We start from the raw sequence: 57,671 nt of genomic DNA, 5'->3' as shown, positions 1-57,671 counted from the left end.
CCCAGACGCTGAGCTTCACGCGGGCCGCGCGGCGGCTCGGGCTGCGCCAGTCGACGGTGAGCCAGCATGTGCGGCGCCTGGAGGACGCGACGGGACGGCAGCTGTTCTCCCGGGACACGCACTCCGTGGAGCTGACGGAGGACGGGGAGGCCATGCTCGCCTTCGCGCGCCGCATTCTTGAGGTGCACGAGCAGGCCACGGCGTTCTTCACCGGGACCCGGCTGCGCGGCCGGCTGCGGTTCGGCGCCTCGGAGGACTTCGTGCTGACCCGGCTGCCGGAGATCCTGGAGGGCTTCAGGAACGACCACCCGGAGGTCGACCTCGAACTCACCGTCGAACTGTCGGGCACCCTGCACGAGCAGCTGGCGGCGGGCAAGCTCGACCTGGTGCTGGCCAAACGGCGCCCCGAGGACCCGCGCGGCGAGCTGGTCCGCCACGACGAACTGGTCTGGATCGGCGCGGAACGCCTCCGCCTCGACCCGGAACGCCCGCTTCCGCTGATCGTCTACCCGCCGCCCGGCATCTCCCGCGCCCTCGCCCTGGAGGCCCTGGAGCGACAGGGCCGCGCCTGGCGCATCGCCTGCACCAGCGGCAGCCTCAACGGCCTGATCGCGGCGGCCCGCGCCGGGCTCGGCGTGATGGCGCACTCGCGCGGTCTGATCCCGCCCGGCCTGGTCCGCGTCCCCGACCGCTTCGCCCTGCCCGAGCTGGGCCGCGTCGACTTCGTCGTGGTCCACGGCCGACGCCGCCCCACCACGGCCCACGGCCCGGCGGACGCCCTCGCGACAGCGATCCTGGGCGGCGGCGACCGACTGCGGGGGCGCCGCGTCGACGCCGGGTGAACGGCGGCAACGACGCCGAGGTGACATCGGGCGAACGGCGTTGAGGCGACGTTGGGTGAACGGCGCCGGAATCCGCTCCCCGGGCGGACGCGGCGGCCGCCCGTCCGGCCGGTAGGTGCCCTGGGTGCCCGCCCTGGTCAGGCCCCCTGGAGCGGCTCGCGCGGGGATGGCAGAATCGGTGTCAGCAACGGCCCGGAAGCGGGTCCCGACCGGCCGGGCAGGACGCTCCCGGGGCGGTGCGTGGGCCGTACAGATTCGGTGGAGATTACGGGTCCGAAGCTTACTCAACCGTCAGGTGCCGGTCGGATAACTGTCCGACCCTTCCCCATGTGCCCCCATTTTCCCGGCAGTTCTGAGCGCCCGCTCGCCTTCCGGACGACCGGTGAGCCCCTCCCGGGCCGGGTCCGGTTGGGGTAGCTTTCACCGCGCTGTGCGGAGCGTCACGAAAAGCGGGGAGCGGGGTTTGCGCGAGTTCACCAACCCTCCAGTGGCGTCGGCACCGCCGGTGGGCGGCCTGGCCGACGATGTCTTCCAGCGTGCCCAGGACACGCCGCGCCATATCGCCCTCGGCCGCAAGGACGACCGGGGTGAGTGGCGCGACGTCACCTCCGCGGAGTTCCGCGACGAGGTCCTCGCCCTCGCCAAGGGGCTCCTCGCCCGGGGCGTACGGTTCGGCGACCGGGTCGCGGTGATGTCCCGCACCCGCTACGAGTGGACGCTCTTCGACTACGCGCTGTGGACGATCGGCGCGCAGGTCGTGCCGGTCTATCCGACGTCGTCGGCCGAGCAGTGCTTCTGGATGCTCTACGACGCCGAGTGCACGGCGGCGGTGGTGGAGCACGAGGACCACGCGATGACCATCGCCACCGTCATCGACCGGCTGCCCCGGCTGCGTCAGCTCTGGCAGCTCGACGAGGGCGCCGTGCGGGAGCTGTACGACGCCGGCGCCGCGATCGACGACGACGTGGTGCACCGGCACCGGCAGGCGGTCACCCCGGACTCGACGGCGACGATCATCTACACCTCCGGCACCACGGGCCGCCCCAAGGGCTGTGTCGTCACCCACGGCGGTTTCATGTGGGAGGCGGACACGGTCATCGCGGGCTGGTCCCCGGTGTTCCACGCCAAGAAGGGCGACGAGGTCTCGACGCTGCTGTTCCTGCCGCTCGCCCATGTCTTCGGCCGGATGGTGCAGGTCGCGGCGGTCCGGGGCGGGGTCCGCTTCGGTCATCAGCCGCAGCTCAACGCGGCGGCCCTGCTGCCCGACCTGGCCGCGTTCCGGCCGACGTTCATCCTCGCCGTGCCGTACATCTTCGAGAAGGTCTTCAACGCCGCCCGCCGCAAGGCCGAGAAGGAGGGCAAGGCCGGGCCGTTCGAGAAGGCCGTCGACATCGCCGTGCGGTACGCGGACGCGGTGGAGGCGAAGGCCTGGGGCATCGGTCCCGGTCCCTCGGCGGGACTGCGCATGCAGCACCAGGTGTTCGACAAGCTCGTCTACGCCAAGGTGCGGGCCGCGATGGGCGGCCGTATCCGCAACGCCATGTCCGGCGGCTCCGCCATGGACCGCAGGCTCGGCCTGTTCTTCGCGGGCGCGGGCGTCCAGATCTACGAGGGCTACGGCCTCACCGAGTCGACGGCGGCCGCGACCGCCAACCCGCCCGACCGCACCCGCTACGGCACCGTCGGCCTGCCGGTGCCCGGGGTGACCGTGCACATCGCGGACGACGGCGAGATCTGGCTGAACGGCCCCAACGTCTTCCAGGGCTATCTGAACAACCAGAAGGCCACCGACGCCACCCTGCACGACGGCTGGCTCGCCACCGGTGACCTGGGCTCGCTGGACGAGGACGGGTATCTCACCATCACCGGGCGCAAGAAGGAGATCCTGGTGACCTCGGGCGGCAAGAGCGTGTCGCCTGGGGTCCTGGAGGAGCGGGTCCGCGACCATCCGCTGATCAACCAGTGCATCGTCGTCGGCAACGACCGCCCCTACATCGCCGCCCTCGTCACCCTGGACCCGGAGGCGGTCGAACACTGGCTGACGATGCGCAACAAACCCCGGCTCTCGGCGGCCGAGCTGGTGCGGGACCGGGATCTGGAGACGGAGGTGCGGCGGGCGGTGGTCGCGGCCAACACGCTGGTCTCGCAGGCCGAGTCGATCCGCACGTTCCGTATCCTCGCGCGGCCGTTCACCGAGGAACACGGGCTGCTGACACCGTCGTTGAAGCTGAAGCGGAAAGCGATCGAGACGGCCTACGAGAAAGAGGTCGACGCGCTCTACCGGGCCTGATGTTCGACCGGTCGGTCACGGTCCCGCGTGCACGGGGTCACACTTCCGGCCTATTCGGCGGTCAGGAATGCATCACGGCTCGTGATCGTTGACGATGGCAGTGACATCTGTCGGCAACCGAAGGATCAAGAGCCCGTGAGCAGCAAGGTCCCCCCGATCACCCTGAACAACGGCGTCGAGATGCCCCAGCTGGGCTTCGGTGTCTGGCAGGTGCCGGACGACGAGGCGGAGCGGGCCGTCGCCACCGCCCTCGACGCCGGGTACCGCAGCATCGACACCGCGGCGATCTACGGCAACGAGAAGGGCACCGGCCGCGGCATCGCCGCCTCCGGCCTGGCCCGCGAGGACGTCTTCGTCACCACCAAGCTGTGGAACAGCGAGCAGGGCTACGACTCGACGCTGCGCGCGTTCGACGTCTCCCTCGGCAAGCTCGGCCTGGACTACGTCGACCTGTACCTGATCCACTGGCCGGCGCCGGACCGGGACAGCTACGTCGACACCTACAAGGCGTTCGAGAAGCTGCACGCCGACGGCCGCATCCGCGCGATCGGCGTCTCCAACTTCCTGCCGGAGCACCTGGAGCGGCTGATCGCCGAGACGTCGGTGGTCCCGGCCGTCAACCAGATCGAGCTGCACCCGCAGCTCCAGCAGCACGCACTGCGCGGGCTGCACGCCGAGCGGGGCATCGCGACCGAGGACTGGTCGCCGCTCGGTTCCGGCAAGGGGCTCCTGGAGGTGCCCGCGATCGTGGCGATCGCCCGCAAGCACGAGCGTTCGCCCGCCCAGATCGTGATCCGCTGGCACCTCCAGATCGGCAGCATCGTGATCCCCAAGTCCGTGACGCCGTCGCGGATCAAGGAGAACATCGACGTCTTCGACTTCACCCTGGACGACGAGGACCTCGCCGCGATCGCCGCGCTCGACGAGGACCGCCGCGTCGGCCCCCACCCGTCGGAGGTCAACTGACCTGCCCGAGGCACGCGTTGAGGACATAGGCGAAGGCCGCCCGCACCCGCGCAGGACCGGGGAACGGGCGGCCTTCTGTCCCTCTCGGACGATCCGGCTCCTCAGATGAGCTGGCCCCGGGTCGCCTTGAGGGCGTCGACGGAGGCGCCACCGTCCACGAGGGACCGCGCACCGGGGCGTGGGGCGAGGCAGGCTGGGTAGGTGGCGCCCTGTGCTTCCCACCGAGGCACCGGCCCTGGGCGCCGCACCCCCAGGCCCCCCTTCGGCCTCAGAGTCCTCGGGCAGCCGTGTGGAGGGTGTGGGCCGACAGGGTGAAGACGTCGGGGCGGTGGTGGACGCTTGCCTTGTCGTTGGGGTCGGTCAGGCGGGTCAGGGTGGTCAGGTCGTCGGTGTCGAGGTCGGTGGCGAAGTTCTCGCGGGTGCGGGTCAGGACCGCGGCGATGTGGGTGCGGACCCGGTCCGGGAGCGGGGCCGGCAGGTCGAGGAGGAACGTGCGTGAGCCCGTCGGCCGCAGCCCCGCCGCCCGCATCAGCGCGGCCCAGTCCTCCGTCTCCGGCACGCTCCCCGGCAGCTCCGCCCGCATCCGTGCGAACCTCGCCTCCTCGATGACGTCGATCCGGGCCTGGAGGCCGGGTCTGCCGATGCCGATGTCACGCGGCAGGAAACGGGACGGGAGGCCGCCCTCCACCAGGGCCAGCGTGCCGCCGGGTGCGAGGCGGGCGGCGAGTCCGGCGATCGCGGCCCGTTGGTCGCCGAGGTGATGCAGGCTGCGGCTGGCCCAGATCAGGTCGGCCGGGTACTCCAACGCGTCGAGGACGGAGGGGAGTTCACCGGTCAGGGTGTCGAAACGGTCGCCGTGCCCTTGCCGGTCGGCACGCGCCCGGGCCCGTTCGAGGAGCGGGGCCGAGCTGTCGACGGCGACGACCCGGGCCCCGGGAAACGCCTCGGCGAGCAGCCCGGACAGCACCCCGGGTCCGCTGCCCGCGTCGACGACGAGGCCCGGCTCGGTCTGCTTGCCGGTGAGCCACGCCATCGCCCGTTCGTACAGGGGCGTGAAGACCTCGGCCTGTGACTCCAGGTGGTCGGCCAGTTCGGCCCAGTCGAGGTCGGAATGGGCGTGTTCGTAGTCGTGTTCGTGCTCGTGCGCCATGGGCAGCCTCTCCTCTGATGCCGCTCCACCCTGCATCTCCGTACCCGCTGTGTGCCAGCGGGATTGCCGGAACGGCAAAACCACCGGCAAAAGACGTCAGGGCCGGACCTTATCGGCCCGGCCCCGACGGTGGTGCGGGTCTCAGCTCACGACAGCGGCGGGTACGCGTTCGCCATCAGCTGCTGGAACTGTGCCGAGAACCAGTGCCCGGACAGCGGGGCGTTCGGCAGGGCGCCGGACATGTTGTTGTTGTTGCGGGGGTTGCCCGCGTACGTCGGGTCGCACATCTGGTCGAAGCCCTTGCCCTCGTCGTTCGGGATGGCGGAGCTGGAGCCGTCGGACTCCCCCGGCGGCTTCATCCAGACGTAGGCGTCGATGCCGGTGGCCGGGGCGGCCGTCGGGCGCTCACCGAGTCCGGCACCGGCCTGGTTGCACCAGTTGCCGACGTGGATACGGCGGTCGTAGCGGCCGCCGTCGACGTAGGTGTCGACGCTGGTCTGGGCGCCGGGTCCGGCGGGCCGGGCGGAGCCGCCCCAGCCGTTGCGGGAGGTGTCGATCAGCATGCCGATACCGGAGTTGAAGCCGACGGACACCAACTGGTTGCGGAACGCCTGCGCGTACGACTGCTCGTCGACGTAGCGGTTCCAGTCGACCCACTTGGACTGGCGCACGGAGGTGCCGCCGACGCTGTCGTTGATGGTGTAGTTGTTCTCCTTCAGGGCGCTGTAGTTGGCCGTGTTGGTGATGAAGCCGGCGACGTCGTCGACGGTCGCGCCCTCGCTGGTCGCCGCCTGCTTGAACAGGGTCGCCGACGGGGCGAAGTTGTCGTCCCAGCCGAGCCAGCCGTGGTGTCCGGCGTCGATGTAGTTGTAGACGTTGGGGATCGCGCCGAGCTTGTTCAGGGCGTAGCCGACGCCCTTCACGTAGTTGCCGTTGGCGAGCATGGTGTTGCAGTTGGCGGTGGCGGTGGCGCGGCTGCCGGTGTTGGTGATGAGGTTGGGCAGCGAGTCGATCTCGACGGTGGTGACGATCCGCAGCGAGCTGTACTTGGTGTCGGCGAGGATCGCCGCGATCGGGTCGATGAACTGTGTCTTGTACTTGTCGATCTCCGTCGGGCCGAGTTCGCCGTTGGAGGCGAGGGCCGCGCAGTCACGTCCGGGCAGGTCGTAGACGACGAGTTGGACGACCTCCTCGCCGGTGCCCTTCTGGGCGAGGGCCGCGTCGAGGTGCTGGCGCAGGCTCATGCCGCCGCTGACGCCGTTGATCGCGGCGATGCGGTCGAGCCAGACGCCGGTGGGCTGGTTGGAGACGCGGGTGCCGCCCGGTTCGGCGGCGGCCTTCGCGGACCACTCGGGGTTCACGTACACCTTGGCGCCGGCGTAGGGGTTGTCGACGCGCGCGGTCGGGCTGCCCGGGTCGGTGGGGGCGCTGCCGCCGCCGTCGTCGACGTTGCAGACCACGCCGTCCAGGGTGAATGTGGTGGGGATCGCGTTGGTGCCGGTGTAGGAGGCGTTGAACCCGAAGCTGACCGAACCGCCGTTCGCCAGCGGGGCGTTGTAGCTCTCGTTGGTGGCGGTGACGGCGGTCCCGCTCTGGGTGACCTTGGCGCTCCAGAAGCTGGAGACCTTCTGGTTGCCCGCGTAGTTCCAGCCGACCGACCAACTGCTCTTGGCGGCGCTGTTGTTGGTGACGGTCACGGCTCCGGTGAAGCCGCCGTCCCACTGGCTCTGCACCGAGTAGGCGACGGTGCACGGGACGGCGCTGATCCCGGCGTCACCGGGGACGGCGGCGGCGGCCGTCCCGGAGGCCCCGGCGACCAGCGCCAGGGCGGCGAGTATCGCTGTTTTGCTACGGCTCATGAGTGCGAGTTCCCTAACTCCGTTGGGGGTGTGTTCCGTTGGGGGTGTTGTCGCGCGTTGCGGATCGTTTTCTCCGTTGCGGATCGTTTTCTCCGTTGCGGATCGTTGCTCTGCGGTGCGGATCGCTGTCGGCCGCGGTCGGCCGACGGCGGTCATCCGTTCAGGGCGCGCAGATGGTCGCGCAGCCCGGCGCCGAACGACGTGGGGGTGCCGTCGTAGGCGGAGATGAGCGCGGGACCGGAGGAGCAGTCCCAGGTGTTCCAGGTCCAGCCCAGGTAGGACAGGCCCCGGTCGTCGAACCACTTCATGACCTGGTCGACGAAGGAGTGCGCGCAGGTGTTCTCGCCGATCTCCCCGGCCACCAGCGGCACCTGAGCCGCGACCGGGGCCAAGGTGCTGTCCCAACAGCTCGCGCTGGAACAGGTGTTGAAGTTGTAGACGTGGTAGGCGGCGACGAGATTGCCGGTCGGGTCGGCGGGCTTGTAGGTCAGCCACTGGCTGAGGTCGTTGGAGTAGGCGATCCCGCCGGCCAGCACGACGTTCCTGGCGCCGGTCGCCCGGACGGCGTCGACAAGGTCCTGCATGCCGGCCACCTCGTAGCCGATGCCGGGGCAGGTGCCGCCGTCGCGCCAGCACTGCCAGGCCTGGGTGGTCGTGGCGGTCGCGCGGTCCGGGTAGGGCTCGTTGAAGAGGTCGAAGGCGACGGCCTGGTCGTTCTTGAAGGTGTTCGCGACCGAGGACCAGAACGACGGCGCGTACTGCATGTCGGGCATCGGCTTCTGGCAGGTGGCGTGGACGTCGGAGCAGCCCGCCGAGTTGCCGGTGTACTGGCCGTAGGACCAGTGGAGTTCGACGATCGGCGTCATGCCGTTCGCCTCGACGCGGGCCACGAGCGCCTTGACCGCGTTGATGTAATTGGCCCCGGCGTACTCGGGCTTGATGTTCGAAAGGCCCAGCCAGCACTCCTCGTTGAGCGGGATGCGGACCGTGTCGGCCTTCCAGTCGGCGATCGCCTTGACGGCCGCGTCGTCCACGGGGCCGTCCCAGATGCCGTATCCCTGGACGCACGCGAACTCGCCACCGGAGCGATTCACGCCGAGCAGGCGCCGGCCCGTGCCAGCGGCGTCCACGAGCTTGTTCCCGGACACGTGCAGGGCCGGTGCCGCCGCGACGGCGAGCGCCTCGGCCGACCCGGACCGGCCCGAATCGACCGCGCACGAGGCGCCGTTGGAGCCCGGCACGGTCGCCGCCGTGCCCTCGGCCAGCACCGTGCATCCGGGGGTGGCCGCTGCGGCCGCGGTGACCGGCGAGATCGCACCGGCAACCAGGCCCACAACGGCCCCGACGGCGAGAAGTACAGAACGCGGGGGGTGTCGCATGAGCGACTCCTTGCAGCTCAGGCGCGTCATGAGCGACGCGTCGACTGATGGAACCGCTCCCACTGGTGTGAACGAAGTTAGCGCCGAGCGACCGCAAAGGACAGGGGAGTTGCGGACATTTCCTTAGCACGCCCCTTCGAATCTTTTCGACTCTTCACGCACCTTGACCGCTTCCACCCCCGTCTCCACTATGGGAGCGCTCCCACTGGTTCACGGCTTGTTTGCTGCTCGGCCCCCCACTCCCCTTTCAGAGCCGCAAGGAGGACCAGCACATGCACCCCAGCAGGAGACGCCGGGTCAGAGGACGGCTGTGGACAGCCACCCTCGCCGCCCTGGCTCTTCCCCTCACGATGCTCGGTACCGGGACAACTCCCGCACAGGCGGCGGCACTTCAGTGCAGCGTCGACTACACGACGAACGACTGGGGTTCCGGCTTCACCGCGGACCTGACGCTCACCAACCGTGGCAGCGACGCCATCAACGGCTGGACGCTCACCTACGGCTACGCGGGCAACCAGAAGCTGACGAGCGGCTGGAACGGCACCTGGTCGCAGTCCGGCCAGTCGGTCACGGTCCACAACGCCGCGTTCAACGGGACGATCGCGGCCGGTGCGGCGGTCTCCACGGGTGCGCAGTTCACCTACAGCGGCACCAACACCGCGCCGACGTCCTTCGCGATCAACGGCACCACCTGCGCCGGCGCGCACCAGCCGCCGTTGACCGTGCTGACCAGCCCCACGGCCGGTGCGATCTACTCGCAGGGGCAGGCCGTGCCGCTGGCGGCGACCGCGGCGGCGGCCGACAACGCGACGGTCAGCAAGGTCGAGTTCTACGACGACACGACCCTGCTGGGCACCGACACCAGCGCGCCCTACACGCTCTCGACCTCCAGCCTGTCCGTGGGCAGTCATTCGCTGGTGGCGAAGGCGTACGACAGCCTCGGCGCGTCCGGCGCCTCCACGCCGGTCGGCATCACGGTGGCCGCGGGGCCCGCCCTGGTCGCCTCACCCACTCAACTGGGCGTCCAGCAGGGCACGTCGGGCACCTTCTCGCTGGCGCTCTCCGCGCAGCCGAGCGGCACTGTCACGGTGAGCACCGCCCGCACGGACGGCGCCACGGGACTGTCCGTCACCGGCGGCGCCGCCCTCACCTTCACGTCGGCCAACTGGAGCACCCCGCAGAACGTGACCGTCACGGCCGACGCCTCCGGCACCGGGACGGCGACCTTCACATCGACGGCGACCGGGTACGCCAAGGCGACGGTCACCGTCACCGAGCTGGCCGCGTCGAAGACGTACGACGCGCGGTTCCTGGATCTGTACGGGAAGATCACCAACCCGGCCAACGGCTACTTCTCGCCCGAGGGCATCCCGTACCACTCGGTCGAGACGCTGATCGTGGAGGCGCCGGACCAGGGCCATGAGACGACGTCGGAGGCGTACAGCTATCTGCTGTGGCTCCAGGCCATGTACGGCAAGGTCACCGGCGACTGGTCCAAGTTCAACGGGGCGTGGGACCTCATGGAGAAGTACATGATCCCCACCCACGCCGACCAGCCGACGAACTCCTTCTACACGGCGTCCAAACCGGCCACCTACGCACCGGAGTTGGACACCCCGAACGAGTACCCGGCCAAGCTGGACCCGGCGGTCCCGGTCGGCTCGGACCCGATCGCGGGCGAGCTGAAGTCGGCGTACGGCACCGACGACGTCTACGGCATGCACTGGCTCCAGGACGTCGACAACGCCTACGGCTACGGCAACGAACCGGGCAAGTGCGAGGCGGGGCCGACCGCGACGGGGCCGTCCTATCTCAACACCTTCCAGCGCGGGGCGCAGGAGTCGGTGTGGGAGACGGTGCCGCAACCGACCTGTGACTCCTTCACGTACGGGGGCAGGAACGGGTACTTGGACCTGTTCACCGGTGACTCGTCCTACGCGAAGCAGTGGAAGTACACCGACGCCCCGGACGCCGACGCGCGTGCGGTGCAGGCCGCGTACTGGGCCGATGTGTGGGCGAAGGGGCAGGGCAAGGGGAGCGATGTCTCCGCGACCGTCGGCAAGGCCGCGAAGATGGGCGACTATCTGCGCTACGCCATGTACGACAAGTACTTCAAGAAAATAGGCAGTTGTGTCGGTCCTTCGACCTGTGCGGCCGGGACCGGCAAGGACGCCTCGCACTATCTGATGTCCTGGTACTACGCCTGGGGCGGTGCCACCGACACCAGCGCGGGCTGGGCCTGGCGGATCGGCTCCAGCCATGTGCACGGCGGCTACCAGAACCCGCTGGCCGCGTACGCGCTCAGCTCGTACGCCGACCTGAAGCCCAAGTCGTCGACGGGCGCGGCCGATTGGGGTACCTCGCTGACCCGGCAGCTGGAGTTCTACCGCTGGCTCCAGTCCAACGAGGGCGCCATCGCGGGCGGTGCGACCAACAGTTGGGCGGGCCGGTACGCGACGCCGCCTTCGGGGACGTCGACGTTCTACGGCATGTACTACGACCAGCAGCCCGTCTACCACGACCCGCCGTCCAACCAGTGGTTCGGCTTCCAGGCGTGGTCGATGGAGCGGGTCGCCGAGTACTACCAGCAGACGGGGAACGCCGCCGCCAAGACGGTCCTCGACAAGTGGGTGGACTGGGCGCTGTCGAAGACGACGATCAACCCGGACGGCAGTTTCCGGATTCCCTCCACCCTTCAGTGGTCGGGTCAGCCCGACACCTGGAACGCGTCAACTCCCGGCGCCAACAGTGGACTTCATGTGACCGTCGCCGACTACACCGACGATGTCGGGGTGGCCGCCGCGTACGCCAAGACGCTGACGTACTACGCGGACCGCTCCGGTGACGCGGACGCGAAGAGCACGGCGAAGGCGTTGCTCGACGGGATGTGGGACCACGACCAGGACGCGCTGGGCATCGCCGTGCCGGAGACCCGCGCGGACTACAACCGGTTCGACGACACGGTGTACGTGCCCAGCGGGTGGACCGGCACCATGCCGAACGGGGACGCGATCAACTCGTCGTCCACGTTCGCCTCGTTGCGGTCCTTCTACAAGAGCGACCCGGCCTGGTCGAAGATCGAGAGCTATCTCGCCGGTGGCGCCGCGCCGGTCTTCACGTATCACCGGTTCTGGGCCGAGGCGGACATCGCTCTGGCCATGGGCTCGTACGCGGAGTTGTTGGAATAGCCCCCGCCAAGTGCTCCGGGGCGGCGGGGAGTTGAGGTGCGGCGCGCTCCCTGTGGGGCGTGCTCCTCACCCTCGTTCTCCCGGAGCCGCTTGAACGCTCCGTGTGCGTGGCTCCGTCACCTGACGACGGGGCCACCCTGGCCGGGCGACCCTCAGCGGTATCGGGGGCCGCCCGGCCGTCCTGTCCTCCTCCTCGGAGAGGAAGCAGTTGTGCGAAGAATCCGTGTTCTCACCGTCGTACTGGCCCTGGCGGCCGGTCTGTTGGCCGGTGGTGGTCCGTCCGCGCTGGCCGCGAGCGAGCCGCGGGCGCCGCTCGCGGCCGACACGTACACCTGGCGGAACGCCCGGATCGACGGGGGCGGTTTTGTTCCCGGGATCGTGTTCAACCGGACGGAGAAAAACCTCGCGTACGCGCGCACCGACATCGGCGGCGCCTACCGGTGGCAGGAGTCGACGAAGACCTGGACGCCGTTGCTGGACTCGGTGGGCTGGGACGACTGGGGGCACACCGGTGTGGTGAGCCTCGCCTCCGATCCCGTCGCGCCGGACAAGGTGTACGCGGCCGTCGGCATGTACACCAACAGCTGGGACCCGACCGGGGGTGCCGTGCTGCGTTCCTCGAACCGGGGGGCCAGCTGGCAGAAGACGGATCTGCCGTTCAAGCTGGGCGGCAACATGCCGGGCCGGGGCATGGGTGAGCGGCTGGCCGTCGACCCGAACAAGGACAGCGTGCTGTATCTGGGGGCGCCGAGCGGCAAGGGGCTGTGGCGGTCGACGGACTCCGGGGTCACCTGGTCGCAGGTGACGAATTTCCCCAACGTCGGTAATTACGCGCAAGATCCGACCGACACCAGCGGTTACGCCTCCGACAACCAGGGCATCGTCTGGGTCACCTTCGACGAGTCCACGGGCACCTCGGGCACCGCGACCAAGACGGTGTACGTGGGGGTCGCCGACCTCGCCAACTCGGTGTACCGGTCGACGGACGCCGGCGCGACCTGGACCCGGCTCGCCGGGCAGCCCACCGGCTATCTCGCGCACAAGGGTGTCCTGGACGCGAAGAACGGCTATCTGTACCTCGCCTACAGCGACAAAGGCGGCCCGTACGACGGGGGCAAGGGGCAGTTGTGGCGGTACGCGACGGCGTCCGGGACGTGGAGCGACATCAGTCCGGTCGCGGAGGCCGACACGTACTACGGGTTCAGCGGGCTCACCGTCGACCGCCAGCATCCGGGGACGGTGATGGCGACGGCGTACAGCTCCTGGTGGCCGGAGACGCAGATCTTCCGCTCCACGGACAGCGGCGCCGACTGGACGAAGGCGTGGGACTACACGTCCTACCCGAACCGCACCAACCGCTACACGATGGATGTGTCCTCGTCCCCGTGGCTGACGTTCGGCGCCAACCCGCAGCCGCCCGAACAGGCCCCGAAACTGGGGTGGATGACGGAGTCGCTGGAGATCGACCCGTTCGACTCGGACCGGATGATGTACGGGACGGGGGCGACGCTGTACGGCACCGAGAACCTCACGCAGTGGGACAGCGGGGGCACGTTCACGGTGAAGCCGATGGTGCAGGGCCTGGAGGAGACGGCCGTCAACGACCTCGCGGCCCCGCCCTCGGGCGCCCAACTCCTCAGCGCGCTGGGGGACATCGGCGGTTTCCGGCACACGGACCTCACCAAGGTCCCGGCGATGATGTACACCTCCCCCGCCTTCACCTCGACGACCAGTCTGGACTTCGCCGAGTCCAACCCGAACACGGTGGTGCGGGTCGGTGACCTCGACTCCGGTCCGCACGTGGCCTTTTCGACGGACAACGGCGCCAACTGGTTCGCGGGGAGCGACCCTTCGGGCGTCAGCGGCGGCGGAACGGTGGCCGCCGCGTCGGACGGCAGCCGCTTCGTGTGGTCCCCGGCGGGCACCGGCGTGCAGTACACGACCGGGTTCGGCTCCTCCTGGTCGGCGTCGAGCGGCATCCCGGCCGGGGCGGTCGTGGAGGCCGACCGGGTCGACGCGAAGACCTTCTACGGCTTCAAGTCCGGCGTTTTCTACGTCAGTTCGGACGGCGGGGCGACCTTCAGGGCGTCCTCGGCGACCGGGCTGCCCAGCGGTGACAGCGTGCGTTTCAAGGCGCTGCCCGGTACGAAGGGCGACGTGTGGCTGGCCGGTGGGGCGGCCGGTGGCGCGTACGGGCTGTGGCACTCGGCCGACGGCGGCGCGAGCTTCGCCAAGCTGGCGGGCGTCGACCAGGCCGACACCATCGGCTTCGGCAAGGCGGCCACCGGCGCCTCGTACCAGACCCTGTTCACCAGCGCGAAGATCGGCGGGGTCCGGGGCATCTTCCGCTCCACCGACAAGGGGGTGTCCTGGACACGGATCAACGACGATGCCCACCAGTGGGGTTGGACCGGCGGCGCGATCACCGGGGACCCCCGTGTCTACGGCCGGGTGTATGTGTCGACCAACGGGCGGGGTGTGATCTACGGCGACACGTCCGACACCGGCGGCGGGGACGGGGGTGGCGGCGATGACGGGGGTGATGGCGGCGGAGGCGGCGGCGGTGATCCGGCGCCGACCGGGGCCTGTGCGGTGAGCTACCAGGTCACCAACCAGTGGGACGGCGGTTTCCAGGCCGACGTCCGGCTCTCCAACACCGGTTCGGCCGCCTGGTCGAGCTGGTCGCTCGGCTGGTCCTTCCCCAACGGCCAGCGGCTCGGCCAGAGTTGGAACGCCGACGCCAGCCAGTCGGGCACGACGGTGACCGCGCGGAACGTCGCCTGGAACGCAGCCGTGGCCGCCGGTTCCTCGGTCGCCTTCGGCTTCACCGGCAGCTGGTCCGGGACCAACGCGAAGCCGACGTCGTTCCAACTGGGCGGTCAGACCTGCACGGTGAACTGACCCGCCCGGCCCGAGTCGCACGGGGCGTTGCAACACGAGGGGCGCGTACCGTCGTTGGTACGCGCCCTTCGTCAACTCCCTTTGTCCTACGGCGTGTAGACAGCGGGGCGGGGTGCTGTGGTCATGCCGTCGCCGAGGAAGAAGCTCGGGTGCGGGGGTTGGTTGTACGCGGTGTTCTGCCAGCCCAGGGCCGTGCGGTACATCGTGTCGTGCAGGAGCGTGGTGATGCGGGTGCTCGTCTCGTACGGCGTGGAGTAGATGCGCAGGGCCGTGTTGTTCGACGTCGGCCAGACGACCTCCTCGCGCCAGTCGCCGAGGATGTCGCCGGAGAGCGACGGCGTCGCCTTGGTGGTGTTGTTGGAGTGGACGCCCGAGCCGGTCAGGAGACGGGTGTCGGAGGAGGCGCCGTACTTGTCGATGTGGGTGCCGTCGAGGAGTTCGCGCACCGGGTCGCCGTCCCACCAGGCGAGGAAGTTGGTGCTGGAGGGCTTGTGGGTGGAGACGACGGTGCCCTTGGGGTTGCGGACCCCGCTGTCGGCCGACGACCAGGACTCGGCGCCCGCGCTGCCCGCCCAGATGTCCCCGGAGACACCCCGGCCGTTGTCGCCGCTCGCGGGCGTGGACCAGAGGATCTGTCCGGTGCGCGCGTCGGCCATCCAGGACGACGGCTTGGAGCTGTCCTCGTCGACCTTGAACTCCTCAAGTCCCGCCCGCGACGGGTCGAGGTCGCCCACGTGCAGGGCGTCGCCGTGGCCGTTCTTCGTGGTCCACAGGGCGTTGCCGTTGTCGTCGACGGCCAGGGAACCGTAGACGATCTCGTCCTTGCCGTCGGCGTCGACGTCCGCGACGGAGAGCTGGTGGTTGCCCTGGCCGTCGTAGCCCTTGCCGCTGTTGGTCGAGGAGTTGGTGTCGAAGGTCCACCGGCGGGTGAAGGCGCCGCCGCGCCAGTCCCAGGCGGCGATCACCGTGCGCGTGTAGTAGCCGCGCGCCATCACGAGCGAGGGACGGATGCCGTCCAGGTAGGCGGTACCGGCGAGGAAACGGTCGACGCGGTTGCCGTACGAGTCGCCCCAGGACGACACCGTGCCGCGCGCGGGAACGTAGTCCACGCTGCCCATCGCCTTGCCCGTCCGGCCGTTGAACATGGTCAGGTACTCGGGCCCGGACAGGACGTAGCCGCTGGAGTTGCGGTAGTCGGCCGAGGCGCTGCCGATGACCGCGCCGGTCCCGTCGACGGTGGCGTCGGCGGTCTTCATGGCGACCTCGGCCGTGCCGTCGCCGTCGTAGTCGTACACCTGGAACTGCGTGTAGTGGGCGCCGGAGCGGATGTTGCGGCCGAGGTCGACGCGCCACAGCCGGGTGCCGTCGAGCCGGATGCCGTCGACGACGGTGTTGCCGGTGTAGCCGGACTGGGAGTTGTCCTTGGCGTTGGTGGGCTGCCACTTGAGGACGAACTCCAGCTGACCGTCGCCGTCGAGGTCGCCCACGGAGGCGTCGTTGGCCTCGTAGGTGTAGGCGACGCCGTCGGGGGTGGTGCCGCCGGCCGGTGGGCTGATCGGCACATCCGTGTAGCCGGTGCGGAGTTGGACGGCGTGCACCGAGTCGGCCTGTTCGACGCCGCCGACGATCGCGCGGACCGTGTAGTCGGCCTGCGCGGGGGCGCCGGAGTGGAAGTAGTTGGTGGAGCCGGTGACGGGGGTCGCGTTGACCTTCGTTCCGGCGCGGTAGACGTTGAACGACACGGTGTCCGGGTCGGTGCCCAGCCAGCGCCAGCTGACCAGGTTGCCGCTGTCGGTGTGGACGCTGACGACGCCCCGGTCCAGGGCCTCGACCTGGCGTGCGGTGGCGGCCTCGGCGGCGCCGGTGCCGAGGGCGGTGAGCCCGGCGGCGACCAGGGCCGTCGCCGCGGTCAGCGCGGAGAGGGCGGCGCGACGTCGGTGACGCCGCTGCGGGTGCTGCACGTGACGAACCTCCTGCGAGGACGGACGGATTCCGCCCCTCAGTCGCCGCCGCCACGCCGCACGTTGCCCTGCTTTTCGGCCACGGGGCAGGCAGGTTCAGCCGGTTGTGGGCTTGCGGAACGCGCGCAGGGTGAACTCCGGGTCCGGGCGCGGCCGTTCCTGGTCGGGCAGGAGGGCCAGCCGCGCGGCGAACCGTTCGGCGCGCGGGTCGCCGGGCGGCAGCAGGGTGAACCAGCCGCGCCGCAGATCGGCGGCGGTCCGGCGCGGGCTGCGGCCCTGCCCGTGCCCGGGGAACGTCGCCTGCCCGGCCGGGGTGAGCGACTCCTGCTCCGCGCACGCCTCGACGAGGTCCGCCGCGTCCGGTGCCGGGCGGCGCGGGCGGGGTGCGAGGACGGCGTCGATGTCGCTGCCGACGTCGTGGGCGGCGGCCTTGTCGACGGTGGTGACGTAGACGCCGCCGGGGCGCAGCACGCGGGCGCACTCGGCGATCACCGCGCGGGTGTCGGCGGGCCCGGCGAACAGATGCAGCAGCCAGACGCTGGTCACCGCACCGAAGGTGGCGTCGGGGAACGGCAGCGCCCGGCTGTCGCCCCGCACGATCGCGCCGGGCAGGCGTCCGGCCGCCCGGCGGGCCATGGCGTCCGTCAGGTCGACGCCGGTCACCCGCAGCTCCGGCCGGGCCGCGGCGAGCCTCCGCGTGACGATGCCGGTCCCGCAGGCCACGTCCAGGAGGCGCCCGGTGCGGTCCGGGACCAGGCTCAGGACGGCGTCGGCGGCAGCGGCGGCCCGGGGTTCGCCACCCCGGCGGGCGTCGTAGGTGCCGGCCTCGGCGTCGTAGTCGAGCACCGGGTCACTGGGCCCCGTGGCCGGGTGCCAGCGCCGTCACCCGCTGGGCGAGCGCGAAGTCACGGTCCGTGAGGGCGCCGCCCGCGCTGTGGGTGTGCACGGCGAGGGTGAGCGTGTCGTAGCCGAGGGTGAGGTCGGAGTGGTGGCCCAACTCCTCCTGGACCTGGGCGACATGGACGACCATGGCGGTCGCCGCGAAGTGGTCGGCGAGCCGGTAGGTACGGGTGAGCCGGTCCCCCTCGACGGACCAGCCGGGCAGCTCGGCCAACCGCTCCTCGATCACCGTTGGCGACAGCGGTTCCTGGGGCATGGCCCTGCTCCTTCCGGGCGGCGGGGTGCCTGTTCCCAGCGTGCCACAGGGGGCGCAGCCCGGCCGACCCGAGCGCCTGCCGGGGCCGGTGGGGTCAGGTTCTGCGGGGTCGGGCGGGGCAGGTGCGGTCGCGGGGCCCTGTGAGACCGGTGGCCGGACATGACACACTGCGCGCATACTTCGGCAGGTACTGGAGGCGGTGGCGTGAGTGAGCGGCGTCCCGCGCCCACCGTGGGTCAGGTGGTGCTCGGCAAGCGGCTTCAGGAGCTGCGGGAGGCGGCCGGCCTCAAGCGTGAGGAGGCGGCCAAGGTCCTGCGGGTGGCTCCGGCGACCGTGCGGCGCATGGAGATGGCCGAGGTCGCCCTGAAGATCCCCTACGTGCAGGTGCTGCTCTCCACCTACGGGGTCTGCGAGGACGAGGCGGCCGACTTCGTCGCGCTGGCCGAGGAGGCGAATCAGCCGGGCTGGTGGCAGCGGTTCCACGATGTGCTGCCCGACTGGTTCAGTCTGTACGTGAGCCTGGAGGGCGCCGCCCGCATCATCCGCTCCTACGAGCCGCACTTCGTGCCCGGGCTGCTCCAGACCGAGGCGTACGCGCGGGCCGTGATGGAGGCGGGCACGGTCGGGCAGAGCGGCACCGCGTCCCTGGAACGGCATGTGTCGCTGCGGATGGCCCGCCAACGGCTGTTGGACCGCGCGGACCCGCCCCATCTGTGGGTGATCATGGACGAGACGGTGGTGCGGCGGCCGGTGAGCATCCGCGCCGAGGTGATGCGCGAGCAGCTGGACAAGCTCCTCGAACTGTCCGAACGGGACCGGATCACCCTTCAGATCGCCGAGTTCGACGACGGCCCGCATCCGGGAACGGGTGCGCCGTTCACCCTGTTCCGGTTCGCCGAGCCGGAGTTGCCCGACATGGTGGTCACCGAGTATCTGACGGGCGCGCTCTACCTGGACGCGCGCGGGGAGGTCTCCGCGCACCTGGAGGTCCTCGACCACATGACGGCCCGCGCCGCCTCCGCCCAACGCACCCGGGAGATCCTGCGCGGCTACCGCACCCGGTTCTGAGACGCCGTTCCGAGGCACCTGGTGCTGAGGGCACCCGGTTCTGAAGCGCGGTACCCCTAGGGGCGAGTGGCCTGTCTGCGGCGTTGCCGCCTCGGCGCCGTTCACCCGGTTGGGGGGCGCGGCGCCGAGGGCGGTTCGAGCGAGTGGGTCAGACCAGTTCGGCCGTGAGCGTGATCTTCGTGCCGGAGAGGGCCTGGCTGACCGGGCAGTTGGCCTTGGCGTCCTCGGCGGCGGCGGCGAACGCCTCCTGGTCGAGGCCGGGAACCTCGCCCCGGACGGTCAGGTGGATGCCGGTGATGCCCTCGCCGGGCTGGAAGGTGACGTCCGCCTTGGTCTCCAGGCGGGTGGGCGGGGTGCCCGCGCCGGCCAGGCCGTGCGACAGCGCCATGGAGAAGCAGCTGGAGTGGGCGCCGGCGATCAGTTCCTCGGGGCTGGTCTTGCCGTTGGCCTGCTCGGAGCGCGCGGGCCACGACACCGGGTAGTCGCCGATGCCGGACGAGTCGAAGGTGACGACGCCGCTGCCCTGGAGGAGGTTGCCTTCCCAGGCGGTGTGTGCGGTGCGCGTGGTGGCCACGGTGAATCCTTTCGCGTGAGGTCCCTCAGTGCAGGGTCCGTGCCCCCATCCGATCACATCGGCCCCCGCTTCACCGACCGCAGGGGGCGCGTGCCCCGGGTGGGCGGGGCGTAGGGGGCGTAGGGGTGTTGACGTCCGCTCACGTCACGACATCCGCTCACGCCACGCGGAAGACCGGACCCCGGGAGCTGAACGGGAGCCGGGCGCCCGGCGGGATCAGACAGGCGTGTTCGCGGCGGACGCGCGGGGTGTCGCACCAGCCGTCGGTGATGACCAGGACCGGCGCGGTGGGCGGGAAGTCGGCGGCGCGGTGCAGCAGGTCGATGCCGGGTTGCAGGACGGTGCCGCCCCGGCCGTGGACGCGGACCCGGCCGGCGATCTCGGTGACCGGGAGGCAGCCCGCGTCGTGCGGGGCGGCGTCGCAGAACACGACGCGGGCGGCCGGGACGTCGCGGGCCTCGGCGTAGGAGGCGATCGCGCCGAGCGCCTTGCCCAGCAGGGTGCGGTCCATGGACCCGGAGCTGTCGAGGACGACGCCGAAGGTGCAGCGGGCGATGGCCTCGGGCGAGCAGAACACCGAGGGTCCGTCGCGGATCTGCGGGACGCCCATCAGGTCCTCGGGGGCCGGCTGGGTGCCGGGCGGGCTCACGCGCTCCAGGCCGAGCGAGGCGGCGAACTCCCTGATCAGGGACGACTTCCCGATACCGGGGGCGCCCCAGAGGAAGACCGGGCGGACGGTGGCGAGGCCGAGCAGCAGTTCGGGAATCCGGGAGGGTGTGACGGTGACGGCAGCCTGCAAAGCAGGGGCTCCTTGAGGGGTTCGGGGCCGCCAGTGCGTGGCCCGGCGTGGCTCGAACGGTGTGGGCGCGCACGTCCGTCGGCGCAGCCGATTTTTCCCAGGCGGCCCTAGTTTTCAGGCGGCCCTCTTTTCAGGCGGCCCTCCCCTTCAGGCGGCCCTCTTTTCAGGTGGCCCTCCCCTTCAGGCGGCCCTCTTTTCAGGCGGCTCTTCGGTCGGGCTCGTCAGGCGTGGGCTCGGGTTCGGGCTCGTCGGGCGCGGGCTCCTCGGGCGCGGGCTCGGGCTCGGAGGCCGTCAGCGGTACCTGTGGGCCGTTGCTCTCGCGCAGCCAGCGGCGCAGGACGCGGTGGACGTGCTCGGCGCCGACCAGTTCCGTGCCCTCCTCGACGGGCGCGGACAGGGCGAGCGGCGACATCAAAAACGGCCGCCCCTGGGCGCCGCCGAGCCCGCCGTGCGAGCCGATCTGCTCCTCGAAGGCGAGGACTTCGCCGTCGGCCGGGTCATGGCTGGAGTTGACCATGATGTCGGCGGTGTGCGGGAAGGAGTGGGTGCGGCGCACGGCGTCGGCGGCGCCGGGCCCGAACGCGGCGAGCGGCCCGGGGTCGTCGTCGAGCCGGTCGAGGGGGATCTCGGCGCCGTGCGGGCCGAGCACGACGCCGCCGTGGGCCGCGCTGCGCACCAGCAGGAAGCCGATGCCGGGGTGGTGGGCGAGGGTGGTGAGCAGGGCCGGGTGACGGGCGTCGATCTCCTCCTTGGTCATGCGGTGCGGCACGTCCGGGAAGGAGACCAGGCCGAGGTTGCCGGAGGCCAGCACGATCGGCTCGGAACGGCGGCCGCCGGGGCGGTGTTCCTCCTCGCCCTCCTCGACGGGCCGTCTGAGCGCGGCCCGCACGGCGGCGCGGGCCTCGGTGCCGCTGCGGGTGCGGCGGGCCCGGCGCGGCACGGGCAGTCCGCAGCCCGCCCGCACCAGATCGGCGAGGCCGAGTCCGTAGCGGGCGCGGAACGTCTCCCCCGGGCTCTGTCCATGGTCGGAGAGCAGCACGATCCGGTAGGGGCGCGGGGCGTGCTCGGCGACCTTCTCGATCAGCGCGAGGGAGCGGTCGAGGCGGGCGAGGACCTGCTCGGCGTCCTTGCTGTGCGGCCCGGAGTGGTGGGCGACCTCGTCGTAGGCGACGAGGTCGGCGTAGACGGCGGTGCGTCCGGCGAGCAGGTCGCCCATCACGGCGGCCACCACGACGTCCCGCTCCACGACGGTCGCGAAGGCGCGGACGACGGGGTAGAGGCCGCCCCGGCCGACGCGCGGGCGCTGCCCTCTGGCCCGGGCCCTGGTCGACTGGGCCATCTCCCGGCCGACCTCGGCGACGAACGACAGCGCGGTGCGCACGGCGTTGGCCGGGTCGCAGAAGTAGGCGAAGTAGCCGTCCCGGGAGCGGTTGGCCCGGCCTCTGCGGCGGGCGGCGATGGACAGCACCAGGGCCTGTTCGTCGGCGCCGCCCCCGAAGAGGTTGCCCCGGCTGGCGCCGTCGACGGTGAGGAGGCCGCCGTCGCCGGTGTGCTCGACCACGCGGCGCTGGAGTTCGGCGGCGCTGGTCGGGCGGTTGCAGACCATCACCTCGCGGCTGTCCTTCTCGTACCAGCGGAACGCGGGCACGTCGTGGTTCGAGCCGTGCAGGATGCCGAGTTGGCTGGCGCCGGTCTGGCTGGACCAGTCGGTACGCCAGGGGGTGAGCCGGTGGGTGCGGTCGGCCAGCAGCCGGGCCACGGTCGGCATGACCCCGCCCGAGGCGGCGGCGAGCAGGACGTCGTGGCCGACGCCGTCGAGTTGCAGGAAGACGGTGCCGGGGGTGGCCGGGATCGGTGCGTGGCGGCGTCTGCGGCGGTCGGCGAGGCGGGAGAGGCGGCGCCGGTAGGCGTCGTCGTCGCGCACGGCGAGGGCGCCGCCGGTGGCGGAGGCGACGGCGGACATCACGGCGGCCACCACGACTGCGGTCTCGGGGGTGGCGCCGCCGCGCGCGGCCGGGTTCAGCCGCAGGGCGAGGAGGAGCAGGGCGCCGTTGAGGAAGAAGACCAGCAGGCCCAGGACGAGGGCGGGCACCAGCAGGAGCAGGCGGACCAGGAGCGGCCAGACCAGCGCGGACAGCACACCGAAGGCACCGGCGCCGAGGGCCGCGGTGACGGCGATGCGGGTGGCGCTGGCACCGTCGGCGGTCTGGATGTGGAAGTCGGGCAGGAGACCGGCGAGCACCAGCATGGTGACCGTGGAGGCCGCCCACACCGTGACGCTGCGCCCCGCCTGACTGATCACCCGCCGCCACCGTCCACCGCGCACGCCGCTCCCCCTCACATCCCCGGCCCGTCGTCGCTGCGGACCCACACGACAACCCTGCCACAGGGGTCTGACAATCCCCCGGGACAGCCTGCCGGAAGGGCTCCCGGGGTACTCGGGACAGCCTGCGGAAGGGGCGGACCCGCGGGAAGGAGCGGCCCGCTGGAACGCAGGCAGAGGGGGCGGCGGGGGCTGTCTAGCGGCCGTCGTATCCGGCTGTCGGCATGGAGAGTCTGCGGTGCACGTGGGCCTTCATCTGGGCGTCGTAGGCGGGTTCGGCGCTGCCGACGGTCTCGACGCGGACCCCGCGCCGGGCGCACTCGGCGGTGAACTCCTCGACCGACGACAGGGCGCTCTCCAGGACCCGGCGGCTGGGCGCCACGAACAGGTCGACGCCCGCGCGGACGCCGTCCCACAGGACGCTGTGATCGGCGCGGAGCCCGGAGACCAACAGTTCCCTGCTGACGCGGTAGCCGCGTTCGGCGGCCCAGCGGGCGCACATCGCGTACTGGCTGCGGGAGTCCACCAGGAAGGGGTCGGTGTCCAGTTCCTCCAGCGGCGTCAGACTCGCGATCGCCGTGACCCGCACCGATCCCATGGCACCCCTCTCACCTCCGGATTTCGCCGCCGACCCTACTCCTGCCCGTAGGCTTCGGGGAGTCGCACAAGGGAGGCAAAGGGGTGCCGGTGGAGATCACCTGGTGGGGTCACGCCACCTGCACGGTGGCGGACTCCGGCGTACGCGTGCTCACCGACCCGCTGTTCGCCCGTCGGCTGGCTCATCTGCGCCGCCGTCGCGGGGCCGTGCCTCCGCCGGAGGCCTGGCGGGCCGACGTGGCGCTCGTCTCCCATCTGCACGCCGACCACCTGCACGTTCCGTCCCTGCAACGGCTCGCGCCCGGCACCCGCCTGCTGGTGCCCCGGGGCGCCCGCCGCGCGGTGCCCGCGCTGAACAGGCTGCGGGGCCTGCTGCTGACGGAGGTGGCGCCCGGCGATGTCGTGCAGGTCGGGGACGTGACCGTCCGGGTGGTGTCCGCACGGCACGACGGCCGACGGCTGCCGGTCGGGCCGCACCGCTCCCCCGCGCTCGGGTATGTCGTCGAGGGCGAGGGGCGCACGTACTTCGCCGGGGACACCGGTCTGTTCGACGCGATGCGGGACGAGGTCGGGTCCGTCGACGTGGCGTTGTTGCCGGTCGGCGGCTGGGGGCCGTATCTCGGGGAGGGGCATCTGGACGCGGGGCGGGCCGCCGAGGCGCTGGCGCGGCTGGCGCCGGGCAGCGCGGTGCCGGTGCACTACGGCACGTACTGGCCGATCGGTATGGACGCCGTGCGCCCCCATGAATTCCACGCGCCCGGCGAGGAGTTCGTGCGCCTGGCCGCGGGGCGCGCGCCCGGCGTGGCGGTGCACCGGCTGGGGCACGGGGAGAGCGTGCGGCTGGCGGCGGGCCGGTGAATCTGCTGGCCGCAGCCGCTTCGTCGACGGAGTCCACGCAGCAGGCGATCGGGTATCCGACGTTGTTCCTGCTGGTGCTGGTGGGTGCGCTGGTGCCGGTGGTGCCGACGGGGGCGCTGGTGAGTTCGGCGGCCGTGGTGGCGTTCCATCAGACGGCGCCGTTCGCGATGGTGCTGGTGTTCGTGACGGCGTCGCTGGCCGCGTTCCTCGGGGACGCGACGCTGTACTGGCTGGGGCGGCGCGGGATGCGCTCGCGCAACGGCTCGCGCTGGCTGGAGGCGATCCGCTCACGGGCGCCGGAGGAGCGGCTCGCGCAGGCCCAGGCGAAGCTGGCCGATCACGGGGTGACGGTCCTGATCCTGTCCCGGCTGGTACCGGCCGGGCGCATCCCGGTGATGCTGGCCTGTCTGCTCGCCGAGTGGCCCCTGCGCCGCTTCTCCCGAGGCAACCTTCCGGCCTGCCTGGCCTGGGCGGCGACCTACCAGTTGATCGGCATCCTGGGCGGCACCCTCTTCCCCGAGCCCTGGGAAGGAGTCCTGGCGGCCATCACCCTGACCATCCTCCTCACCGCCCTCCCCAGCGCCTGGCGCAGACTCCGAAGAACCCGCACAGCTTGACCCCGTCCGGGCAGCCCACCGAGCAGAGCCAGCGACGCCCGGGCAGCGCCCCTTTAAGGAGCGCAGGTCACCCAATCGAGCAACGGCCCGGGCAGCGTCCCTCAAGGGGCGCGGGGAACTGCGCGACCAGCCACGACGGCGCAGCAGTCGCCCACCAACCTGACCCCGCGCTTCCGGCGCCGCGTCTCACCCCCCACCCCGCCCCGGCACGGAATCCAGCACCCGAGACCCGCCCACCGGCAGATCCCACAGATCCTCCCGAGGCCGCCCCGCCCCCGCCCAAGCGGCCCGCACCCGCGTGAGCGGCTCAAGCACCGGCTCGGCGGAGAGAACGAACGCCCCCCAGTGCATGGGAACCAACCGCCGAGCCCCGAGATCCCGCACCGCCCGCACCGCCTCCTCCGGATCACAGTGCACGTCACTGAGCCACCATCGCGGGTCGTACGCCCCGATGGGCAACAGCGCGAGGTCGATGCCCGGATACCGCCGGCCGATCCGCTCGAACCAGTGCCCGTACCCCGTGTCCCCGGCGAAGTACACCCGCTGCCCGTCGGGCGCCGTGAGCACCCAACCGCCCCACAGCGTCCGGCACGTGTCGGTGAGGCTGCGCTTGGACCAGTGATGGGCGGGAACGAAGTCGAAGCGGACCCCGCTCAGTTCGGCCCCCTCCCACCAGTCCAGCTCGGTGACCGAGGTGAACCCGCGGCGCCGGAACCAGCCGGCGAGCCCGGCGGGCGCGAACACCGGTGTGGCGCGCGGGAGTCGGCGCAGCGTGGGGGCGTCGAGGTGGTCGTAGTGATTGTGGCTGATGACGACCGCGTCGACGCCGGGCAGGGCGTCCCAGGCGATGCCGACCGGCGTGATCCGGGGCGGTGTGCCGAGGATGCGGCGGGACCAGACCGGGTCGGTGAGCACGGTCAGGCCGCCGACCTGGACGACCCAACTGGCGTGTCCCGCCCAGGAGACGGCGATCGTGCGGGCGTCCACGCGGGGCAGCGGGCCGGGGGCGAACGGGATGCGCGGCACATCCGCGAGGCCCTCGCGGCCGGGTCGGACGGCGCCCTCGCGGGCGAACCGGGCCATGGCCTTGAGGCCGGGCAGCGGCGCGGTGAGCCGGTCGTGGAAGGTGCGCGGCCACACCCGGCGCTCGCCCAGCGGGCGGGGTTCGGCGAGCGGCGGGAACGGCGCCGCGAACGTGCCGGGCGGCTCGGGAACCACCAGGTCACCGGGGTCCCGGGTGGTGATGCCCGTCGTGCTCCCCGCCGTGGTGCCCGTGCCGCCGGTCGACTCGGACTGCTGCGTCATCGAGGGGGCTCCTCTCGCCGAGCGTCATCGCGAAGGTCGTCGAAGACCGACTTCACCCGTGTCAACGCGCGTTGCACATGGGGGAGTTCCCACGGCGAGGGTGAGGTGAGGCAGGCGGCGCGTTCGGCGTCGGTCGCGCCCAGCAGCGGGCCGGTGGAGAGGCGGACGCGCAGGGCGCCGAGTTCGTCGCCGAAGCGGTGGCCGCCGGGGGTGGGCGGGCCGAGCCTGGCGGTGAGGAAGTCCTCCAACTCCTGGGCGTCGCCGACCCCGTGCGCGGTGAGCGCGGGCCGCAACGGGTCGAGGTCGACGTACAGGTGGCGTCCCGCGCGCGGGGGCAGCGCCAGGGCGCCCGCCGCGACGACGGTGTCGTGCAGGGCGCCGGCCACGCGCGCGTGGAGGCGGACGGCGGCGGCCACGCGCGTGGTGACCGGCTCGGGTTCGGCGAGGGCGTAGGCGGCCGGGGCGGCGACGGGTCCGGCGACGGCACCACCGAGGGCGGTGAGCACGTCGAGCACGCGCGCGTGGAGGGCGGTGCCCTGTTCGCCGGGCGGGAACCGGGCGACGGCGGCGGGCCAGCCCGCGGGGAGCAGGGCACCGGCCAGGTCGGTGACGACGGTGACCCGGTCGGGGAGCATCTCGGCGGGGCTGAGCAGCACCGTCTCCCGGGGTGCGTGCAGGGTGTCGCGCCAGGTCTCGTCGCTGACCAGGTGCAGTCCCTCGGCCGCGGCGGCCTCCACGCACGCGTGCAGCAGTTCGGGCGGTGCGACGGTGCCGGTGGGGTCGTCGGCGACGGACACCACCAGCAGCCTGGGGTCGCCGCCCTCGGCCCGTACCCGGCGGACGGTCTCCAGGAGGGCGTAGGGGTCGGGGACGCCCCCGCAGTCGGCGGGGGTCGCGACATGGAACACGGGTCGGCCGAGCAGACGCGCGTACGGCGCCCACCAGGCCGCGCAGGGACGCGGCACCAGGACGTCGCCGCCGAGCGCGGCGGTCAGCGCGAGCAGCAGCGCGGGGGCGCCGGGAGCAACGGCGACGCCGTCGACGTCGACGGGCAGGCCGCGCCGCGCCCAGTAGCCGCAGGCCGCCTCCCGCACCGTTGCCCCGCCTCCGACCGGTTCCCCGTCGCCGCCCTTCCCGGCCCCGTGCGCGAGAACGTCCGCCAGCGCGTCGAGCACGGGCAGCCCGTCCCCGGCGTTGGCAGGGCCGAATCGCACCGGCCCGTGCCCGAGGGCGTCCCCGTGCTCGTGGAAGGCGGTCCACCGCATCCGCGCCCCCTCTCCTGCACGCGGGCGGCGTTCGTCGGCCGGGGTCATCCGTCGGCGGCGTTGCCCCGGTGGCGCAGCCGGTGCGCGGCGGCACCCAGCGCGCCCGCGATCAGCACGCCCCCGGCGACCAGCGCCGGCACGGAGTCGGTGAACGTACCGCCCTCCCCCGCGTGCACGCCCTGCTGCACCGGCGGAACCCCGCAGGGCTCGCCGCGCGGCTCGGGACAGAGCCGACCCCCGCCCCACTCGCCGCCCCGTTCCACGCTGAACGTGGCACTCCAGGCCCGCCCCGCCGCATCCCCGTGCCCCGGCCGGCCGGGCCCACCAGGTCCCCCGGCCCCGCCGGGACAGGTCCCGTCCACCGTCCAGGCCGAGTCCCGCGTAACGGCGTCGGGCCCCCGCCCCTCGAACTCCCCGGCAGCAGAGATCCGACCACTCCCCCGATAGACAACCCCACCCCCGGGCCGCTCCCCGGCCCCCGGCACCCGCCCCCCGTCCCCACCAGGCCGCTCCCCCTGCCCAGGCAGCCGCCCACCCCCTTCCGGAGGCCGCTCCCCCTGCCCAGGCAGATGCCCACCGCCCTCCGGAGGCCGACCCCCCTTGCCGGGAAGCCGGTCGTCGGCGCCGCCAGGGGCTCGTTGCAGGCGAATGGTGCCCTCGTCGAAGGCTTCCGAGGTGGCCTCGATGGTGGCGGGAACGGGCCCCGGGGCGGCGGGGCAGGTGACCGTGACGGTGACGTTGCCGCCGGGCGCGACGGTGCTCGGGCTGACCTCCGCGGCCGGGTCCGCGGAGACGGCCGTGGCGGCGGCGCCGAGCGCGGCACCGGCCAGGGCGGCGGAGGCGAGGACGCGGGCGGTGCGGCGCATGAGGCGGGCTCCTTCGGCCGACGGGGCTGGGGCACGAACGCCCCACAGCCATCACAGCCCCCCACCCGCTCCCCCGCGCGCGGCCGACCCCCATTAGCAGGACCCAAACCCCCAACCGAGTGACCCCCAGACCAAGCCCGGCCGCCCCCACCCACAAACCTGACCAGGCACCCGCCCAGGGGCGCGGGGCTGTATCAATATGCGGCTCCGCCGCGCGGGCGCGACCAACCACAACGGCGCAGCACCCACCCACGAACCTGCCGAGGCACCCACCTAGGGGCGCGAGGCTGTATCAATATGCGGCTCCGCCGCGCGGGCACGACCAACCACAACGGCGCAGCACCCACCCACGAACCTGCCGAGGCACCCACCTAGGGGCGCGGGGAACTGCGCGACCAGCCACGACGGCGCCGCGCCCAACCAACAACCCCCCACCGAATCGCTACGCCGCCTCGCGCAGCACCTGGTGCCGAACCCGGCTACAACTACGGTTGATCAACCGAGACACATGCATCTGCGAGATACCGAGCTGCTCGGCGATCCGACTCTGCGTCATGTCGGCAAAGAACCGCATATAGAGAATGGTCCGCTCACGTTCCGGCAACGCGGCCAGCCGAGGCCGCACGGCCTCCCGGTCGACGACGATGTCCAGCGCGGGATCGACACCCCCGAGCGCATCGCTCAGCGAGTACCCGTCATCCGCCCCCGCCACCTCCGCGTCGAGGGACAACGCGGTGAAACTCTCCAACGCCTCAAGCCCCGCCCGCGCGTCGTCCTCACTCATCCCGGCCCGCTCGGCGATCTCCGCGACCGTGGGCCGGCGCCCCGAGACGGTCTGGGCCAACTCCTGATTGGCGGTGCGCACGCGGTTGCGCAGGTTCTGCACCCGGCGCGGCACATGCAGGGTCCACATGTGGTCGCGGAAATGCCGTTTGATCTCGCCGGTGATGGTCGGCACGGCGTAGCTCTCGAAGGCGTTGCCGAGCGCGGGATCGTAACGGTCGACGGCCTTGACGAGGCCGAGGGCGGCGACCTGGCACAGGTCCTCGACGTTCTCGCCCCGGCTGCGGAACCGCCCGGCGAGCCGCTCGGCCATCGGCAGCCAGGCCTCGACGATCCGGTCGCGCAGAGCGTCCCGCCCGGGTCCGTCGGGCAGGGCGGCGAGCCGCCGGAAGGCGTCCGCGGTGTCGGGGGCGTCGTGATGGGGATGGCGCTTCGTGGTCAGTCGAGTCGGCATGGTGCGTCGCAACTCCCTTGATGCTTCGCTGGGTTGGACGGTCACCGTGGGAGTGCGGGGGCGCCAGGACGGGCGCGCCCGTGGCGGCGTGAGCCGCTCCCACGGACGTGCCTCCGGTCCGAAGCACTGACGTTCGCCTGCCCCGGCCCACTCCCGGCAAACACCGCCACCCGACAAGGGAGTTGACGCGGACGACGCGCCGCCGCCGACCACCGCCCCCGCGTCGCCCTCAGACGCAGGGCGTCGCCGACTCGCCCCGTCCCCGGTCCCGGGCGCCCGCGCGGGTGCGGCCGGGGGCGACGAGGCGGCGCGGGTTGCGGCGCAGGTACTCGCCCTCCAGCTGGGCCATGCGGTCGTTGTGGGCGCGCAGGGCGTCGTTCGAGCCGTACAGCAGGGTGTCGTGGCGCGTGCGGTGGATCGTCTCCAGCTCCTTCATGAGCTGCTGTTCGTCCAGCCGGCTGGGGTCGACTCCGGTCATGATGCTGCCCCGCTCGTCGTGGGTACGGCCTCCGGGAGGGGTGCCGTGGAGCCAGCGTCTCCGCATCCACTGTACGAACAACCGCGCCGCCGGGCCTCCGAAGCGGCCCGGGGCCCGGCGGGAGGGGTCAGCGGGCCCGTTCGACCCGGCGTTCGTCCCAGACCGGCTCGGGGGTCTCGCGCAGGCGGCCGTCGCTGCCGAAGACGAGGAAACGGTCGAAGGAGCGGGCGAACCAGCGGTCGTGGGTGACGGCGAGAACCGTGCCGTCGAAGGCCTCCAGGCCCTCCTGGAGGGCCTCGGCGGACTCCAGGTCGAGGTTGTCGGTCGGCTCGTCGAGGAGCAGGGCCGTCACGCCTTGCAGTTCGAGGAGCAGGATCTGGAACCGGGCCTGCTGTCCACCCGAGAGCCTATCGAACGACTGTTCGGATTGCTGGGTCAGTTCGTAGCGCCGCAGCCGGGACATCGCGGCGCCCCGGTCCTGGGCGTGCTCGGACCAGAGGATGTCGAGGAGGGTGCGCCCTTGCAGCTCGGGGTGGGCGTGCGTCTGCGCGAAGTGTCCGGCCACCACCCGCGCCCCCAGCTTCCACTGCCCGGTGTGCGCGACGTCGCCCCCGGCGAGCAGCCGCAGGAAGTGCGACTTGCCGGAACCGTTGGAGCCGAGCACGGCGACCCGCTCGCCGTAGAAGACTTCGAGGTCGAACGGTTTCATCAGCCCGGTCAGTTCAAGTCCCGCGCAGGTGACGGCCCGTACGCCGGTCCGGCCGCCCTTCAGCCGCATGGTGATGTCCTGCTCGCGCGGCGGCTCCGGCGGCGGCCCCGCCTCCTCGAACTTCCGCAGCCGGGTCTGGGCGGCCGCGTAACGGGACGCCAACTCATGGCTGATGGACGCCGCCTGACGCAGGCTCAGCACCAGCTTCTTCAACTGGGCGTGCTTCTCGTCCCAGCGCCTGCGCAACTCCTCGAAGCGGGCGAAGCGTTCACGGCGGGCCTCGTGATAGGTGGCGAAACCGCCGCCGTGCACCCAGGCGTCGGCGCCGGCCGGTGAGGGCTCGACGGAGACGATCTTCTCGGCGGCGCGGGCGAGGAGTTCACGGTCGTGGGAGACGAACAGGACCGTCTTGCGGGTCTCCTTGAGGCGCTCCTCCAGCCACCGCTTGCCGGGCACGTCAAGGTAGTTGTCCGGCTCGTCGAGCAGCAGCACCTCGTCCGTGCCGCGCAGCAGCGCCTCCAGGACCAGCCGCTTCTGCTCACCGCCGGAGAGCGTGCGCACCTGCCGCCACTGGGCCTTCTCGTAGGGCACCCCGAGCGCGGCCGTGGTGCACATGTCCCACAGCGTCTCCGCCTCGTAGCCGCGCACCTCGGCCCAGTCGGAGAGGGCCTGCGCGTAGCTGAGCTGGGCGGCCTCGTCGTCGACGGTCAGCAGGGCGTGTTCGGCCTTGTCGACGGCGCGGGCGGCGTCCTGGATGCGCGGCGCTGCGACGGAGACCAGCAGGTCACGCACGGTCGACTCGTCCCGTACCGAGCCCACGAACTGGCGCATCACCCCGAGGCCGCCGGTGACGGTGACGGACCCGCCGTGCGGCTTCAGCTCGCCGGAGATCAGCCGCAGCAGGGTCGTCTTGCCGGCGCCGTTGGGCCCGACGAGGGCCATGACGGCGCCTTCCCCGACCCGGAACGACACGTCGCCGAGCAACGCCCTCCCGTCGGGGAGGTCGTACTCAAGATGCGCGGCTTCGAGGTGTCCCATGGGGCCGCATTCTGGTCGCCGCCGGGGGACCCGGGCAAACGGGTATCGGGTGAGGGCGCCGGTGGGGCGGGTCAGGCGGGGGTGCCGTCCGCGTCGACCGGCCGGCCCGTCGGACCGCCGTCGCCCGCAGGTGTCACCGTGGTGCCGGCCCAGGACAGGGCCTTCCAGCCGTCGGTGGGCGAGCCCTCCAGGACGACGACGCCGGTGTTGTCGAGGCCGTGCCGCTCGGCGAAGGCGACGTCGACGTTATGGGCGCGGGCGGCGGTCCAGACCCGGATCGCGGCGCCGTGGCTGACCATGACGACCGTCCCGGCCCCGCTCGCGGCGGCTTCGGCGACGACGGCGTCGTAGCGGCCGAGGGCCTCGTCGCCGTTCTCCCCGCCCGGCATCCGCAGGGCGGTGTCCCCGGCCGACCAGGCGAACGCGGTCCGCAGGTAGAGCAGGCCGCGCGCGGAGGTGCCGGGGAGCATCTCCAGGTCGCCCGCGGCCAGCTCGCGGATGCCCTCGCGGACGATCGGCGTGAGGCCGCGCGCGGCGGCCAGCGGGGCGGCGGTGAGCTGGGTGCGGACCAGGTCGGAGACGTAGAGTGCCTCGATGTCCTCGTCGGCGAAGATCTCGGGCAGCGCGGCGGCCTGCCGTTCGCCGAGGCCGGTGAGGCCGGGGCCCGGTATGCCGGTGTCGAGGACCCCGGCGACGTTCGACGGGGTCTGACCGTGGCGGACGAGCAGCAGACGCATACGGGGCCTTCCGGATGTCGCGAACCGCTTGCGGGACAAGAAACGGCCACTTCAGGGTAACGGGAGCACTATGACGCCAGATGTCGATCTCACCCTTCCTTTCCCCGGCCCGCACCCCCTGCGTGACCGGCTGCTCGCCCTGGACAGCGACCTGTTCGCGTTCGCGGCGGAGCGGAACTGGCCCGGCGCCGGACCCGTCCTGCCCCGGCTGAGCCGCAGCGCCAACCACGGGGTGCTCTGGCTGGCGGTGGCGACGGCGATGGCGGCGACCGGCACGCCGACCGCCCGGCGGGCCGCGGCCCGGGGTCTGGCGTCGCTGGGGCTCGCCTCGCTGACCATCAACACGGTCGGCAAGCGCTCGGTGCGGCGCACGCGCCCGGGTCTGGGCGTCGTTCCGCTGTCCCGGCAGCTGAAGCGGCAGCCGATCACCACATCGTTCCCGTCGGGGCACTCGGCGTCGGCGGCGGCGTTCGCGACCGGCGTGGCCCTGGAGTCACCGGCGTGGGGCGCGCTGGTGGCGCCGCTGGCCTTCTCGGTGGCCGCGTCCCGGATCTACACCGGCGTGCACTTCCCGAGCGACGTGCTGACGGGGGCGGCGCTGGGGGCGGGGGCGGCGTTCGCGGTGCGGGGCGTGGCGCCCCGGTGCGTCGAGCCGGAGCGGTCGCCCGGCAAGGACGCCGAGGTGCCGGCGCTGCCGGAGGGCGAGGGTCTGGTCCTGGTGGCGGACGCCGCCTCGGACACCGCCGACCAGCTGCGCGCGCTGCGGGAGGCGCTGCCGCGTGTCGAGGTCGTCGAGTGTCAACCGCTCGATGTGCGGGCCGAGTTGGCGAAGGCGGCGGCCCGGGCCCGGGTGCTCGGCGTGTGCGGGGACGACGGTGCGGTGAACGCCGCCGCCGTGCTCGCCCTGCGGCACGCCCTGCCGCTGGCGATCCTGCCGAGCACCGCGCCGGGCCGGTTCGCCCGCGACCTGGGGGTGACCGGCGCCCGCGAGCTGGCCGGTGCCGTCGGGCGGGGCGAGGCCGGGCGGGTGGACGTCGGCCGGTTCCGCTGCGGCGGCCGGGAGGGCGTCTTCCTGGACGCCTGCACCCTGGGCGTCCACCCGGAGCTGGCGTGGGAGCGGGAGCGCCGGTCGGGCCCGGTCGGCGGCTGGACGGCCGGGATGCTCGGGGCGCTGCGGCTGCTGCGCGCGGGCCGCCGTCCGCTGACCGCGCGGATCGGCGGGCGGGAACGGCCGTTGTGGCTGCTGTACGCGGGCAACGGCGTCCACCACCGCACCGGCCTCGTCCCGGGGCGGCGCGGTGATCTCGCGGACGGCCGACTCGACGTCCGGGTGGTGCACGGCGGCCGCTGGCCGGGACCGCGGCTGCTGGCCGCCGCCACGGCGAGCGCGTTGCCCCGCTCCCCCGTCCACGCGGCCGTCGAGGTGCCCCGGCTGCGGCTGGCGGACGTCCCCGGGGGCACATTCCTCACCCACGACGGTGAAGTGACCGAGGTGGCGGGCGAGTTGACGTTGGACAAGCTGCCGGGCGCGCTGACCGTGTACCGACCCGCGCCCTGACATCTGTCCACATGGCAAAACGGCGGTCTCATCATGCGACATGCGGGCGTACCGTGAGTCGCAGCGCGCGACGGGGTCGTGCCCGCGTTCCCGTGAGCCGCTGCGACACGACGAGGGGACCAGCCATGTCAGCCATGTCCGGGCCGCGGGAGACCGCCGTCTACACCCACGGGCACCACGAATCGGTGCTGCGCTCGCACACCTGGCGGACCGCCGCCAACTCGGCGGCGTATCTGCTCGGTTCGCTGCGACCGCACATGAAGGTCCTGGACATCGGCTGCGGCCCCGGCACCATCACCGCCGACCTGGCCGCCCTGGTCCCCGACGGCCAGGTCACCGGCGTCGACCACGCGCCCGGCATCCTCGACCAGGCCCGCGCCACGGCGGCCGGACGGGGCCTGGACAACGTCGACTTCGAGGTCGCGGACGTGCACGCGCTGCCCTACCCGGACGACACGTTCTGCGTGGTCCACGCCCACCAGGTGCTCCAGCACGTCGGCGACCCGGTGCAGGCGCTGCGCGAGATGCGCCGGGTCACCAAACCGAGCGGCTTCGTCGCCGTCCGGGACGCGGACTACGAGGCCATGACCTGGTACCCCGCGTCTCAGGGAATGGACGACTGGCTGGACCTCTACCGCCGGGTGGCCCGTGCCAACGGCGGCGAGCCGGACGCGGGGCGGCGGCTGAAGGCGTGGGCGCTGGCGGCCGGGTTCACGGACATCACGGCGACCTCGGGCACCTGGACCTACGCGACAGCGGAGGAACGGGCCTGGTGGAGCGGCCTGTGGGCGGACCGCACGCTGGCGTCGGCGTACGCGGACCGGGCGACCGAGGGCGGGCACGCGACGCCGCAGGAGCTGCGGGCGGTGGCGGACGCCTGGCGGGCGTGGGGTGAGCGGGAGGACGCCTGGTTCGCCGTTCTGCACGGGGAGATCCTGTGCCGGAAGCGTGACTGAACCGCGCCGACCGGTGTCCGGGGCACACTCAGGGTGCCCCGGAACCATCCGAACGGTGAGAAACGATCACCTCGGTCCGTCGCCCCAACTAGGCTTTCCGGCATGGAGATTCTGGGAGCCACGCTGCGGATCTGCGTCGACGACCTGGAGACCGCGGTCCCCTTCTACGAACGGCTGGCGGGCGGCCCCGCGCTGCGCTTCGAGCGCGGCGGCGTGCAGGTGGCCGCCGTCGGCTGCTTCCTGCTGATGAGCGGGCCGGAAGCGGAGCTGGAGGTGCTGCGCAAGGTCGCCGCGACGATCGCCGTCCGGGATGTCGAGGAGACCGGCAAGGTCCTCACCGAGCTGGGCGCGCGCGTCCTCGCGGGCCCCCTGCGCACCCCGGCGGGCCGCAACCTGATCGCGCTGCATCCCGACGGCGTCGTGTACGAGTACGCGGACCGCAACCCTTAAGGGCATCCGCACGCCTTAAGGGCAACCGCACGCCATAAGGGCGGCCGTCCGGGAGCGCGCCCCTATCAGCCGACGCGGCCCCTTTCAAACCCTCACTCCTCCTCCGGTGGGCGCATCCGGAAGTCGTAGCGGGCCGGGAGCGGGCCGTCGTCGGCGTGGCTCCACAACCGGCCGAGGATCTCCGCGCCCTCACGCAGGTCGGCGACCTCGAACCCCTCGTCGAAGACGGCCCGCGCCGCCTCCCGCCGCCCCTCGGCGAGCAGCAGCCCCACCTCGATCATCCGGAACCTCCCGCGCGCCCGCGTCCCGGGGTCCAGCCGGTCCCACACGGCGCGGGCGGGCGCCGTCCGGCCCGCCGTGAGCAGCGCCTCGATCGCCTCCCGGCCGAGCGCCGCCGTGGCCGCCGTCCATGCCTCGCCGTCCTCGCCGTCGTCGGACCGCTCCCGGCACAGGTCGTCGAAGGCCTCCGTGTACCGGTCGGCGGCCCGCTCGGGGTGACCGCCCTCCCGGTCGGCGACGGCGAGAGCGCGCAACGCCGGCCAGCGCGACGGCGTGCGCGCCAGGGCGCGTTCCCAGCTGCGGACGGCCTGGGCGCGGTCACCGGCGTGCCACTGCGCGACCCCGAGGTGGTACTCGGTGGCCGGGGTGCTGGGCGCCGTCTCCAGCAGCTCCCGCCAGTGCGGGGCGACGAGGCTCTCGCCGGGCGGCCCGGCCGGGTGCGGGGCGGGCAGGTGCCCGGTGCGCAGCAGGCGCAGCCAGGGTTCCTGGGCCGGGCCGAGGGTGCTGTCGGGGTACGGGGTGCCGGGCGTCTTCCGTCCGGTGCACCGCAGTTCGAGGGCGCCCCAGCCGGAACCGGTGGCGAGGATCTCGCCGGGTTCGGCGTCGGCGTACGCGGTCCAGGCGGTGTGGGCGGCCTCGACGTCGGCGCGCGGGAGAACGGCTTCGAGGCGGGCCTCGGCGGCGGCGGTGACGGCGTCCGGCTCCCCGGCGAGGTCGGCGTCGAGCGGGCCGTACGCCTCCAGCCAGGTCACCTCGCTCTCCGGGGCCAGCGGGACGTGTTCGAGCTGGGTGCGGGTGAGTCCGGCCTGGATCTCGCGGTAGCCGCCGGTGCCGGGCGCGGTGAGCCACTCCTGCCAGCGCCGGCCGCCGCTGCCGGTGCCCCACACGAACAGTTTCCGGCCGCGCAGGGTGTCGGTGGACGTCTGGACGAGGCCGTGGCCCTCGGCGTCGAGCGCGGCGATCCAACGGCGCCGGGTGCCGGGGACGTCGTAGAAGTAGTCGGCGGCGTACGGGGAGTCGGCGGGCTCTGCGGGGACGGGGACGCGGCGCAGGCGGCGTTCGGGGCCGAGGTGCCAGGCCTCGGTGGCGGGCGCGAGGACGCGGCGGCCCTCGGGCACCGCGGTGTTGGACCACCAGTAGGCGGCCCTGACCGTCTCGTGCGGGTTGCGGATGCGGACGGCGACGTGCAGGAAGTCGGAGTGGTCCGGCAGCCAGAGGTCGACCTGGAAGGGCAGGTCGCGCAGGCGTTCCCACTCCCACAGGCGGAGCATCTCGCCGCCGTCGGGGGCGGGGACGCGGGCGGCGTGCAGCGGGGCGCAGGCGAGGGTGGTGTGGCCGGTGGCGCCGATGTTCCACTCGACGCCGCCGGAGAACCAGGCGCCGTTGAGGGCGAAGGCGGCGGGCTGGAACACCGGGTTGCGGTACAGGAGTTCACGTCCGGTGGGCTTGTGCAGCAGGGAGGCGAGGCGGCCGCCGAGACCGGGCAGGACGGTGGCGCGCAGCCGGTCGTTCTCGATGACGAGGGCGGGCAGGTCGCGGGGTGCGCGGACGCGGTCGTAGCCGTCGCGGACCCGGACCGGCAGCAGGCTGCGCAGCGGCGCGTAGCCGTAGGTGCGGCCCAACTCCCGTGCCAGGTCGGCCCGTTGTTCGAGGTGGTGGAGTTCGGTGGGGGGCCGCAGCGGGGGCAGGGGGTTGTCCGGGCCCAACTCCGCTGCGGGCAGGGTGAATACCTCACGTCGGATGGTCGTCACGATCCATATGGAAGCCGGAAGGCGGGGAGCTGACCAGGGGACTCACCGGTCAGGATTGGGCAAAGGCGGCACCGGGGGCGCCGTCGAAAACCCATGGGCACGCGCGCGTCGGCGCCGTAGGGTCAGGGCTTTGGCCGGTGCTGAGGCATCGGTTCAGGGACGGGAGTGGCGGGATGAGCGCGCAGCACACCTATCGGGTGATCGTGCGGGGGACATGGGACGGGCTGACCGAGGCGGCGCGGGGACGGCTGCTCGCCGAGGCCGCCGACCACGGGATGACCAGCATGCGGTTCGCCGAGGAGGGGTCGCTGACCTATGAGGCGGCGCCGCTCAAGCACTTCTCGATGCGGTACGTGGTGGTGTCGGACGCGGCGGACGGCGACGAGATGGCGGCCGCGCTCGCCGAGGAGCGGGCCGAGACCGCGTTGCGCGCCCTGGGGTACGGCTTCGCCGGGCTGAGGTCGACGGTGACGGACCTGGACACCATGAAGGTCAACCGGAAGCCCGCATCTCGGCGGTGATGGCCCAGCGTTCGTGGTCCCGCCAGGCCCCGTCGATGAAGAGCATGCCCGGCGAGAAGCCCTCCAGGCGGAAGCCGCAACTGCGGGCGAGGGCGAGCGAGGCGGCGTTGCCGGGCTGCGCGTTGATCTCCAGCCGGTGCAGCCGCAGCGGCCCGAACGCGTGGCCGACGACGAGGTCGAGGCCCTCCCGCATCAGGCCGCGCCCGGCGGCGTGCGCGAAGGCGCCGTAGCCGAGGGCGCCGCACTGGAAGGCGCCCTGGACGATGTTGTTGACGGTGATGAACCCGGCGATGCCGCCGCCGTCCCGCTCGCAGACGAGGAACCCGGCCTTGGTCGGGTCCTGGATCAGCCGGCTGGCGTAGGCGGTGTAGGCGTCCGGGTGGTCCGGCGGGAAGAGCCACGGGTGGTGCAGGTCCTTGCTCTCCCGGGCCCGGGCGGTGAACTCGTCGCCGTCCTCGTAGGTGAAGTGGCGCAGGCCCACGCGGGGTCCTTCGGCGAGGTAGCGGGACGCGGTGTGCGGCATCGGGCCAGGGTACGACGCGGGGCAACGGTCCGGCAGCGCCGTTTCCCGGTGGTGGGGAACGGCGCTGCGGGCGCCGCCGCACCGAGCGGAACCCACGCGTCCGGGTGGCGTGCGGGTCAGCGCAGGGCGGGTTCGTCGAGGGTGAGGGTGCCCGCGGCGGCGTCCAGTTCCGCCGGGACGCCGAACGGCAGGGTGCGGGTGCCCGGGAGGTGCCCGAACCCGAACTCCTGCGCGACGGGGACGCCGAGTCCGCCGAGCCGGTCCAGCAGCAGCGGGCGCAGCCGCTCGTAGGAGCCGCAGTCCTGCCAGGAGCCGAGCAGCACCCCGCGCACCCCCTCCAGCCAGCCCGCGCGCAGGAGTTGGGTGAGGTAGCGGTCGAGGCGGTAGGGCGATTCGCCGACGTCCTCCAGGCAGAGCAGGCCGCCCCGGGCGCCGGGGTGGGCGTGCGGGGTGCCGAGGTCGGCGGCGAGCAGGGAGAGGCAGCCGCCGAGGGTGACGCCCCGGGCCCGGCCGGGGATCAGGGCGGTGCCGTCGGAGGTGAGGGTGCGGACCGTCTCCGGGGCGAACAGGGTTGCCTTCAGGTGCTCCTGGGCGCGGGCGTTCTTCGCGAAGTCGCCGCCGGCCGGGGTCGGGCCGTGCAGGGTGACCAGGCCGAGCCGGGTGGCGAACGCCTGGTGCAGGACGGTGATGTCGCTGAAGCCGACGAAGACCTTCGGGCCGGCCGCCCGCATCGCGTCCCAGTCCAGCAGGTCGACCATGCGCTGGGCGCCGTAGCCGCCCCGGGCGCACAGGACGGCGTCCACGGCCGGGTCGCACCAGGCGTGCTGGAGGTCGGCGGCCCGCTCGGCGTCGGTGCCCGCAAGGTAGCCCAACTCCGGGTGCCTGGCGAGGACATGGGGTGCGACGACCGGGTCGAGGTCCCAGCCGCGCAGCACGTCGAGTCCGGCCGCGAGGCGTTCCTCGGGGACGGGTCCGCTGGGGGCGACGACGGCGACCCGGGCGCCGGGGGCGAGACGGGTGGGCCTGAGCAGGGGGTTCACTCGGACAGCTCCAGCTTCGGGACGCCGGGCGGGTTGAGCCCGAACACCTGGGCGTACAGGGAGAGTTCGGCCTCCAGAGCGCGGATCATCGTGTCCGCGCGCCGGAAGCCGTGGCCCTCGCCCGCGAAGGCGATATGGGCGTGCGGTACGCCCCGGCCGGAGACCAGGTCCAGGAACCGTTCGCTCTGGGCGGGCGGGCAGATCACGTCGTCCAGCCCCTGGAGCAGCAGGAACGGCGCGGTGATCCGGTCGGCGTGGGCGGCGGGCGAGCGCTGCGCGTACCGGTCGGGCACCTCGGCGACGGGGCCGATGAGGCTCTCCAGGTACTGCGACTCGAAGTCGTGGGTGCCGCCGTCGACCCAGCCGTCCAGGTCGAGGACGGGGTAGATGATGGTGCCGCACGCGTAGACGTCGGTGGTGGTGAGGGAGGCGGCGGTGGTCCAGCCGCCCGCGCTGCCGCCCCGGATCGCCAATCGGCCCCGGTCGGCGGTGCCTTCGTCGGCGAGGGCGAGGGCGACGGCCGCGCAGTCCTCGACGTCGACCACGCCCCACTGGGCGCGCAGCCGGTTGCGGTAGGCGCGGCCGTGCCCGGTGGAGCCGCCGTAGTTGACCTCGACGACGCCGATGCCCCGGGAGGTGAAGTAGGCGATGCCCAGGTCGAGCACGAGGGGCACCCGGCTGGTGGGTCCGCCGTGCACCCACACGACGTAGGGCGGGAGTTGGCCGTCGGGGCCGGTGCGTTCGGGGTGGTGCGGCGGGTAGAGGTGGGCGTGGATCTCGCGTCCGCCGGGTCCGGCGAAGGTGCGGATCTGGGGTGCGGGGTAGTAGGCGGGGTCGACGACGTCCCGGTGCGCGGAGCCGATCACGCGGGCCCGGCCGGTGCGCGCGTCGAGTTCGACGGCTTCGAGGCCGGTGCGCGGTCCGGCGGCGACGGAGACGACCCGGTCGCCGTGGGCGGCGAGGGTGGCGGCGAACTCCGTCCAGGGTCCTGCCGCGTCGGCGATCTCGCCGGTGGCGGGGTCCAACACCCCGAGGACGGCGGCGCCTTGACCGTGCACGACGGCGATCCGGCCGTCCGCGAGCGGCGCGAACCAGCGCTGCCCGAGCGTCCACAGCGGCCCGGCGAACTCCTCCTCGCGCGGGCACAGCGGGGTGCCGTCGCGGTAGAGGTTCCACCAGCCGGTGCGGTCGCTGGCGTACAACAGGCTTCCGTCGGGCGCCCATTCGGCCTGCGGCACGGACTCCTCGGGGCCTCCGGCGACCGTGCGGGGGCTGCCGAAGGTGCCGTCGTCGTGGATGTCGGCGACGAGCAGGTCGGTGCCGTCCCACGGCATGCGCGGGTGGTCCCAGGCGATCCAGGCGGCGCGGCGGCCGTCCGGCGAGAGGCGGGCGCCGGTGACGAACCGGCGCCGGTCGTCGGTGAGTTCCCGCACGGCACCCCGGTCCTCGGCGGCCGAGCCGTCCAGCGGAACGGCGGCCAGCAGGCGCCGCAGATCGGTGGGGCCCTCGCCGGTGAACTCCTCCAGGACGCACCAGACTTCACCCCGGTCTTGGAGCAACTGCGGCTGGACCCACCGGAGTCCGCCGCCGACGCCGGAGACGGGGGTGAGCGGGCGGGGCTGCCCGCCGGGCTCGTAGCGGTAGAGGCGTCCGTCGGCGAAGTTCACGAACACCACGAGGAGTTGGCCGCCGGTGACGGCTGCGGCCCAGGGGTGGCCGCCGTACTCCATGACGCGGCTGCGGACGTTCCACGGGGCGGGCAGCACGGACTCCTCGGTGCCGTCCGGGTGGCGCCGTACCAGGGTGCGGCGGCCGCCCTCGGTGGGGCGCGGCTCGGTCCACCAGACCTCGTCGCCGACGAAGTCCACATGGTCGGGCCGTCCGCCGTGCGCGGCGGCGAGGGCCGCGTCGACGGGCGAGGGCCAGGTGCCGTAGGCCGAACTCTCCATGTACTCCCCCACTGTGGTGGCTAGGCCGTGCGCAGGAAGCGGTCCAGGACGCGGACGCCGAAGTGCAGTGCCTCGACCGGCACCCGCTCGTCGACGCCGTGGAACATGTGCTGGTAGTCGTACCCCTCGGGCAGCTTCAGCGGTGTGAAACCGTACCCGGTGATGCCGAGCCGGGAGAACTGCTTGGCGTCGGTGCCGCCCGACATGCAGTACGGCACGACCTGCCCCTCGGGCGCGAACTCCCGTACCGCGTCCCGCATCCGGGCGTAGGTCGGTGAGTCCAGGGGTGCCTGGAGGGCGACCTCGCGGTGCAGGAACTCCCAGTCGACCTCGGGCCCGGTGAGCTGGTCGAGGGTGGTGCGGAACTCGTCCTCGGCGCCGTACAGGAACCGTCCGTCGACGTACCCGACGGCGTCGCCCGGGATGACGTTGACCTTGTAACCGGCGTTCAGCATGGTCGGGTTGGCGCTGTTGCGGACGGTCGACTCGACGAGCCTGGCGGCCGGGCCGAGCTTCTCCAGCAGGGTGTCCACCTGGTCGAGGTCGGGGTCGACGCCGTACAGGGCGGCGAGTTCACCGAGGGCGGCGCAGACGGTCGGGGTCAGCCGCGTCGGCCAGCGGTGGGCGCCGATCCGGGTGATCGCGGCGGCGAGGCGGGTGACGGCGTTCTCGCGGTTGACCTTGGAGCCGTGCCCGGCCCGGCCGCGCGCGGTCAGCTTCAGCCAGGCGGTGCCGCGCTCACCGGCGGCGATCGGATAGATCTGGCGGCCGAAGCCGTCGTGGAAGGTGAACGCCCCCGACTCGCTGACGCCCTCGGTGCAGCCCTCGAAGAGGCCGGGGTGCCGGTCGGCGAGGAACCCGGAGCCGTCCTCGGCGCTGGCCTCCTCGTCGGCGGTGAACGCGATCACCAGGTCCCGCCGGGGCCGCACGCCCGCGCGCGCCCAGGAGCGCAGGACGGCCAGGATCATCGCGTCCATGTTCTTCATGTCGACGGCGCCCCGCCCCCACACCACCCCGTCCCTGACCTCCCCGGAGAACGGGTGGACGCTCCAGTCGGCGGCCTCGGCGGGAACGACGTCCAGGTGGCCGTGGACCAGCAGCGCGTCGGCGGTGGGGTCGGTGCCCTCGACGCGTGCGACGACGTTGGCGCGGCCCGGCGTGCGCTCCAGGAGCACGGGCTCCAGGCCCGCCCCGGCGAGCTGCTCGGCCGCGTACTCGGCGGCGGGCCGCTCCCGGCAGTCGCCGCCGCCCCGGTTGGTGGTGTCGATGCGGATGAGGTCGGAGGTGAACCGGACGACCTCGTCCAGTGCCAGGTCGTCAGCCATATTGCTCCTCCACGGCGGACGAGGCGATCGTGGTGACCGCCTTGAAGGTGCGGATGCCCTCGTACATGGTCGGGCTGGTGTAGGCCACCTTGCGCTCACCGGTCCGGGAAACGCCGGGCACGACGGTCGAGGCCATCGCGAGGTGCTCGGCGTCGAACTCCACCGCGATGGTGAACGGGCCTGCCTGCACGGGTTCCTGACGGACCGCCAGTTTCGCGGCCCGCTCGGCGGCGGCGTGGATGTCGGCGGCGGTCCTGGCCGGGGTGCGGCACACGGCCGCGTACCGGGAGACGTGGTCCTTGACGGCGACCTTCAGCGCCTCGGGCGCGTAGCCGAGGGCGTCCTCGCAGGCCACGTCGTCGCCGGTGACGAGGACGACCGGGACGCCGTACTCGGCGACGACGCGCGCGTTGAGCAGCCCCTCGCTGGCGCGGACGTCGTCGATCCAGACGCCGGTGATGGAGTTGGCGAGGTAGGTGTGGGCGAGGACGCCCTCCATGCCGGCGCCCGCGTGGTAGCCGACGAAGGCGATGCCGTCGATGTCGCCGTGCTGGACGCCCTCCACCATGGACAGCGACTTGTGGCGCCCGGTGAGCATCTCGGCACGCTCGTCGAGCCGCTCCAGGAGCAGGTTGCGCATGGTCGAGTGGGCTTCGTTGATGAGGACCTCGTCGGCGCCGCCGTCGAAGAAGCCCCGTACGGCGGCGTCCACGTCGGAGGTGAACATCGACCGGCACCGCTCCCACTCCGGCGTCCCGGGCATCACGTCGGCCGGCCAGGTCACGCCGGTCGCGCCTTCCATGTCGGCGCTGATCAGGATCTTCATGGGGCAAAACGTTACGCGCCGGGAGCGGAACCGGCCAGGACGCTCAGAGGGCGCGTGCGAACAGGTCGAGCAGCGCCTGCCAGTGCCGTTCGGTGGCCTCGGGGCTGTACATCGCGGTGTCGGCCTGCGTGAACCCGTGGTGGGCCCCGGTGTAGACCTCACTGCGATGGCGGACGCCGGCTTCGGCGAGGGCCGTCTCCAGGCGGGCGATCTGCTCGGCGGGGTTGGTGGAGTCCTGGTCGGCGTGGCCGAAATACACCTTCGCGGTGATGCGGTCGACGAGCAGATGCGGGCTGTCGGGGGCGTCGGTGGCGAGGTGGGCCCCGTGGAAACCGGCGACGGCGGCGACCCGGTCGGGGTGGGTGCCGGCGGTGCGCAGGGCGAGTCCGGCGCCCAGGCAGTAGCCGGTGATCCCGGCCGGTCCTTCGGTGGTGAGCGGCGAGGCGGCCAGCCAGTCCAGGTAGGCGGCGGCGTCCCGCATGGCGCCCTCGGGCGTGAGGGTGCGCGCTGCGGCCCCCAACTCCTTGAAGATCTCGGGGCGTTCGGCCAGGTCGATGAAGTCGGGCAGCGGCACGACGGGGGCGCGGCCCGCGCGGTGGAAGACGTTGGGCACCAGGACCGTGTACCCGGCCGAGGCCAGCTTGTCGGCCATGGTCCGCAGGTGCGGGCGGAGCCCGAAGGCGTCCATGAAGAACAGCACGGCGGGGTGCGGGGCGCCGTCGGCGGGGTGGGCGAGGTAGGCGTCGGCGGTCCCGTCCTCGGTGACGATGTCGACGGAGGTGCCCTGTACGGCGGTCATGGCGTGCTGCCTCTCGATGCGGGACGGCCCGGTGCCGGACCGTCACGGTCGCGTTCTGGACGGTCGTGGAATTCGGCGTCCTGTGTGAAACTGAGTGTCACGCTAGCCACTGGATGTCAGCACTGCAAGCGAGGCTCGGCAACGTTAGGATCGCGGGATGAGCGGAGCGGGGCGGACACACACACGGGACATCGCCAGGGCGGCCGTACGGGCCGAACTGACGCGGGTGGCCCTGGAGTTGTTCCGTCGGGACGGGTTCGACAAGGTCACGCTCGACGACCTCGCGACCGCCGCCGGGGTGTCCCGGTCCACCTTCCTGCGCTACTTCGGCACCAAGGAGGACGCCGTCCTCGCCGCCTACGACGGCTCCGACCGGCGACTCGCGGACGCCCTGCGCGCCCGCCCGGCCGACGAGGACGACTGGACGGCGTTGCGCCGGGCCATGGACAGCGTCACTACCCGCTACCACCAGGACCCGGCGGGCTCCCTGGCGACGACCCGGCTGGTGCGGAACACGCCCGCGCTCCGCGCCCGGAACCTGGAGAAGCAGTACACCTGGCGCCCCGCGCTGGCCGGGGCGCTCGCCGAGCGGGCGGGTGCCGAGCAGCCGACGCTGGCCCACGCGGTGCGCGCGGCGGCCGCCCTGGACTGCCTGAACGTCACGCTCGACCACTGGCTCGCCGCCGACGGCGCCCTCGATCTGGTCGACCTGCTGGACGGCGCGTTCGCGGCCCTCTCACCCCGCTGACCCGCCGCGCCCCGGACCTCGCGCCCCGGCAACGTCCCCCGCCCCGTCACCGCACCTCCACGCCCGTTGCGTGAACTTGACGTTCTTTGCTGCGCGTTGACAAATCCAGGGGATCTAGATTTAGGTAAGCCTTACCTAATATCGTCTCGTCGAGAAAGGCGCTCCTCTTCATGAGAGCCGTTCCTTCCGCACGTACCGCCGCCCGTGCCGCGCTCGCCGTCGCCGCCTCCGCCGCGCTGACCGTGGGCCTGGCCACCTCCGCCGCCGCGGCCACCTCGACCCGCACGGTCACCGACGCCGGCACCACGTACACCCTGTCGCTGACCGCCCCGAACACGGCCACCGCGGCGGGCCAGACGATCACCGTCTCGGGCTCCGGCTACAACACCGGGCAGGGCATATACGTCGGCCTGTGCGTGGTCGACGGCGCGCAGGGCGCCAACAAGCCGAGCCCCTGCCTGGGCGGCCAGGACGAGTCCGGCACCACCGGCGCCTCGCACTGGGTCAACAACACCTACGGCGGCCTCTTCGCCAACAGCTCCAAGTACGGCACCGGCGGCACCTTCAGCGTGTCGATCTATGTGAAGGCCACCCTCGACGACGGCAGCGTCTGCGGCGAGGACGTCACCTGCGCCGTGGTCACCCGCGCCGACCACTTCGACAGCGAGGACCGCGCCTACGACGTCCACGTCCCGATCACGTTCCAGTGATCCGTTCCCACTCCAGAGGCCCGGCGGCGTTCCTCGGCGCCGCCGCGCTGGCGTGCGCCTCGCTCACCACCGGCGCCACCGGCGCCACCGCCTATGCTTCAGACACCCCGACCACCGCGCAGGGCCGCGACGGCCAGGAACTCACCGTCTCCGCGTCGGCCGACCTCGACCCCGAGGGCGAGCAACTCCGGGTCACCGGCAAGGAGTTCGACGCGTCCAAGGGCATCTATGTCGCCCTGTGCAAGGACAACGGCGACGACCGCGTCCCCGGCCCCTGCGTCGGCGGTTCCAGTGGCAGCGCCTCGAAGTGGATCGTGCCCGAGGGCGACCCCAACGAGGGTGAACTCGCCCTGGCGTACGGGCCCGACGGCACCTTCGACGTCCAACTCGACGTCCGCGCAAGGGATTCCAACGTCGACTGCTTCCAGGTGTCCTGCTCGGTCGTCACCCGCGTCGACCACCGCGCCACCGGCGACCGCTCCCAGGACGTCCGCATCCCGGTCACCTTCCAGGGCCAGGCCCCGGAGAACGGCGGTGACGGCGTCGATGTCCCGGCGGGCACCGTCAATTATGTCCGGGCCGCCGAGTTCACCGGCGCGGGCCGCCCGCAGGACCTGCTGCTGCACCCCGACTCCGGGAAGCTGTACGTCGGTTCGGTGGACATCCCGGACACCGCGGACGTCAACGAACGGGGCCTGTACGCCCTCGACCCGGCCGACGGCTCGGTCCTCGCGCACATCGCGCAGGCCCCCGGCGCCACCGGCGCCCTCGCCGCCCGCAACGTCCCCGCGCTGATCGCGCCGTCGGCCGGTGACGGGGTGGTCTTCCACTACCCGTTGCGCGGCATCGGCACCGCGAAGGCCGGGGACAGCGCGGCCCAGGGCGTGTGGCTGGCCGGTGCCACGGTCACCGGCGCGGGTCCCGGCACCGAGGCGGGCACCGTGCTGGTGGCGCAGGGCGCGGACCTCTCCGAGGTCGAGACCGCCACGGGTGCCGTGCGCCGGACCCTCACCCTGGACGGCGGCTCGGTGCTCGGCGTGGACCCGGTCAACAAGGCGGCCTGGTCGGCGAGTTCGACCGGCGGAGCGCTGCGCCGCGTCGACACCGGTTCCTTCACGGTGACGGCGACGGCCCAACTCCCCGACGGATACGTCACGTTCATCGAGGCCGACCCGGCGACCGGCAACGCATGGGTGGGCGTGGGCGATACGGTCCTGGTGTACGACACGGACGGCAAGCTCCTCGCCACCCTGGAGGGCCAGGACCGTCCGACGGCGCTGGCCTTCGACACCGCCTCGCACCAGGCCTTCGTGCTGCGCGAGGACCACGGCACCGCCGACGAGGGCGCGGACAACGTCGGCTCCCTGGAGGTCTACGACAGCACCGGCCTCCAGCGGGCCGCCGAGCCGACGGCCCTGCCGGGCAACCGGGCCGGGGCCTACGCGGGCGTCGCCGTGGCCCCCGGTGACGCCACCGTCTATGTCACCGACCAGGCCGAGAGCAAGGTCGTCAAGCTCGACCGGCGGATGTCCCCGAAGGTCGTGTGCTCCCCCGCCGACCTGACCGTGGCGCCGGGCGGCGAGGTCGGCTTCGTGGCCGCCGCCGAGGGCACCCCGCGACCGACGGTGCGCTGGCAGGTCAGCACCGACGCGGGCACGACCTGGGCGGACGTCGAGGGCGCGACCGAGCCGACGTACACCTTCACGGCGGCGGCGGGGCAGAGCGGCCACCGCTACCGGGCCGAGTTCACCAACGCGGCCGGCACCACCCGCACCGCGCAGGCCACCCTCACGGTCACCGAGCCGGACGACGAGGGCGACGGCGACACCGGCTCCGGCACGGGCGGCGGCGACGCCGGTACGGGTGACCCGTCCGACACCGGCGGCGCCGCCGACACCGGCTCCAACGGCGGTACCGACGACGCCGGTTCGGGTGCCGCGACCGGCACCGCGGGCGGCTCGGTCACCGGCGGCACCACGGGCGGGGTGAGTGCGACCGGCGGCACCGGCGGCAGCCTCGCCGCCACCGGCGTCAGCGCGCTCACCGCGGCCGCACTCGCCGCCGCCCTGCTGGCCACCGGCTGGGCGGCCTACCGGCGCGGCCGCCGGGTCACCTGACCGGCGCCTCTGGGGGGAACGCCCCTGGAGAGGGTCCGCCCCGGCACGGGAGCGGACCCTTTCCTGTCCCCGTCGCTCAGAGGGGAACGGCGACCGCGTCGAACGTCGTCTCCGGCGTCTGCGGGCTGGTGAAGCGGGCGTTGACCAGGTAGAGCCGGTCACCGAAGTGGGCCGCGGTGGTGGGGACGTCGAAGCCCGGGTCGGTGATCGTGCGGCGCAGGGTCGCGGTGGTGGCGGCGCCGTCGAGGTCGAAGACGGAGACCGTGTTGAGGCGGTTCTGGACGACGTACAGGGTGCGGCCGATGCGGTAGAGGCCGTCGCCGTTGGCCACGTCCTGGGCGCCGATCAGGGTGACCTCGGTGGCGTGCCCGGTCTTGAGGCCTACCCGGTAGAGCTTGCCGGGGTTGCTGCTGACGACGATCAGGCCACGGCCGTCCGGGGTGCCCACGATGCCGTTGGCGTTGTTGACGTCCGGGGTCTGGACCCAGTCGCCGGTGAGCGGCAGGGCGCGGACCGAGCCGGTGCGGCCGCGCGGGACGCCGTACAGGACGGCGTCGCGGGAGTCGGTGAACCAGGCGCGGTCGCCGAGCAGGGTGACGTCGTTGATGAAGTGGCCGGTGGGCTCGGTGAGTTGGTGGGTGCGCAGCAGTTCGCCGGTGGCGGCGTCGTGGACGCGGGCGACGCCGGTGCTGCCCGCGACGTACAGCAGGCCGTCGCGGTCGACCTTCAGGCCGACGGCGATCTGGCCGCTCCCGCCGGGGTGGAGGACCTTGCCCTCGCCGGTGCGCAGGTCGGTGCGGTAGAGGGCGCCGGTGGCGCGGGAGCCGAGGTAGGCGTAGGGCTCGTCGCCGATGGCGATGCCCTCGGGGAGCCAGCCGTCGGGGAGCGGGAAGCGGGTCGGCCAGGCGGCCGGGCGAGCGGCCGGGGCGGCGGTCGCCGAGCCGGTACCGGCGGCCACGGCGAGGGTGGCCAAGGTCGCGCCGCCCAGCAGGGCACGCCGGGAGGGGCGGGGGTGGTTCCAGCTCATGGTGCGGACCTCCGAGAAGAGTGGGGGGACGGAACTCGGCGAACGCGCGGCGAGCACACCGCGCACACACGACAGGCAGGGCGACTTGACATCCCTTGGGGATTCTATGACCTCATCTTGCCTGAAGGTTCGATTCTCGTTCGCGTCAAATGGACTACTTGGCGCGGGAGTTGTGCATCGCCGGGTCCTGTCGGCTGATGGGCAGCGGCAGTTCGAACCGGACCGTCTTGCCCGCCTTGGTGCGGCTGGTGCCCCACTCCCGGGCCAGCGCGCTCACCACCCGCAGCCCGCGCCCGAACTCGTCGCCCGCCCCCGCCCGGCGCAGATACGGCACCTCGTGGTCGTCGTCGTCCACCTCGCACAGCAGGGTGTCGCCGCGCACCAGCCGCAGCGCGACCGGCCGGCGATGGGCGTGCCGTACCGCGTTGGTGACCAGCTCACTGACCATCAGCTCGGCGTGGTCGGCGAGCGGCGTGAGCCCCCAGTCGGCCAGTTGGCGCCGCACGATCGCGCGGGCATGGCGGACCTCGGCGGGGTCGGGGGCGAGCCGCCACTCGGCGACCGCGTCCGGAGCGAGGCCGTTGAGGCGGGCCATCAGGAGGGCCACGTCGTCCTTGCGGCCGCCGTCGGTGTCGAGGGCGCGGACGATCGTGTCGCAGGCGTCGTCCATGGAGGCGGCCGGGTGGGCGGCGGAGGCGCACAGCGTCGCCAGACCCACGCCGATGTCCTCGCCGCGCACCTCGACCAGGCCGTCCGTGCACATCACCAGCCGGTCGCCGGGCCTTACTTGGACCCGGACCGACTCGAAGGGCACCCCGCCGACGCCGACGGGTGCGCCGGTGGGCAGGTCGAGGAGTTCGCTGCGGCCGTCCTCGGCGCGGACCAGGACGGGCGGGATGTGACCGGCGTTGGCGAGGTGGAGGTCGCCCGCGATCGGGTCGTACACGGCGTACAGGCAGGTGGCGAGGTAGCCGTCGCCCAGGCGCAGGGCCACGTCGTCGAGGTGGCGCAGCAGTTGGACCGGAGGCAGGTCGAGGGCGGCCGTCGTGGCGACGGCCGTGCGTAACTGGCCCATCATCGCTGCCGAGTTGAGGCCGTGGCCCATGACGTCGCCGACGACCAGGGCGGTGCGGGCGCCGGGCAGCTTCACCGCGTCGAACCAGTCGCCGCCGACCCGGCCGAGGAGGGTGCCGGGCAGATAGCGGGTGGCGATGTCGCAGCCCGCCGTCCGGGCCGGGATGCGCGGCAGCATGCTGTCCTGGAGGGTCTCGGCGACGTTCTCCTGGTAGGTGTACATACGGGCGTTGTCGAGCACCAGGCCTGCCCGGGCGGCGAGTTCGGCGCCGGTGACCCGGTCCGTGTCGGTGAAGACGGGGCGTTCGGGGTGGCGCAGCAGGATCATGAAGCCGAGGACGACATCGCGTGCCTTGAGCGGGACGACGAGCAGGGAACGGCCGTTGATCAGGGGGCGGATGTCGCGTTTCTCGAACTGCGCGGCGATCGCGTGTCCCGCCTCCTCGCTGACGTGCGGGACGAGGACGGGTGCGCCGGTGGTCATGCACTGGAAGAACGGCGTGTGCGCGGGGAAGGTCATGGACTCGCCGACCGGCACGACGTCGTCCCAGCGGCCGGGTGCGTCGGTGTGCTCGACGGCGACCCGGTGCCAGCGCGTCCTGGTGTCGGGCACGCCGGCCGGGAACTCCTCGCCGGCGACGACCTGTTCGCGCAGATAGGTGCCGGCGACGTCGGTGAAGCGGGGCACGACGGCGCGGCTGACCTCGATGACGGTGCGCGCGAGATCGAGGGAGGTGCCGATGCGTCCGCTGACCTCGTTCAGGAACTCCAAGTGCTCGCGCACGGCGGCGTGTTCGAGGTGACGGGCGTCCTCGGTTTCGTCCGGGGCCGGGTCGGTGGGGCGTTGTTCGGTTCTCGCGCGGATGGTTCGGTCGGGGCGGGCGCGGGGTCCGGCGCGGCGGGGCACGCCCCAGTCGGGGGTGACGGGCACCAGGTCGTGCTGGCTGAACTCCAGGACCGGGTAGCCCAGTTCGAGGATCTGGGCGACGATGCGGGTGGCGTCGTCGACGCTCATGCTGGGGAGGATCTCGGGGAGTCCGCCGGCCAGCCGGTCGGCGCCCTCGAAGTCGGTGTGCAGGGCGAAGCCGGGGGCGATCCGCTCATGGGCCGGGTCCCGGGCGGGGTCGTCGTGGCGCAGGCCCGCGGTGTCGGCGGCGAGCACCAGGAGCCGTTCGGGTCCCGGGCCCACCAGCGGGTAGGCCCACCACAGGACGTCCACCCGGTCCCGCTCGGGGACGGTGAGCCGGGCGCGGCCCGCCGCCGGGTGGCAGAACCGGCCGCCGAGCGAGGTGTCGAGGCCGGGACCGGGTCCGTCGCAGGACCCGTACGCCCCGTAGGGGAAGGGCTCGTCCTCCTCGGGGAGCGCGCCGGAGACCGGCAGCAGGTCGAGGGCGTTCCGTCCGATCGCCTCCTCCTTGGGGACGCCGAACAACCGGCGTGCGCCCCTGCTCCAGTGGGAGACGAGCCCGGCGCGGTCGACCACCACGACGGCGAGCGGGACCCGGCCCGCCGAGGTGGGCCCGGCACCGGCTCCGGGGCGGGGAGGTGCGTCGTTCTCGGTGCCACGGTCCACGGCCCAGGCCCTCTCTCCCACGGCTCCCGCACGGTCTGACGCCTCGACCACCGTAGGGCCCCGCCGGGTGGCCAGGTGGGGCAACGCGGGAATTGACGCATCGGGAGCGCACCGGCGCGCGCGGGCGCATGCGCGGGAACACGCCAACCGGCCCCGCGCCCGGCCCGCGCCCCGGGCGAGGTCACGGGCCCGGCCCTCGGCCCCCACGTCCCGGGGGCCTCACCGTGCTCAGTCCTCGTGGCCGAGTTGCAGGTCCCGCTCGGTCCTGCCGCCGCCCGCCATCCGCAGCACGGTGGCGACCGGCGGGTAGCCCGCGGCGATCACGGTGTACTCGCCGGACGACAGATCGACGAACCGAAACGTTCCGTCGAGGCCGGTGGTGAGGGTGTCGACGACGTTGCCCGCCGCGTCGAGCAGCGTCACGCGCGCGTCCTCGACGGGCCGCCCGCCGCTCGCCCGCACGGTGCCGCGCAGCACGGCGCCACCGGCGAGTTCGACGTCCTGGCGGGTCTCCCGGGCGGCCTGGACGGTGATGGGCAGCGCGGCCGGGCGGAAGGCGGGCGCGCTGGCGGCGAGGGTGTACTCGCCGGCCACCAGCTCGCTGATGACATAGCCGCCCTCCTGGCCGCTGCGGGTGCTGGCGACGACCTCGCCGTGCACGTTGGTGAGGGTCACCGTGGCGTCCCGGACGGCGGCGCCGTCGGCGGTGAGCACGCTGCCGGCCAGGCGCCCGGCGCCGCCGAGGACGACGTCCAGTTCGACGGGGCGCTCGCCGACGGTCACGGAGACGGCCTGCGGCTGGTGGCCACCGGCCGCGGCGATCAGGACGTACGCCCCGGCGCCCGGCGTGGAGAGCGCGTACCGTCCGTCGTCGCCGCTGGCGCCCCGCCCGATCTGCGCCCCGGCCACGTCGATGAGGGTGAGCGCGGCCCGGGGCACCACGGTGCCGTCGGGATGCTGCACGGTGCCGCAGACCGGGATGCCCGAACTGTACGAACGGGCGTGCTGGACAGGGACGTTCACGGATGCGGTCTCCGTTTCGGCGGCGTGGTGGGACACCAGCGGACTCTCCTTGAGGAAGCAGGCGATGAGCAGGCCGAGGACGAGCACCGGCACCAGGTAGAGGAAGATCCGGGGCATCGCGTCGGCGTACGCCCGGATGTAGTCGTCGCGCAGGGCCGGGGGCAGCGCGTGGACGAGCTGCGGGGTGAGGGACGTGGGGTCGGGCAGGGCGGCGCCCGCGCGCGGGGGCAGCCGGTCGGCGAGGGCGGCGGTGAGCCGGTCGGCGAAGAGGGTGCCGAAGACGGCGGCGCCGACGCTGCCGCCGATCTGCCGGAAGTAGGTGTTGGCGCTGGTGGCGGTGCCGAGGTCGGCGGGGCGCACGGAGTTCTGCACGGCGAGCACGAGGACCGACATCACCATGCCGATCCCGGCGCCGAGGACGGCCATCCAGATGCTGTACTGCGCCCGGGGCGTGTCGACTTCGAGGCGGGACAGCAGCCACATGCCGACGGCGGAGAGGGCGGCGCCGAGGGCGGGGTAGAGGCGGTAGCGGCCGGTGTGGCTGATGAGTTGGCCGGAGACGATCGAGGCGCCGACCACCCCGGCCATCATCGGCAGCATCAACAGCCCCGACTCGGTCGCGGAGGCGCCGTCGACCATCTGGAGGTAGGTCGGCAGATAGCTGGCGGCGCCGAACAGCGCGACGCCGATCACCAGGCCCACCAGACCGGTCACGTTGAAGACGGAGTCCCTGAACAGCCTGAGCGGGATGAGGGGTTCGGCGGCGACGTGCTCCGCGAGCACGAAGAGAACGGCGGCGGCCAGCGCGCCCGCGCCGAGTCCGAGGACGGCCGTGGAGTCCCAGGCGTACTCGGAGCCGCCCCAACTGGTCAGCAGGACCAGGCAGCTGGAGAAGGCGGCCAGCAACAGCGCCCCGAGCACGTCGAACCGCGGCTTCACGCGCGGCCTGGGCAGCTTCAGGACGGCGGTGACGACGGCCAGCGTGATCAGTCCGAAGGGCACGTTGACGTAGAAGCACCAGCGCCAGGAGAGGTGATCGGTGAAGTAGCCGCCGAGCAGCGGTCCGGCGACGGAGGCGAGCCCGAAGGCGGCGCCGATGAGGCCCATGTACCGGCCCCGGCGGCGGGGCGGCACGATGTCCGCGATGATCGCCTGGACGCCGATCAGGAGGCCGCCCGCACCGGCGCCCTGGACCGCCCGGAACGCGATCAGCTGGTCCATCGTCCGGGCCCGTCCGGCCAGCGCGGAGCCGATGACGAAGACGACGATGGCGAACTGGAAGACGCCCTTGCGGCCGAGCAGATCGCCGAGCTTGCCGTAGATCGGCAGGCCGACGGTGGAGGTGAGGAGGTAGGCGGTGATGGCCCAGGACATCTTGTCCAGGCCGTGCAGTTCGCCGACGATCTTCGGGAGCGCGGTGGCGACGATCATCTGCTCCAGCGCGGCGAGCAGCAGCGCGAGCATCAGTCCGAGGAAGACCAACCGCACCCGGCGCGGGCTCAGTCCACCCGTCGCGAGGGGTTCGACGAGCGGGGCCCGTGGGGCCAACTCCGCCGTTTCGTCCGGCCGTTCGTCCTGCGCCAGTGCGGTCCCGCCCACCTGTCACTCCCCCTCGTCGCCCCCGCGGATTTCCCGCTTGAGGGGACAACTCCGGTCAGGCGTCAGGGGTTACGGCGTCCCGGCGGCCGGTGCGGAGGTCCACTCGAACCGGTGAGAGGGGCCAACGGCCGCCGGGCACACGCGTGTTGGGCGTGCTGGACTGCGGTGAGCTACTTGGTGACCTCGGCGGCGAGGTTGGCGAGCACCTCGTCGTAGATCCGGCCGAGGCCCTTGGGGGCGAAGGTCCGCTCGAAGAAGCCGCCGATGCCGCCGGCGCCGTTCCACACGCTGGTCACGACCACGCGGGACCTGCCCTCGCCGGCCGGGGTGACGCGCCAGGTGGTGACCATCGAGGAGTTGCGGTCCTTCTCGACGAGTTCGCCGTCGGTGGGCTCGCTGACCTCCAGGAGGCAGTCGCGCACCCGCTTGCTGGTGGCCTGGAGGCGCCAGTGGACGAGGGTGCCCTCGCCGTCGCCGCCCTCCTGGACCTCGTACTCGCTGAAGTGCTGCGGCAGCAGCTTCGCGCGCGTGCCGCTGTAGTCGGCGAGGGCGTCGAACACCTTCTCCGCGTCCGCGTCGACGACCCGCTCCGTAGTCGCCTCTACCTGCGCCATTGACTTCCTCCAGGCCTTGGTTCTCAGGGTCGGGGCAAGCCAACCACCCCCGGGTACGGCCGCCCAAATCGGGGTCCCTTACCAGCCCCGGCGGCAGGCGAGCGGGGTCACCGGCGGGCGGGCGGGTATCGCCTTGCACGATCATGCGAACGTGTGTTCTATTCTCTGGGCAGTGCTACCGAGGAGGCCTCATGCGCTGGGAGAACCTCACAGTGGAGTCCGGCGACCACCGCCGGGCGGACGACACGGCGCTGTTCGGCACGGACGCCGTGGTGACCCGAACCTTCGACACCCCCGAATTCAGCGGAATCACCTTCCACGAGGTGCGGGCCCGCTCGATCCTCAATCAGGTGCCGGGCGCCTCCCGGATGCCGTTCGAATGGACGGTGAACCCCTATCGGGGCTGCTCGCACGCGTGCGTGTACTGCTTCGCCCGCAAGTCGCACAGCTATCTGGACCTCGACACCGGTCTCGGCTTCGACTCCCAGATCGTCGTCAAGACGAACGCCCCCGAGCTGCTCCGTCGCCAGCTGGGCTCACGGCGCTGGCGGGGCGAGCACATCGCGATGGGCACCAACGTCGACTGCTACCAGCGCGCGGAGGGCCGCTATCGATTGATGCCGGGCATCCTGTCCGCGCTGCGCGACTACGCCAACCCGTTCTCGATCCTGACCAAGGGGACGCTGATCCTGCGCGATCTGGAGCTGCTGAAGCAGGCCGCCGAGGTCACCGACGTCGGCGTCTGCGTCTCGGTCGGCTTCACCGACCCGGAGCTGTGGCGGACCGTCGAGCCGGGCACCCCGGCCCCGGAACGGCGCCTGGACGTGGTGCGGACGCTCACCGAGCACGGCATCGGCTGCGGGGTCCTGATGGCGCCGGTGATCCCGCTGCTGGGCGACCAGCCGGACCGGCTGCGGGCCACCGTGCGGGCGATCGCGCGGTCGGGGGCCACCTCCGTCACGCCCCTGGTGCTGCATCTGCGGCCCGGCGCCCGCGAGTGGTACATGGCCTGGCTGGCCCGGCACCACCCGCACCTGGTGCGCCGTTACGAACGCCTGTACGCGGACGGCGCGTACGCCCCGAAGTGGTACCAGCGCCGGATCACCCGTCAGGTCCATGAGCTGGCCCAGGAGTACGGGATCGGCCCCACGCGCGCGGGGATGCCGCGACGGCTGCGCCGCCCGGGGGCGGACGGGACCGAGGAGGCGGCTGGGACGGCCCGGCCGGGATCGCCGGACGCGCCGGGGCAACCGGGATCGCCGGGAGGTGCCCGCTCACCGGGACGCCCGGGCTCCTCGGGACCGGAATTGTCCGGGCCGACGCAACTCTCGTTCATCTGACAGCGTTCGAGCGCATCGCCGGACCCGTTCGGGTCAAGTATGGGCGGAATGCGTTCATTCGATGCTCCTTTCCGGGACGATGCCCGCCGGGACCGTGACCGCCTCGGTCCGCGGCCCCTCCGTCCTGGGAGGACCTCTATGAGAAAACGCGCAGCCCTGCTGTGCGGCGCCGCCGTCGTCGTGGCCGGGACCCTCACCGCCGTCCCGGCCGACGCGAGCGCGCGAACCGGCGTGGCCACCGCCCCCGCCGCCACGCTCACCTGGAAGAAGTGCGGCACCACCGACTACCCGACGCTCCAGTGCGCCTCCCTGGAGGTGCCGCTGGACCACGCGCACCCGCGCGGGACACGGATCATGCTCGCGCTCTCCCGCGTGCCGCACACCGCGAAGACGTTCCAGGGCCCCCTGCTGGTCAACCCCGGCGGTCCCGGCGGCAGCGGCCTCTCGCTGGCCGGGTTCATCGCGACCTCGCTGCCCAAGAAGGTCGCGTCCCAGTACGACGTCATCGGCTTTGACCCGCGCGGGGTGGGCAAGAGCGAGCCCGCCCTGAACTGCGCGCCCGGCCACTTCAAGCCCGTGCGCCCCGACTCGGTGCCGAGCACGCCCGCCCTGGAGGACGCCAACCTCCGGCGCGCCCAGTCCTTCGCCGCCGCCTGCGACAAGAAGTACGCGCGCGTGCTGCCGTTCATCGACACGGTCAGCGCGGTCCGGGACATGGACGCGATCCGGGAGGCCGTCGGCGCGCGGCAGATCAGCTACCTCGGCTACTCATACGGCACCTATCTCGGCGCCGTCTACGCGAAGCTTTTCCCCGAACGGGTGCGCCGACTGGTCCTGGACTCGATCGTCGACCCCACGGGCGTCTGGTACGAGGACAACCTCGCCCAGGACCACGCGTTCAACGAACGCCACCGCGCCCTGATGGCGTGGATCGCCGGCTACGACGCCACGTACAAGCTCGGCACCGACCCCGAGCAGATCGAGGCCAAGTGGTACGCGATGCGCGCGTCGCTCGCGAAGAAACCGGCCGGTGGCACGGTGGGCGCCTCCGAACTGGAGGACACCTTCATGCCGGGCGGCTACTACAACGGCTACTGGCCCTACCTCGCCGAGGCGTTCGCGGCGTACGTGAACGACAAGAACGCCGAGCCCCTGGTCCAGGCGTACGGGAACTTCGCCGCCGTCAGCGCCTCCGGGGACAACGGCTACAGCGTCTACACGGCCGTGCAGTGCGGTGACGCGCCCTGGCCCCGGGAATGGAACCGGTGGCGCCGCGACACCTGGGAGGTGGCCGAGAAGGCGCCGTTCATGGCCTGGAACAACACCTGGTACAACGCGCCGTGCGCCTTCTGGCCGACCGCCCCGCACACCCCCGTCAACATCGCCAACGGCCAGCTGCCACCGGCGCTGCTGTTCCAGGCGACCGACGACGCCGCCACCCCGTACGCGGGCGGCGCGACCGTGCACCGGCTGCTGGCCCACTCCAGCCTCGTCGTCGAGGAGGGCGGCGGGAACCACGGCGTCACGCTGAGCGGGAACACCTGCCTGGACAGGTACCTGACGGACTACCTGGCCGACGGGACCGTGCCACGCGGGCGCGGCGAGGCCGACGCGGTGTGCGAGAAGCTGCCCGACCCGAAGCCGCTGACGTCCAAGGCGGTGGCCTCGTCGGCGCACGGCTCGACGCTGCACGGGCTGCTCGGCCG

At 72.7% G+C, this 57,671-nt stretch carries 44 protein-coding genes and 2 pseudogenes (2 of these 46 cut by a window edge); 17 read left to right on the top strand and 29 right to left on the bottom strand.

Annotated features, from left to right (window positions below):
• The 3 genes from ACIQOU_RS06870 to ACIQOU_RS06860 all read left to right on the top strand — a co-directional run.
• Positions 1–842, top strand: partial view of a LysR substrate-binding domain-containing protein gene (locus ACIQOU_RS06870; RefSeq protein ID WP_401534495.1) — the 3' portion only. The gene continues 40 nt to the left of window position 1, outside the view; 842 of the gene's 882 nt are visible here — the last part of the coding sequence; its start codon lies beyond the left edge, outside the window; its stop codon occupies positions 840–842.
• 463 nt (positions 843–1,305) lie between these two features.
• Positions 1,306–3,132 carry an AMP-dependent synthetase/ligase gene (locus ACIQOU_RS06865; RefSeq protein WP_401534492.1) on the top strand — a complete coding sequence of 609 codons (1,827 nt, stop codon included), beginning with the start codon at positions 1,306–1,308 and terminating at the stop codon, positions 3,130–3,132.
• A 135-nt stretch (positions 3,133–3,267) separates the two neighbouring features.
• Positions 3,268–4,098 carry an aldo/keto reductase gene (locus tag ACIQOU_RS06860; RefSeq protein ID WP_401534490.1) on the top strand — a complete coding sequence of 277 codons (831 nt, stop codon included), beginning with the start codon at positions 3,268–3,270 and terminating at the stop codon, positions 4,096–4,098.
• 268 nt (positions 4,099–4,366) lie between these two features.
• Here the strand turns inward: ACIQOU_RS06860 and ACIQOU_RS06855 are convergent, their stop codons facing one another.
• The 3 genes from ACIQOU_RS06855 to ACIQOU_RS06845 all read right to left on the bottom strand — a co-directional run bounded on the left by ACIQOU_RS06855 (position 4,367) and on the right by ACIQOU_RS06845 (position 8,486).
• Positions 4,367–5,248 carry a class I SAM-dependent methyltransferase gene (locus tag ACIQOU_RS06855; RefSeq protein ID WP_401534488.1) on the bottom strand — a complete coding sequence of 294 codons (882 nt, stop codon included), beginning with the start codon at positions 5,246–5,248 and terminating at the stop codon, positions 4,367–4,369.
• A 146-nt stretch (positions 5,249–5,394) separates the two neighbouring features.
• Entirely contained in the window at positions 5,395–7,107 is a 1,713-nt protein-coding gene (locus ACIQOU_RS06850) for a glycoside hydrolase family 6 protein (RefSeq protein WP_401534486.1), read from the bottom strand.
• Positions 7,108–7,259: 152 nt separating this feature from the next.
• Positions 7,260–8,486, bottom strand: coding sequence for a glycoside hydrolase family 5 protein (locus ACIQOU_RS06845; RefSeq protein ID WP_401534485.1), 1,227 nt, complete (start codon positions 8,484–8,486; stop codon positions 7,260–7,262).
• Positions 8,487–8,758: 272 nt separating this feature from the next.
• On the opposite strand from ACIQOU_RS06845, the gene ACIQOU_RS06840 reads away from it, so the two are divergent.
• Positions 8,759–11,674 (top strand): glycoside hydrolase family 48 protein, encoded by a 2,916-nt coding sequence (locus ACIQOU_RS06840; RefSeq protein WP_401534484.1) that lies wholly within the window; start codon positions 8,759–8,761, stop codon positions 11,672–11,674.
• 210 nt (positions 11,675–11,884) lie between these two features.
• A complete protein-coding gene (locus tag ACIQOU_RS06835) occupies positions 11,885–14,575 on the top strand; it encodes a cellulose binding domain-containing protein (protein ID WP_401534483.1) in 2,691 nt (896 codons plus the stop codon).
• An 86-nt stretch (positions 14,576–14,661) separates the two neighbouring features.
• Here ACIQOU_RS06835 and ACIQOU_RS06830 read toward each other — a convergent pair whose 3' ends face one another.
• The 3 genes from ACIQOU_RS06830 to ACIQOU_RS06820 form a co-directional block, all read right to left on the bottom strand.
• Entirely contained in the window at positions 14,662–16,536 is a 1,875-nt protein-coding gene (locus ACIQOU_RS06830; RefSeq protein WP_401534481.1) for a rhamnogalacturonan lyase, read from the bottom strand.
• 96 nt (positions 16,537–16,632) lie between these two features.
• Positions 16,633–17,382: a class I SAM-dependent methyltransferase gene (locus tag ACIQOU_RS06825; protein ID WP_401534479.1), complete on the bottom strand. Its 750-nt coding sequence runs from the start codon at positions 17,380–17,382 to the stop codon at positions 16,633–16,635.
• Between the two features lie 4 nt (positions 17,383–17,386).
• Positions 17,387–17,692 carry a 4a-hydroxytetrahydrobiopterin dehydratase gene (locus tag ACIQOU_RS06820; RefSeq protein WP_401534477.1) on the bottom strand — a complete coding sequence of 102 codons (306 nt, stop codon included), beginning with the start codon at positions 17,690–17,692 and terminating at the stop codon, positions 17,387–17,389.
• A gap of 204 nt (positions 17,693–17,896) precedes the next feature.
• Here ACIQOU_RS06820 and ACIQOU_RS06815 point away from each other — a divergent pair, with 204 nt between their 5' ends.
• A complete protein-coding gene (locus ACIQOU_RS06815) occupies positions 17,897–18,760 on the top strand; it encodes a helix-turn-helix domain-containing protein (protein ID WP_401534476.1) in 864 nt (287 codons plus the stop codon).
• Positions 18,761–18,908: 148 nt separating this feature from the next.
• Here ACIQOU_RS06815 and ACIQOU_RS06810 read toward each other — a convergent pair whose 3' ends face one another.
• The 5 genes and pseudogenes from ACIQOU_RS06810 to ACIQOU_RS06790 form a co-directional block, all read right to left on the bottom strand.
• On the bottom strand, positions 18,909–19,334 hold the full coding sequence (locus tag ACIQOU_RS06810; RefSeq protein WP_401534474.1) for an OsmC family protein: 426 nt from the start codon (positions 19,332–19,334) through the stop codon (positions 18,909–18,911).
• A gap of 157 nt (positions 19,335–19,491) precedes the next feature.
• Positions 19,492–19,899 (bottom strand): annotated as a pseudogene (locus tag ACIQOU_RS06805) (hypothetical protein); the annotation flags it as partial.
• Positions 19,882–20,133: pseudogene (locus tag ACIQOU_RS06800) on the bottom strand (MoxR family ATPase); the annotation flags it as partial. The pseudogenes ACIQOU_RS06805 and ACIQOU_RS06800, both read right to left, overlap by 18 nt.
• Before the next feature lie 196 nt (positions 20,134–20,329).
• Positions 20,330–22,459, bottom strand: coding sequence for an alkaline phosphatase family protein (locus ACIQOU_RS06795; protein WP_401534472.1), 2,130 nt, complete (start codon positions 22,457–22,459; stop codon positions 20,330–20,332).
• A 193-nt stretch (positions 22,460–22,652) separates the two neighbouring features.
• Positions 22,653–23,054: a hypothetical protein gene (locus tag ACIQOU_RS06790; protein WP_401534470.1), complete on the bottom strand. Its 402-nt coding sequence runs from the start codon at positions 23,052–23,054 to the stop codon at positions 22,653–22,655.
• Between the two features lie 83 nt (positions 23,055–23,137).
• Here ACIQOU_RS06790 and ACIQOU_RS06785 point away from each other — a divergent pair, with 83 nt between their 5' ends.
• The gene (locus ACIQOU_RS06785; RefSeq protein ID WP_401534469.1) at positions 23,138–23,911 is read left to right on the top strand and encodes an MBL fold metallo-hydrolase; all 774 of its coding nucleotides are present in this window, start codon (positions 23,138–23,140) and stop codon (positions 23,909–23,911) included.
• Positions 23,908–24,528, top strand: a complete 621-nt coding sequence (locus ACIQOU_RS06780; RefSeq protein ID WP_401534467.1) for a DedA family protein — start codon at positions 23,908–23,910, stop codon at positions 24,526–24,528. The genes ACIQOU_RS06785 and ACIQOU_RS06780 overlap by 4 nt, the downstream gene beginning before the upstream one ends.
• Before the next feature lie 186 nt (positions 24,529–24,714).
• Here the strand turns inward: ACIQOU_RS06780 and ACIQOU_RS06775 are convergent, their stop codons facing one another.
• From ACIQOU_RS06775 to ACIQOU_RS06745, 7 genes are all read right to left on the bottom strand, one after another.
• On the bottom strand, positions 24,715–25,833 hold the full coding sequence (locus ACIQOU_RS06775; RefSeq protein WP_401534466.1) for an MBL fold metallo-hydrolase: 1,119 nt from the start codon (positions 25,831–25,833) through the stop codon (positions 24,715–24,717).
• Positions 25,830–27,098, bottom strand: a complete 1,269-nt coding sequence (locus ACIQOU_RS06770; RefSeq protein WP_401534464.1) for an aminotransferase class I/II-fold pyridoxal phosphate-dependent enzyme — start codon at positions 27,096–27,098, stop codon at positions 25,830–25,832. Before ACIQOU_RS06770 ends, ACIQOU_RS06775 begins: the two co-directional genes overlap by 4 nt.
• 44 nt (positions 27,099–27,142) lie before the next feature.
• Positions 27,143–27,964: a hypothetical protein gene (locus tag ACIQOU_RS06765; RefSeq protein WP_401534462.1), complete on the bottom strand. Its 822-nt coding sequence runs from the start codon at positions 27,962–27,964 to the stop codon at positions 27,143–27,145.
• Between the two features lie 442 nt (positions 27,965–28,406).
• Positions 28,407–29,201, bottom strand: a complete 795-nt coding sequence (locus ACIQOU_RS06760; protein ID WP_401534460.1) for an RNA polymerase sigma factor SigF — start codon at positions 29,199–29,201, stop codon at positions 28,407–28,409.
• A gap of 229 nt (positions 29,202–29,430) precedes the next feature.
• A complete protein-coding gene (locus tag ACIQOU_RS06755) occupies positions 29,431–29,745 on the bottom strand; it encodes a DUF6158 family protein (RefSeq protein ID WP_401534458.1) in 315 nt (104 codons plus the stop codon).
• A 61-nt stretch (positions 29,746–29,806) separates the two neighbouring features.
• Positions 29,807–31,426: an ATP-binding cassette domain-containing protein gene (locus tag ACIQOU_RS06750; RefSeq protein ID WP_401534456.1), complete on the bottom strand. Its 1,620-nt coding sequence runs from the start codon at positions 31,424–31,426 to the stop codon at positions 29,807–29,809.
• A 71-nt stretch (positions 31,427–31,497) separates the two neighbouring features.
• Positions 31,498–32,163, bottom strand: a complete 666-nt coding sequence (locus tag ACIQOU_RS06745) for a histidine phosphatase family protein (protein WP_401534455.1) — start codon at positions 32,161–32,163, stop codon at positions 31,498–31,500.
• 70 nt (positions 32,164–32,233) lie between these two features.
• Here ACIQOU_RS06745 and ACIQOU_RS06740 point away from each other — a divergent pair, with 70 nt between their 5' ends.
• From ACIQOU_RS06740 to ACIQOU_RS06730, 3 genes are all read left to right on the top strand, one after another.
• Entirely contained in the window at positions 32,234–33,721 is a 1,488-nt protein-coding gene (locus ACIQOU_RS06740; protein ID WP_401534453.1) for a bifunctional phosphatase PAP2/diacylglycerol kinase family protein, read from the top strand.
• A gap of 134 nt (positions 33,722–33,855) precedes the next feature.
• Complete coding sequence (locus ACIQOU_RS06735; RefSeq protein ID WP_401534701.1) at positions 33,856–34,677, top strand: methyltransferase domain-containing protein; 822 nt, start codon at positions 33,856–33,858, stop codon at positions 34,675–34,677.
• Positions 34,678–34,779: 102 nt separating this feature from the next.
• Positions 34,780–35,127, top strand: coding sequence for a VOC family protein (locus tag ACIQOU_RS06730; protein ID WP_401534451.1), 348 nt, complete (start codon positions 34,780–34,782; stop codon positions 35,125–35,127).
• 92 nt (positions 35,128–35,219) lie between these two features.
• On the opposite strand, the gene ACIQOU_RS06725 is transcribed toward ACIQOU_RS06730, so the two are convergent.
• The gene (locus ACIQOU_RS06725; RefSeq protein ID WP_401534698.1) at positions 35,220–37,166 is read right to left on the bottom strand and encodes a DUF5107 domain-containing protein; all 1,947 of its coding nucleotides are present in this window, start codon (positions 37,164–37,166) and stop codon (positions 35,220–35,222) included.
• Positions 37,167–37,330: 164 nt separating this feature from the next.
• Between ACIQOU_RS06725 and ACIQOU_RS06720 the strand changes: the two genes are divergently transcribed.
• Positions 37,331–37,678 carry a DUF6204 family protein gene (locus tag ACIQOU_RS06720; protein WP_401534449.1) on the top strand — a complete coding sequence of 116 codons (348 nt, stop codon included), beginning with the start codon at positions 37,331–37,333 and terminating at the stop codon, positions 37,676–37,678.
• Here the strand turns inward: ACIQOU_RS06720 and ACIQOU_RS06715 are convergent.
• The 6 genes from ACIQOU_RS06715 to ACIQOU_RS06690 form a co-directional block, all read right to left on the bottom strand.
• Positions 37,650–38,201 carry a GNAT family N-acetyltransferase gene (locus ACIQOU_RS06715; protein WP_401534447.1) on the bottom strand — a complete coding sequence of 184 codons (552 nt, stop codon included), beginning with the start codon at positions 38,199–38,201 and terminating at the stop codon, positions 37,650–37,652. The genes ACIQOU_RS06720 and ACIQOU_RS06715 overlap by 29 nt on opposite strands.
• A gap of 116 nt (positions 38,202–38,317) precedes the next feature.
• Entirely contained in the window at positions 38,318–39,241 is a 924-nt protein-coding gene (locus ACIQOU_RS06710; RefSeq protein ID WP_401534445.1) for an LD-carboxypeptidase, read from the bottom strand.
• Positions 39,238–41,190 carry a prolyl oligopeptidase family serine peptidase gene (locus ACIQOU_RS06705; protein ID WP_401534444.1) on the bottom strand — a complete coding sequence of 651 codons (1,953 nt, stop codon included), beginning with the start codon at positions 41,188–41,190 and terminating at the stop codon, positions 39,238–39,240. The genes ACIQOU_RS06710 and ACIQOU_RS06705 overlap by 4 nt, the downstream gene beginning before the upstream one ends.
• Before the next feature lie 20 nt (positions 41,191–41,210).
• A complete protein-coding gene (locus tag ACIQOU_RS06700; RefSeq protein ID WP_401534442.1) occupies positions 41,211–42,515 on the bottom strand; it encodes a M20/M25/M40 family metallo-hydrolase in 1,305 nt (434 codons plus the stop codon).
• Positions 42,508–43,341 (bottom strand): M55 family metallopeptidase, encoded by an 834-nt coding sequence (locus tag ACIQOU_RS06695; protein WP_401534440.1) that lies wholly within the window; start codon positions 43,339–43,341, stop codon positions 42,508–42,510. Before ACIQOU_RS06695 ends, ACIQOU_RS06700 begins: the two co-directional genes overlap by 8 nt.
• Positions 43,342–43,384: 43 nt before the next feature.
• Positions 43,385–44,140 (bottom strand): dienelactone hydrolase family protein, encoded by a 756-nt coding sequence (locus tag ACIQOU_RS06690; protein ID WP_401534438.1) that lies wholly within the window; start codon positions 44,138–44,140, stop codon positions 43,385–43,387.
• 157 nt (positions 44,141–44,297) lie between these two features.
• Here ACIQOU_RS06690 and ACIQOU_RS06685 point away from each other — a divergent pair, with 157 nt between their 5' ends.
• The 3 genes from ACIQOU_RS06685 to ACIQOU_RS06675 all read left to right on the top strand — a co-directional run bounded on the left by ACIQOU_RS06685 (position 44,298) and on the right by ACIQOU_RS06675 (position 47,715).
• A complete protein-coding gene (locus ACIQOU_RS06685; RefSeq protein WP_401534437.1) occupies positions 44,298–44,888 on the top strand; it encodes a TetR family transcriptional regulator in 591 nt (196 codons plus the stop codon).
• Positions 44,889–45,058: 170 nt separating this feature from the next.
• Complete coding sequence (locus ACIQOU_RS06680; RefSeq protein WP_401534435.1) at positions 45,059–45,598, top strand: hypothetical protein; 540 nt, start codon at positions 45,059–45,061, stop codon at positions 45,596–45,598.
• Positions 45,595–47,715 carry a YncE family protein gene (locus ACIQOU_RS06675; protein WP_401534433.1) on the top strand — a complete coding sequence of 707 codons (2,121 nt, stop codon included), beginning with the start codon at positions 45,595–45,597 and terminating at the stop codon, positions 47,713–47,715. The genes ACIQOU_RS06680 and ACIQOU_RS06675 overlap by 4 nt, the downstream gene beginning before the upstream one ends.
• A gap of 76 nt (positions 47,716–47,791) precedes the next feature.
• Here ACIQOU_RS06675 and ACIQOU_RS06670 read toward each other — a convergent pair whose 3' ends face one another.
• The 4 genes from ACIQOU_RS06670 to ACIQOU_RS06655 form a co-directional block, all read right to left on the bottom strand.
• Positions 47,792–48,742 (bottom strand): SMP-30/gluconolactonase/LRE family protein, encoded by a 951-nt coding sequence (locus ACIQOU_RS06670; RefSeq protein WP_401534431.1) that lies wholly within the window; start codon positions 48,740–48,742, stop codon positions 47,792–47,794.
• A gap of 154 nt (positions 48,743–48,896) precedes the next feature.
• Entirely contained in the window at positions 48,897–51,389 is a 2,493-nt protein-coding gene (locus tag ACIQOU_RS06665) for a SpoIIE family protein phosphatase (RefSeq protein WP_401534429.1), read from the bottom strand.
• A gap of 228 nt (positions 51,390–51,617) precedes the next feature.
• Positions 51,618–54,011, bottom strand: coding sequence for an MFS transporter (locus tag ACIQOU_RS06660; protein WP_401534427.1), 2,394 nt, complete (start codon positions 54,009–54,011; stop codon positions 51,618–51,620).
• A gap of 170 nt (positions 54,012–54,181) precedes the next feature.
• Positions 54,182–54,625: an SRPBCC family protein gene (locus ACIQOU_RS06655; RefSeq protein ID WP_401534426.1), complete on the bottom strand. Its 444-nt coding sequence runs from the start codon at positions 54,623–54,625 to the stop codon at positions 54,182–54,184.
• A 191-nt stretch (positions 54,626–54,816) separates the two neighbouring features.
• On the opposite strand from ACIQOU_RS06655, the gene ACIQOU_RS06650 reads away from it, so the two are divergent.
• Together ACIQOU_RS06650 and ACIQOU_RS06645 are read left to right on the top strand one after the other, a co-directional pair.
• On the top strand, positions 54,817–55,965 hold the full coding sequence (locus ACIQOU_RS06650; RefSeq protein WP_401534424.1) for an Rv2578c family radical SAM protein: 1,149 nt from the start codon (positions 54,817–54,819) through the stop codon (positions 55,963–55,965).
• Positions 55,966–56,103: 138 nt separating this feature from the next.
• Positions 56,104–57,671, top strand: the 5' portion of a protein-coding gene (locus ACIQOU_RS06645; RefSeq protein WP_401534422.1) for an alpha/beta hydrolase. It continues 7 nt past the right edge of the window; the window shows 1,568 of its 1,575 coding nt (coding positions 1–1,568); it begins with the start codon at positions 56,104–56,106; its stop codon lies beyond the right edge, outside the window.

This window comes from Streptomyces sp. NPDC091279, from assembly GCF_044757465.1.
Lineage (GTDB): Bacteria > Actinomycetota > Actinomycetes > Streptomycetales > Streptomycetaceae > Streptomyces.
The sequence above is the reverse complement of the archived record's forward strand: the minus strand, read 5'-3'. Positions and strand labels throughout refer to the sequence as shown.

What these genes read in the sequence shown, in the direction of transcription:
- ACIQOU_RS06690 (WP_401534438.1), bottom strand. Translation starts at nt 44,140, where the DNA reads ATGACCGCCGTACAGGGCACCTCCGTCGACATCGTCACCGAGGACGGG.
- ACIQOU_RS06730 (WP_401534451.1), top strand. Translation starts at nt 34,780, where the DNA reads ATGGAGATTCTGGGAGCCACGCTGCGGATCTGCGTCGACGACCTGGAG.
- ACIQOU_RS06650 (WP_401534424.1), top strand. Translation starts at nt 54,817, where the DNA reads ATGCGCTGGGAGAACCTCACAGTGGAGTCCGGCGACCACCGCCGGGCG.
- ACIQOU_RS06790 (WP_401534470.1), bottom strand. Translation starts at nt 23,054, where the DNA reads ATGGGATCGGTGCGGGTCACGGCGATCGCGAGTCTGACGCCGCTGGAG.
- ACIQOU_RS06715 (WP_401534447.1), bottom strand. Translation starts at nt 38,201, where the DNA reads ATGCCGCACACCGCGTCCCGCTACCTCGCCGAAGGACCCCGCGTGGGC.
- ACIQOU_RS06695 (WP_401534440.1), bottom strand. Translation starts at nt 43,341, where the DNA reads ATGAAGATCCTGATCAGCGCCGACATGGAAGGCGCGACCGGCGTGACC.
- ACIQOU_RS06750 (WP_401534456.1), bottom strand. Translation starts at nt 31,426, where the DNA reads ATGGGACACCTCGAAGCCGCGCATCTTGAGTACGACCTCCCCGACGGG.
- ACIQOU_RS06760 (WP_401534460.1), bottom strand. Translation starts at nt 29,201, where the DNA reads ATGCCGACTCGACTGACCACGAAGCGCCATCCCCATCACGACGCCCCC.
- ACIQOU_RS06670 (WP_401534431.1), bottom strand. Translation starts at nt 48,742, where the DNA reads ATGAGCTGGAACCACCCCCGCCCCTCCCGGCGTGCCCTGCTGGGCGGC.
- ACIQOU_RS06740 (WP_401534453.1), top strand. Translation starts at nt 32,234, where the DNA reads ATGACGCCAGATGTCGATCTCACCCTTCCTTTCCCCGGCCCGCACCCC.
- ACIQOU_RS06720 (WP_401534449.1), top strand. Translation starts at nt 37,331, where the DNA reads ATGAGCGCGCAGCACACCTATCGGGTGATCGTGCGGGGGACATGGGAC.
- ACIQOU_RS06745 (WP_401534455.1), bottom strand. Translation starts at nt 32,163, where the DNA reads ATGCGTCTGCTGCTCGTCCGCCACGGTCAGACCCCGTCGAACGTCGCC.
- ACIQOU_RS06685 (WP_401534437.1), top strand. Translation starts at nt 44,298, where the DNA reads ATGAGCGGAGCGGGGCGGACACACACACGGGACATCGCCAGGGCGGCC.
- ACIQOU_RS06840 (WP_401534484.1), top strand. Translation starts at nt 8,759, where the DNA reads ATGCACCCCAGCAGGAGACGCCGGGTCAGAGGACGGCTGTGGACAGCC.
- ACIQOU_RS06655 (WP_401534426.1), bottom strand. Translation starts at nt 54,625, where the DNA reads ATGGCGCAGGTAGAGGCGACTACGGAGCGGGTCGTCGACGCGGACGCG.
- ACIQOU_RS06770 (WP_401534464.1), bottom strand. Translation starts at nt 27,098, where the DNA reads ATGCGGTGGACCGCCTTCCACGAGCACGGGGACGCCCTCGGGCACGGG.
- ACIQOU_RS06755 (WP_401534458.1), bottom strand. Translation starts at nt 29,745, where the DNA reads ATGCGGAGACGCTGGCTCCACGGCACCCCTCCCGGAGGCCGTACCCAC.
- ACIQOU_RS06850 (WP_401534486.1), bottom strand. Translation starts at nt 7,107, where the DNA reads ATGAGCCGTAGCAAAACAGCGATACTCGCCGCCCTGGCGCTGGTCGCC.
- ACIQOU_RS06705 (WP_401534444.1), bottom strand. Translation starts at nt 41,190, where the DNA reads ATGGAGAGTTCGGCCTACGGCACCTGGCCCTCGCCCGTCGACGCGGCC.
- ACIQOU_RS06680 (WP_401534435.1), top strand. Translation starts at nt 45,059, where the DNA reads ATGAGAGCCGTTCCTTCCGCACGTACCGCCGCCCGTGCCGCGCTCGCC.
- ACIQOU_RS06855 (WP_401534488.1), bottom strand. Translation starts at nt 5,248, where the DNA reads ATGGCGCACGAGCACGAACACGACTACGAACACGCCCATTCCGACCTC.
- ACIQOU_RS06735 (WP_401534701.1), top strand. Translation starts at nt 33,856, where the DNA reads ATGTCCGGGCCGCGGGAGACCGCCGTCTACACCCACGGGCACCACGAA.
- ACIQOU_RS06845 (WP_401534485.1), bottom strand. Translation starts at nt 8,486, where the DNA reads ATGCGACACCCCCCGCGTTCTGTACTTCTCGCCGTCGGGGCCGTTGTG.
- ACIQOU_RS06765 (WP_401534462.1), bottom strand. Translation starts at nt 27,964, where the DNA reads ATGCGCCGCACCGCCCGCGTCCTCGCCTCCGCCGCCCTGGCCGGTGCC.
- ACIQOU_RS06700 (WP_401534442.1), bottom strand. Translation starts at nt 42,515, where the DNA reads ATGGCTGACGACCTGGCACTGGACGAGGTCGTCCGGTTCACCTCCGAC.
- ACIQOU_RS06775 (WP_401534466.1), bottom strand. Translation starts at nt 25,833, where the DNA reads ATGACGCAGCAGTCCGAGTCGACCGGCGGCACGGGCACCACGGCGGGG.
- ACIQOU_RS06820 (WP_401534477.1), bottom strand. Translation starts at nt 17,692, where the DNA reads ATGCCCCAGGAACCGCTGTCGCCAACGGTGATCGAGGAGCGGTTGGCC.